Raw genomic sequence first — 57,671 nt, 5'->3', positions numbered from 1 at the left:
ATCCGCCAGGTAGAGCCGGAGCAGCTCTTCGGCGCCGGGCCTGGCAATGGTGGCTGAAGTGGCGACGAAGCGAACCTGTCTAGGATCAACGCGGAAGTCATGCATTACCCGGCGCAGGAGCAGCGCGATCTCTGCGGCACCCGAGCCCAAGTAGGTGTGCGCCTCATCGAGCACGATCCAGCGTAGCTTTCCCCGCGATTTTTCCACGATGGGCTTGTCGTCCTTGCGCACCATCATGAACTCGAGCATGGTCGCGTTCGTGACGAGGATGGGTGGAGGGTTCAACCACAGCTTCTCCCTGCAAATGACCTCCGTGGGCGAGCGCGCTTGCGTATCTCCCCTCTCACGCCTTGGCGTTGCGCCATTGTACAGGCAGAAGCGGATGCGACCTTCAAAGCCGTGGGTCCAAGCCCTCAAGCGCTGGCGCTGGCTATTGATCAGCGCGTTCAGTGGATAGAGAAAAAGCGCGCGCACCCCTTCGAGCGGCTCCCTGCTGTCTGAGGCGGCGACCTCGTGCGCCAAGTCATCCAGGATGGGAACGAGAAAGCACTCCGTCTTACCGCTGGCCGTTCCAGTGCGCACGACGACGGAGCGCCCCTCGGCGCGCCGCAGAAGCTGCCAGGCCCGGTGCTGGTGGACAAATGGCTGCTGGTCGCGTGCGAAGCGGTAACGCGCGAGCTGGGGCGGCGGCTGATCCATGGCGTCGACAAGGCGGCGATCGAGGAACGGTACCTGCTCGAGTGTCATGGGCGACCGCTCCCAATCGAACAGAGCTTCGAATACGGGTGGCGCCAGGAAACTGCTCTTGTTTCCAGGAGCACTCTCGAGCGACGTGTGCAGATAGTCGCGGAGGCCGCGACTGGCCGGGCCGATCTGGCTCGCGGTCGCCCGGGCCGCGCGCTGCGCTAGTTCATGTGTCAGCGCGGAAAAGAACTCGTTAGAGCGCATTGAAGTACCCCGGATCCTCTTTTAGCTTTCGTGCGATCATGCGGGTCAGTGCCGTCGCATGCGCGACATCGAACCATGTCTCGTCGAAGGCGCGAAGTCGTCGCATGTGGAAGCGGAGCGTATCGTCTGTCGTAATGCCATGCATGCTGATTGCAGCGGCAAGCGCCGGGGCGTTGATGATGCCATCGCGACAAGGGAACTCAGGCAAAAGGAGTTCGGGCTCAAGGAGCGAGTTCGGGACACGATAGATCACCGCCGCCTGCCTCACCTCCCATGCTGGCCACGTGTCGTGCGTATGCCGCCGCAAGAGCGCAGGCCTCTCTGAGGATGAGAGGCGTGCGTGCAGCGCATCGGAATGCCCTAGCGTTGACCCGCCAGGCTGGGGCGGCATGCCCAGCAAGGTCAGGTGGATGAGCTCCGTGACGACGGCAAGAAAGCGGGCACGTTGAGGGCCACAGGCGGCAAAATTGGCAAGCAACTCGCTCACCGCACGCGACGTGGACCAATCAAGCGCCTCTCGAAACTGGGGTTTCGACGTCACCCAGCGCAAGAGCTGCCGAGCCGCGCGGAGCCAGGCACAGATGGGTATGAGCGACCATAGAAGCGAAAGCTGCTCAAGTCCGTCCCACAGCCGATCAAAATCGTTGCTGGAGGCTTTCAGCAAAGCCACTGCTGAGGCGCCGGGGTGACTGGCGAGCGCGCGCACGGCATCCAAGGTGCTCGCCGGCCAAACGCCGAGCGTGCGCAAAAAGCTCTGCATGCGAGGCCAGTCCGGGTGCCCGAAGTCACCCGCGAGCGTCTCGACCACCTCGCTGAAAGCGCGTTGCCGCGCCTGCATCTGTTTGATGCGAGCTGCCCGCTCAAGAAGAGACGTAGACTCCGGCGCCTCTTCTCCCTTTACCGTGATTCGCAGTGGCCGGAGCCGCAAGGTATCGCCCTGCAGGCCGAGAAGCAGCCACGGGCCGACTACCTTGCCCTGCGGCACGAAGGACCACCTGCCATTCTCGCTTGGCAACTCGAGGTCGGGCGCCTCAGGCTCGAGGAGCGGTCGCGTGACGAGCCGCAGCCTCTCCACAACATCGTCGCCGAGCACGCGCCGTGCGTCGTCCGCGAGGAACAGGGTCGAGCTGCCGTCGGGCGAATCGCGCTTCTCGAGGCTGGCTTCGTACCAGCCGACCCTCAACATACACGGCGCGGTCGCCTGTGTTCCGACGATACGCAGCGAGACGGTGTGGTCTAGCTCGTCGCACGAGGCAAGGACAGCCCGGAGCGTGTCGCGCACCACGTCGAGCGGTAGCTCGAAGCACCCGTTGCCAACGACATGCAGAGGCTGAATTGGGATCCACGTGCTACCTTCCAGGCGTGCCTCGAGGGCGAAACGCTCCTGGCGAACCGGGGAGACGGCCCGCGCACGGACGAGGCTGAGCCCGTCCAGCGAGACGCGATCTCCGTTGCGCAGAGCCACGCCCCCGCGACCAGAGAAGACGACCACCCGTGCCGGGTAGGGAACGTTGAAGCGAGCCTCCCCGCCCCCGCGAAAGCGGAGCCATACGTCGACGAAGGCCGGCGGTGTCGCAGGTGCCTGGAGAGTGACGTTAACTCCGGCCTCTGCATGCTCCTTGCGCGCCACATCCCCACCAGGGCCGATCACACCCACGTCAGCGAGGGCCCGACTCTCCACGCGGATATGGCCACCACCACCGTCCTTAGGATGGATGCGAAGGTCAAAATCAGGCGGGAGAATCGTACAAGAAGTGCGGAAGACCTGCTCGCCACCACGGATAACGCGTATCTTGCCCGCTCCGAGCGCAGTGGCGTCGAGACGTTGCCATGGAGCACCAGACCTTCGGGGGCGCCACTCGATGGCGTCGGGCGGAACCCATCGCTCGGTACCGTCAGCACCGACTTCTTTGATCTGTGGTGGTCCGAGCCAGGCTTCAGCGCTGGTGGAAGCGCTCCACCAAGGCTTGCCCCTGAGGATGAAGCGGACGGCATAGGCGCTGGGCTGCCGGGTCGCGATGACGAAAGACTCCTCCGCGCCTTTGCATTGGACCGAGCCCTCCACCCGCTTCACGACCCGATCCAACCCTGCGATCTCGCCCCAGTCCTCTACGCGCGCCCCGGGTTCGGGTGCCAGGACCTCGGTGGTCGCGACGACGGCGATGATGCTTTCAGCGCGGGTGCGGTACGCCCCTACGCCGACGAGAACATGGGTGGGATGCTGCTCATGCCCTTCGAAGATCCAGGGAACATTGTCGAGGGCCTCACCGCCGGGAAGCTGGATGCATGCGATGTCCCGCCCTCCCACGGCTGCCACGAGCAGGACCCCACCCTGGACGACGGCGGTGTGGTCGATCGGCCTACTTGCGAGGAGCTGAAGGTCGTAGCGCCCTTCACCAGCAACCGAGGCAGTCGCGATCGCACATAACCGCCGCTCGCCGTCCGCTGTGACGAGATGAAGGTAGAGACGCGCGGGCAAGTCCTCCTCTGAAATCTGGAGCTGCTCCGCGAGCTTAGCGGCCGCGAGATCGGGCGGGCCTCCGAGGCGACGTTCGACGCGGAGCGACCCTTCGGTACGGAGCAGCGTATCGACAAGAAGGCCAGGCTCCTCCGCGGTGGTAGGCTCCCTGGGGGCGCGCAGCAGGCCATCGAGGAACTCTCGCGCAACGTCATCATCAAGGTGGAGCGGCACGGACTTCCGCCATTCAGGTAGGCATGTGTCGAGAGTGTGAATGGGGTCGGCCTGTCCACGCACACACTTGCGGAGCTTGACCACCGCATCGACGAGGTTCGCGCTCAGCTCGAGGACGAGATCGTTGTGGAGGCTGACTGGTAGAACGTCTGCATGGCGCGCCACGATATCCGCAGCCGGACGGTTGTAAGCCTCAGACACGCGCACGAGCTCGCGAAAGTAGCGCTTGATGTGTGACTCTCGCTCGGGCGCCTGCAGGACCTTGAGGGGTAGGCCACCCTCGCAGGCGAGCGTGAGCAAGAAGCCTCGGTGATGGGCAGCAACGAGGAGACTACGACGCCAGTATGCGAGTCCGCGCTCGACGGGTTCGTACAGGACCGTATAGCTGCCTTGATGGTCGAGAGCTGCGAGCACGTCGCGCCAGGACCACGCGCCCCCCTGGTATGTTCGGCAGAAATAGGTGGCGGCGAAGAGGCTGAGCGCGGCAGCGCTCTCGTCATCATCAAGGCGATGCCGAGCACTCAATCGCGACGTGAGCGCCGTTTGTAGTGCGTGTAGCGTCGCCTCATCGACACGGTAGGCGTAGAGAGGCCGCTGATCGGGTGCCACGAGCCCATGGTTGGCCAGGATCTGCCTCACGAGTGTGCGAAGGTCAGACACCAGCGCGTCGCTCTGCTCCTTCTTACCGCCTCCCCCCTCCTTCATAGACCCGTAAGATCCATCTATCCTGGGTCGCTCGTCAACAGTCCCTCACCGTGCCCCAGACGGCCGGGATCACCACACCTCACGCTCCTCACGGACACCCCGCTCTTCACCGTCACCTCCTCCCTCCTCCCTCCTCCCTCCTCCCCCTCCCCTCCCCCATGTAATCCGTCAGCCACATCGCCCCTGGCTTCATCCCTCCGTCCTTTCGGCTCACCTTCTCGAAGTCGGCCATGCACTCGTAGACGGCCTCTCCCTTATCCCTCCGCATGTGGAGCACCTCCTCCGGGTCCATCTCGTCCAGCACCACGGGCGACTGGCTCGTCAGCAGCACCTGCACGCCCTCCTGCGAGGCTTGCCGGAGCGCGGCCAGCACGGCGCGCAACGTCCAGGGGTCCAGACCGTGCTCGACCTCCTCGCTCGCGATCAGGTTGGGGCGCGGCTGCACCGCGAGTAGCGCGAGAATCGTGGTGAGCCGACTCGTGCCCTCCCACGCCTACAACAGCCGCGAGAGCTCCGTGAACGCCTCGGCCTCGGCCGCACCCCCACCTGCACCCCCACCTGCACCCGCACCCTGCGTGCGCACCTCGCGCCAGCCGCCTCCCCGCCGCCCCCCTCCCCTTCTCCCTTTCCCTTCCCCTCTCCCCTCCCCTGCAGCGCCTCCACCCCGCCCACGCCCGGCAGGATCTCCTCACCTGCGCCTACCGAGGCGCGCCCCTCCGGGCCCAAGCGCTGCAGCAGGGCCACCAGCGCCTGCCCCTCCTCATCCACCAGCGCCTGCCCTCCTCCTCGTCCAGCGCTTGCCCCTCCTCACGGCGCCTCCCGGCCGGCGCACACTCCCGCGGGCCCACCATGGCGTCCCCCGCGCGCAGGAACACGGCACTTCGGAGAAAGTCGCGCAGACGCCCGGCGCCGGGGGCCGCGTCCTTCTTCACGTAGTACAGGGCGAGGGTATCCGGGTCACGCAACGGCGCTGCACCCTCATACCGCGCACCACCGGGCTGCCGGCCACCTCCCGCGATTGGATGGTCAGGGGCGCCGTCGTGTCGCTGCCCTCCCGGCAGGGCTCGTGCTTGATGACCGGATTGCCGGAGGCGTCCGCCTTCACCTCCAGCACGTAGCTCACCTCGACGTCGCCCTCCGGCCCGAGCGTCACCACGAGCGTGATGCGGTGGGCGCCGCGGTGGAGGAGGCCCTCGAACATCGCGGCCTGGCGCTGGGTCCCGACGCGCAGCCCGAGGCCGAGGGACACTTGGAGCCACTGCAGCGCCTCGAGGGGCGCGCTCTTGCCCGAGCCGGTGCGGCCGATCAGCAGGGTCAGTAGGCCGAGCCCGAGGAAGCCCGAGTCCCGGATGGCCTTGAAGCCGCGGACTTCGAGGGCGGTGTTCATGGTCCAGGAAGGGGAGGCGTCCCCGCGACCCCGGTCAAGCCTGACCCGGGAGGGCGCGCGGCTTCCTGGCCTCTGACTGCGGGCATCACAGAGCCCACCCCTGCACCTCCCCTACCCCTCCCCTTCAGGTCCGCGACTCCCACCCACGACGTCCGGGACCCAGACCCTGCTCGTGCGGGACCCAGCTTTTGCACATTCCGGGCCGCAGCCTTGGCATGCCGACGCTCATCCCCTCACATCCCCTACCCCGAGACCTGGCATCGCGGACCCCAACCCTTCACGTCCTTCACCCCAACCCTTGGCATCGCCGACCCCAACCCTTGGCATCGCGGACCCCGACCCTTGGCATCGCTGACGCCAACCCTTGGCATCGCGAACTCAAATTCCGTTCAGCAGTCCGCCCCCAAATTGGCATCGCGCACGCCAACCGTTGGCATCGCGCACGCCAACCGTTGGCATCACGGACCCCAACCCTTGGCATCGTGCACGTCAACCATTGGCATCGCGCACGCCAACCATTGGCATCGCGCACGCCAATCATCGGGGTCCGGTACCCCAACCATTGGCATCGCGAACTCAAATTCCGTTCAGTGGCGACGCCTCCGGACCGGGTCGGCCACGCCATCTCCCAGCTCTGGCACGGCCTTCTCCGGCACAAACGCGCTCCCTCGGCGCACGAGGAGCACCCCACACCCTCACCATTCCACCTTCACGATCGCACCTCTTCCCACCAGCCGATCGGCAGTTGCCGTTCCAATGGCGATGGAAGATGGGCAGTGATTGATATTCTCCTTGAATTCGTTTTGTGCCTCTATACATTGGGCGGCCGGCGCGAGTCGCATTCCGCGAGACGCAGCTATGCCCCTGGAGGGCATCACATCATGATCACGAATCGAGTAGGGGATAACTCACCCACGGCGGCCGAGCTGAGCGCGCTCGTCACTCAGCTCACCGATATCGTCACGCAATTGCAGGATTTCGGGCTCATTCTCGCGCCGGAGGAGCGGAAGCGCCTCCTGCACGCGCGCCTGGAAGCCGAGCCGATGGTGCAGCGGGTCCACGATCTGGCCACCAACTACGGCATCACGCTCCAGGACATCCCGCTCGCCGGGATGATGAACGACCTCGATCTGCGCATGCGGCTCCACCCGCTGGCGGACCTGTTCCGGTCCGGGCTGGTGCTCGCCGAGGACACGGCGGCGCAGGCGTCGTCGGAGATGTGGGAGGCGTTCCTCGGTTATTACGGGGTGCTGACCAAGATGGGGGAGCAGAACCCGAAGCTCGCGCTGGAGCTGAAGCCCGTGACCGAGTTCATGGCCAAGCGCCGCCCGCCGCTCAAGGGCGCTCCCTCGAAGACCCCGATCCCCCCGGAGACCACGAAGCCGACGACGCCGAGCGCCTGAGAAAGACGAGCGTGTCATTGAACGGCGCTGTGATTCAGGCGCCGTGATTCGCGTCTCGTGACGCGCGAGAGCCGCCACGCGCACCATTGCTCAGGAAACCACCGCAGTATGCGGAATGGTCCTGGCAGGATGCGCGCTGGCGCCTTTCTTGTTGAACACACCTCGCAATCAGCGATCACGCCTCCCTGCTTCCTCACCGCTCACCGCTCCCTCACCGCTCACCGCTCACCGCTCCCTCACCGCTCTCCCGTTCCCTCACCGCTCCTCCGACCCCGGACGGCTTGGCAGTGCCTCCACCCCTGCGTATGGTCCGCCTCGCGAGGTGGCCGGCGCCTTCTGCACGAAGCGCCGGGCCCTGTGCGCGGCGTCGACGGCAGCGAGGACGGGCGGTGAACACGATGCGACAGGACCGATGGCTTCTTTCCCTGATGCTCACCGGCAGCCTGGTGGCGGTCACGTCGTGCGGGAGCGCTCCCGGCAGGTCGCAGGGGGCGGCCACCACGCCACGCGCCTCGGGGGCGGCGACCGCGCCGCAGACAGCGACGCAGGCGGCCACGAACGCCGGGACGGCGGCGGGCGCTTCAGGCGCGGAGAGGGCGCAGCAGGCGGCGGCGCAGAACCCGCCCGGGAGCGCGCCAGCGCAGGCGCGGAAGGGCCAGGCGCTCGACTGGTCGGACGAGGACGATGCGAAGGCGCAGGCGCGAAAGGGCCAGGCGCCAGCGCAGGCGCGGAAGGGCCAGGCGCTTGACTGGTCGGACGAGGACGAGGCTGCCCCTCTTGTGGGGAGCGGCCTGCAGGGTGGCGTCGTTTCCGGGCGGAGCACGGCGCCCAGGGATGTCGACGCGACGTGCCAGGTGGCGAACCCGACGATGTGCATCGACTACCTCTTCGAGAAGAACGGGGCGCGGGCGGAGGCGCACTGCAGATCGGTGCAAGGGGAGATGGTGTTCGTGCCCGGGGAGAAGCTCGCGGGGAGGCGGGGCTGTTACAACCGGGATCGCGCGGGGAGCTGCGCGTACAACCTGGGGGACAAGGACCAGGTGACGGTGTTCGAGTTCAACTACGACGCGATGACGGTGGTGGATCCGAAGCGCTGCACGATCGAGGAGCTCAAGGGGGTCCCCGCGAAGCCTCCGCCGCCGCGGCCCATCACGGTCTGCGAGAGGCCGGGCAAGAACGACTGCATCGAGAACGACACGGACAACCCGGCGTGGGCGGCGGACTGCGGGCGGCTCGGGGGGACACTGCAGAAGGCGCTCACGTAGTGCAACCGGGAGAAGGTGGTCGGCGTCTGCAGCTTCAAGCAGCGCGGGGAGCACGGGGCGATGGTGTTCTACAAGGGGCACCCGTCGCCGAAGAAGCACCTCGTCGAGCTGTGTGACCTGGTGGAAGGGACCTGGAAGGACGGAGGGGGAGCCGCGCGTTGACGGGGGTGAGGCGCGCTGGGTGCGGAGCATGCGCGGCGTGCGCGACGATGGGCCGGGGCGGCGAGGGCAGGTGCTGAACATGGTGCGACGTTGCAGGTGGGTTCTTTCCCTGATGGTGAACACGGGCCTCGTGGGGGCCACCTCGTGCGGGAGCGCGCCCGGCACGCCGGAGGGGGCGGCGACGGCGTCGCGCGGGTCGGGTGCGGAGGGCGCGCAGGAGGCGGGGCAGGGCTCGTCCGGGGAGGAGCCGAGGACGGTGGAGGAGGCCACGAAGGCCGGGATGTCGCTCACGGGGGACGGGCTTCCTCTCGGAGAGGAGGCCGGAGGGGTGGAGGGCGGCGAGGCCGGTCGCGGGGGTGGGGGGCGCGGATGGAGCACGGCGCCCGGGGATGTCGACGCGACGTGCCGGGTGTTGGCGACGGAGATGTGCATCGACTACGTGTTCGAGGGGGACGGGGCGCTGGAGCTGGCGACGGCGCACTGCGAGAAGAAGAAAGGGAGGATGACGTTCGCGCCCGGCATGCCGGCGGTGATGCGCGGCTGTTACAACCGGGACCGCGCGGGGGGATGCGCCTATCACCTGGGGGGCGAGGATCAGGTGACGGCGCTGGAGCTCGACTACACCTCGATGACGGTGGCGGAGCCGGGGCGCTGCACGATCCCGAAGCGCAGCGCGCCCGGTCAGAAGGCGCCGGCGCCGCGGGCCTTCGCGGCCTGCGAGAGGCCGAACGAGCATTTCTGCACCGAGAGCGACTCGGACGACCCGGCGTTGCTGACGCGGTGCCCGCAGGGCGGCGGGACGCCCAGGCAGGCGCCGTGCAGCCGGGAGAAGGCGCTCGGCGTGTGCAGCGCCAGGCGGGGCGGGGAGCAGGTGGCGATCGTGTACTACGCGGGAAACAGGCTCCTGGCGGCGGACAAGGAGAGGGTCGTGGCGCAGTGCAAGGCGGGGCGCGGGGCCACCTGGACGGAGTGAGCAGGCGCGGCGCGGTGAGGCGCGGGTGAGACGGGGGGGGGCTGCGCGATCGGCGCGGCGCGGAGAGACGCGGGTGAGGCGGGGGGGGCTGCGCGATCGGCGCGGCGCGGTGGCGGGCGGGATACGCGCAACGGGGGCGCTGCGCGCGGCAGGCTTGACGGGGGTCGGGGGGTCTGGTTCACCCGCTGGCACTTCATCGGGCAGCGGAGGAGAGCGCAGATGCTACCGGGGCTTGCAGACAAGGTCGCGATCGTCACTGGTCACCGCAGCGGGATCGGCGCTGCGATCGAGGCGCTGCTGCGGGAGCAGGGGTGCCGGGTGCACGGGTTCGATCTGCCGGAGGTGGACCTCAGGGACCTCGGGGCGATCGAGGGGCACGTGGAGCGGGTGGTGGCCGCGGAGGGGCGGGTCGACATCCTCGTCAACAACGCGGGGGTGACGCACCTCGGGAACCTGGTGGACACGTCGCTGGAGGACCTGGACGCGGTGCTGACGGTGAACCTGAAGGCGCCGTTCCTGCTGATGAAGGCGGTGATCCCGCACATGGTGCGGCAGGGGAAGGGGGCGATCGTCAACAACGCGAGTGATCAGGCGTTCATCGGGAAGAAGGACAGCGCGATCTACGGGGCGTCGAAGGCGGCGATCGCGCAGCTCACCATGAGCGCGGCGCTCGACTGGGGGCCGCGGGGGATCCGGGTGAACTGCGTGGCGCCGGGGAGCACGGACACGCCGATGCTGCGGCGGGTGGTCGCGGAGCTGTCGGCGCGGCGGAAGCTGGTGGAGGGGGACGCGTACAAGGACGCGGGGGATTCGTACAAGGACGCGGTGCCGCTCGGGAGGTTCGCGGATCCGCGGGAGATTGCCTGGGCGGTGGCGTTCCTGGCGTCGGATGCGGCGTCGTTCATGACGGGGGTGGTGATGCCCGTGGACGGCGGGGGGGTGGCACAGTGAGCGAGCAGGCCGGGAGCGCGCGGGTAGCACTGATCACCGGGGGGTCGCGGGGGATCGGGAGCGCGCTGATCGAGCGGTTCCGGGAGGGGGGGTTCGAGGTGGCGGCGTTCGCGCGCAGCCCGGTGGACTCGCCGCACGCGGCGTTCTCGAAGGTGTGCGACGTCAGCGATGCGGCGCAGGTGAAGGCGGGGATCGCGGAGGTCGTCGCGCGGTTCGGGCGGCTCGACGTGGTGGTGAACAATGCGGGGCAGGCGGGGGTGAACTCGCTCGACCCAGAGGACGATGATGCGTTCTGGAACCAGGTGATCGCGGTGAACCTGAACGGGACGTACCTGGTCAGCAAGCACGCGCTGCCGCACCTGCCGGACAGGACGGGGCGGATCATCAACATCGCGTCGGTGCTGGCGCTGAAGGGGGCGCCGGATCAGACGGCGTACACGGCGGCGAAGCACGGCGTCATCGGGTTCACGCGGGCGCTGGCGCTCCACGTGGCGCCGCGGGGGATCACGGTGAACGCCATCTGCCCGGGGTGGACCCGCACGGCGATGGCGGAGGGGCGGATGCGGGACCTCGGGCTCGACGCGGAGGCGCTGGCGCGGAGCGTGCCGCTCGGGCGCATGCTGGAGCCGCGCGAGGTGGCCGAGATGGCGTTCACGCTGGCCGGCGAGGGGATGGCCGGGGTGACGGGGCAGGCGCTGGTGATCGACGGGGGAGCGCTGGCGTGACGGGATGAGCGACGGCGGGGGCGCGACTCCACACGGTCGGGCACTGCGATCGCCTCCCGTGACGACGGGCGCCAGGCCCGAAGCGGCAGCACGCTCTGGTCAGCTCGGGTGGATCGCGGGGGGGGGGGCCCCGACGAGCTTTGCTCGGCGGGGGGCGGGGGCGCGAGCCCCTGACTCGGGACTACAACACGCGGCGGGCGACGGCTTCGAGAGCGTCGATGAAGCGGGGGCGGGTGCTGACGGCGCGGGCGCGCAGGAGGCGCGGGAGGCCTGCCTGGGCGGCGAGCTTGGGGGCTTCGATGTCGAGGTCGTAGAGGGTCTCGACGTGCTCGGCGAGGAAGCCGATGGGGGCGATGAGGGCGGTGTGGGCGCCGGCTCTGGCGAGGGTGGCGAAGGTCTCGGGGAGGTCGGGGCCGATCCAGGGCTCGGCGCTGGCGCCCTGGCTCTGGAAGGCGATGTGGGTCTGGAAGCCGCGGGCCTCCAGGCGCTCGGCGACAGCGCCGGCCATGGCGCGGAACTCGATCTCGTAGCGGTCGCCCATGGCGATGACGCGGCGGGGGAGGCTGTGGGCGGAGAGGATGATGGGGATGGTGTTGCGGTCGGCTTCGGGCTCGGCGGCGAGGGCTTCGTCGATGGTCTCGATGAAGGCGTCGAGGAGGGCGGGCTCAAGGCCCCAGGCGGGGGCGGCGCGCACGGTGAGGTCGGGGTGGGCGGCGGCGGCCTCGCGGATGGCGGCGTGGTAGACGTCGACGGACTGGGGGGCGAGGGGGAGCGAGATCACGGTGCGCACGCCCTGCGCGAGGAGGGCGGGGAGGACCTCGCTCGGGTACGGGTGCCAGAGGCGGGCGCAGACGGCGACGGGGACGCCGAGGCGGGCTTCGAGGGCGCGGGCCTGGGCCTCGGTGATGGTCATCAAGGGGGAGCCGCCGATGGCGTCGAAGCGGTGGGCGATCTCCTGCACCAGCTCGGGCGGGGTGGGGCGGCCGCGGCGGATGTTGTGGAGGAAGGCGGGGATGTCTTCGTGGCGCGAGACGGTCCCGTGGCAGGAGAGGAGGACGGCGGCGGACATGGGGCGGAGACGATAGCACGCGGGGGATCGCGGGCCGGGACGGTCGCCTGGGCGCGGGAGGACAGGAGGTCTAAACGCGCGCAGCAGCTTGCGCAGGCGCGCGAGGTGCTACGGTCTGCCGCCGTTCCATGAGCGCACGACCCTCACCATCTCCTGCGCGCGCCCTCTGCAGGCGCGGCGTCGTGGCCTTCGGGGTCTTCGTCGGCGGGCTGTCCGGCTGCGGGGCTCACCCACGCACGTCCGCGCCCAGCGCCGAGGATGATCGCGGCCGAGGTGCGCAGGTCGTCCTCCGGGGGAAGGAGACCCCGGCGGCCGGGTACGATGTCCTCGACTACGATGCTTCGCTCCGGCTGGTCCCGGAGACGCGCGCGATCTCGGGCCGCGTCCGGATCTCCGTGAAGGTGCGCGCCGCGTCTCCGACCCTCGATCTCGCCGCGGAGGGGATGATCCTCGATGCCGTGCGGGAGGGGGGCGACGCGCGCGCACACGGGATGCAGGACGGTCGCCTGCGGATTCCGCTCGAAGGCGCGGCGCCAGGCACCACCCGCACGATCGAGATCGCCTACCACGCGTGGCCGAGCCGGGGTCTGCGCTTCGGCAAGGACGCCGTGTTCACGGTGTTCCACACGGAGCGCTGGTTGCCGTCCAGCGATCTCCCGGGAGACAAGGCGACGCTCACCTTGCGGCTCACCGCGCCCGCGGGGCTCACGGTGGTCGCGAGCGGCGATCCGGTCGCGCGCGAGCCGCTCCCCGAGGGCCTCGAACGCCACACCTTCCGCCTCGGCATCCCCCACGCCGCGTACCTCTACGGCTTCGCGGCGGGGGAGTTCCACGAGGCATCGCGGGCAGCGGGGAAGGTGGGGTTGCGCTTCCTCTCCACGGAACGGAGCGGCGCCGATCTCGAGCGCGTCTTCACGGGCACCGAGGAGATGCTCCGCTTCTTCGAGGGGCGCGCCGGGGTGCCGTACCCGTTCGCGCACTACACGCAGGTGCTGGTCCAGGGGGGGAGCCCGCAGGAGGTCGCGGGCTTCGCGGTGCTCCCGGCCGACTACGCGGAGAGCGTGCTGAGCGAGCCGCGGGAGGACTGGATGATCGCGCACGAGCTGGCCCACGCCTGGTGGGGGAACCTGGTGACCTGCGCCGGCTGGGCCGATTTCTGGCTGAACGAGGCGTTCGCCACGTTCATGGTCGCCGCCTACAAGGAGCAGCGCTGGGGCGCCGACGAGTACGGGCGCGAGGTGCTCCTGGCGCGGCGAAGCTACGGGCGGATCCGCCAGCGCGGCGAGGACCGCGCGCTCGCCTTCCCGGGGCCGGTCCGGGCGAAGGACGTGTCGGGTCCCATCTCCTACGCGAAGGGCAGCGCGGTGCTCTACCTGCTCCGCCACCAGCTCGGCGAGAGGGCCTTCTGGGCGGGGGTGAAGGCGTTCGTGCAGGACAACGCGGGGGGCGCGGTGACGAGCGACGCGCTGCAGGCCGCGATGGCGGCGGCGAGCGGCGAGCGCCTCGATGGGTTCTTCCAGCAGTGGGTCCACGGCACCGGGGTCCCCGAGGTGGTGGTCCGTCACCGCGAGGAAGGCAGGAGCCTTGTCTTCGAGGTCGAGCAGCGCCAGCAAGGGCCGTGGAGCTTCCCGCTCCAGCTCGCCGTCGAGACGGACGCGGGGCGGGAGAGCCGGACGGTCGCGATCACCGCAGGTCGGCAGGAGGTGCGCTTCCCGCTCGCGGGTGCGCTCCGGTCGGCGCGCGCGGACGACGGGGGCCACCTGCCCTTCGCGATCGAGCACCCGCGCCCGGCGCCGATGCTCCTCCAGCAGCTCCGCCACGAGCCCGACGTGGCCGGCCGCGCCGATGCGCTGGAACGTCTCTCGGGGCTCTGCCGCGACGCGGGCGAGACGCAGGAGTGCGCCGCGGTGCATGAGGCGATGCGCGAGCGCGCCGAGGACGACACCTCCCGCCTCGTGCGCAAGATGGCGGCAGACGCGCTCGCGCCGTGACCTCCTGCCGCGCGCTCACCACGGGCCGCCGCGCGCCGCCACGCGCCGCGACGGCCCCGCGAGCGCCCGTGGCGGCCCCAGCGTGGGTCAGCGCAGCGCGCGGCGTGCGTGGAGGTCCCAGCGGGCGGCGGCGTGCCGGATGGCGGCGGTGGGAGGCGTGACGGGGACGCCGGTCCAGGCTTCGAGGGCGGCGAAGGCGGTCTGCTGATCGGCGCCCGGGAGGCTGGTGACGCGGGCGGCGTGGGTGCCTCCGGGCTCGGTGAAGAGGTACGAGTCCTGGGCCGCGCCAATCTCGTAGGCACCCGCGGTGTAGGGGTCGCCGCCGCCGTAGACGAACATCATCCGCTCGCCCTCGGTGGCGAGCCAGTCGGCGATGTCGGGCATGGCCTCGGGGTCGAAGACCGGGGTCTTGCCGGGGAGGACGTAAGAGGCGGCGACGTCGAGGCCCGGGTACTGGAGCAGGTCGGCGATGTTGGACTCGTCGTAGCCGGGGTAGCCGAGCTGCACGGCGGCCTGCCAGTAGTAGGGCTCGTAGTAGGCGAGGGAGAGGTCGGCCCAGGTGTAGGGGACGCCGGCGAAGGCGAAGGCATCCCAGACGTCCTGGTCCGAGGCCGTGGGGGGCGGGACGGCGGGGCAGTAGGGCTCGCCGTAGTACTGCCAGAAGGTGAAGAGCATCTCGGTGACGGCGGTCTCGAAGGCCTGCTCCATGCCGAGGAGGTCGTAGGTGTCGCCGTAGACCTCGGCATCCTCGGTCATGAGGGCGAGCATGGCGTCGCGGCGGAGGAGCACCTCGCGCTGGAAGGTGAGGAGGGCCTCGCGGCAGTCCGCGTCGCCGCGCTGGGCGACGAAGGTGACGTAGCGGGGGTCGGACGCGCCGTAGCTGTGGGGGGCGACGTAGGCGACGGTGCCCTGCACGTCGTCGGGGTAGAAGCGGCGGTGGTAGGTGACGGTCATGCCGCCCTTGCTCACGCCCGTGGAGATCCAGGGGGCCTGGTAGATGGGGTGGAGGGCCTCGGCGATGCGGTGGAAGTCGGCGGCCGACTGCTCGATGGTGAGGTGCGACCAGTCCGCGGGATCGGGGCGGGAGCTGCCGAAGAAGCGGTGCTCGACGTAGATCTGGTTTCCGCCGAGGAGGAGCGCAGGCTCGGTGAGGGTCTCGCTGCTGGTGCTGATGCCGTAGCCGCTGGTGCCGAGGATGAAGGGCGCGGTGAGGTCGCGGTGGTGGAGGACCAGGGTCTGCTGGAAGTGCTGGCCCGCAGGGTCGGCGTGGTCGGCAGGCTGCTCGTAGCTGAGGATGATCCAGCGGTAACCAGGCTGCTCGGAGGGCTTCTCTTCGACGACCTGCATGCCGGGGATGGCCTCGATGAGCGGGAGGATGTCCGCCGTCTCGCCGCCACCCGCGCCGCCATCACCGCCATCACCGCCATCACCGCCATCACCGCCATCACCGCCCACGCCGCCTGAGCCACCTGCGCCGCCATCACCGCCTGCACCACCCGCGCCGCCTTCGTCCCCGCCTCCGCCGGTTCCACCAGAGCCACCGCTGGAGCAGTCGTTTCCGCAGCCGTCACTCGAGTCGCCATCACCACCGCAGGCGGCGACCGCGGTGAGGGAGAGGAGAAGCACGAAACACGTCGTCAGAGAGTTGCGCATCCGGGGACCTTTCCTGTGTGGGCGGCGGCTCTTTCACGCTCCGTGCCGAAGCCCTGGTCCGGCAGGCGGGGAGGTCAGCGCGCACGGAAGTCGGCGCGCTGGCGGCTTGCGCTGGCGGCTTGCGCTGGTGGTTTGCGCTGGTGGCTTGCGCTGGTGGCTTGCGCTGGTGGCTTGCGCTGGTGGCTTGCGCAGGCGGCTTGCGCAGACGCTTGCGCATGACGGGCATGCGCGGTGTCAGGGTGAGCAGGGAGGCGGTCGGACGCGGGGCGGCAGCGCTGGCGGTCAGTGCCGAACGCGGCGGCCGTGGAGCATGCGCGGGGCGCGCGGGAGGTTCAGGGCCTGCGTGGAAAGGGAGGCGGGGACGCCGGTCCAGGCTTCGAGGGCGGCGAAGGCGGTCTGCTGGTCGGCGGAAGGCAGCGCGCTCAGCTCGGCGCCGTGGGTGCCTCCGGGCTGGGTGAAGAGGTACGAGTCCTGGGCCCCGCCGAGCATGAAGGCGGCAGCGGTGTAGGGGTCGTCCTCGCCGTAGACGAACATCATCCGCTCGCCCTCGGTGGCGAGCCAGTCGGCGACGGCGGGCATGGATCCGGGATCGAAGACCGGGGTCTTGCCGGGGAGGACGTAGGAGACGGCGACGTCGATGCCCGGATACTGGAGCAGGTCGGCGATGTTGGTCTCGTCGTAGCCGGGGTAGCCGAGCTGCACGGCGGCCTGCCAGTAGTAGGGGTCGAAGTAGGTGAGGGAGCCGTCGCCCCACCCGAGGGGCGCGCTGACCGAGGAGAAGAAGCCCCAGATCTCGTCGTCGGTGGCCGTGACGGCAGGGATGGCAGCGCAGTGGTCCTCGCCGAAGTACTGCCAGAAGTAGAAGACGAACTCGATGACGGCCGACTCGAAGGCCTGGTCCATGCCGAGGATGTCGTAGGTCTCGCCGGCCATGTCGGCCTCGTCGGTCACGAACGCGAGCATGGCGGGGCGGCGGAGGAGCACCTCGCGCTGCAAGTCGAGGAGACTCTGGCGGCACGCGGCGTCGCCGCGCTGGTTGATGTAGGGGGTGTAGCGGGGGTCGGCCTCGCCGAGGCTGTGGGGCGCGACGTAGGCGACGGTGCCCTGCACGTCGTCGGGGTAGAAGCGGCGGTGGTAAGCGACGGTCATGCCGCCCTTGCTCCCGCCCGTGGAGATCCAGGGGGCCTGGTAGAGGGGATGGAGCGCCTCGGCGATGCGGTGGAAGTCGGCGGCAGCCTGCTCGATGGTGAGGTGGGACCAGTCCGCGGGGTCGGGGCGGGAGTCACCGAAGAAGCGGTGCTCGACCTCGAGTTCGTTGGCGTCGAGGAGCGAGGTGGGCTCGCTGAGGTACTCGTAGCTGGTGTCGACGCCGTAGCCGTTGGTGAAGAGGACGAGGGGCGCCGAGGCGTCGCGGTGGTGGAGGGTGAGGGTCTGCTGGAAGTGCTGGCCCGCGGGGTCCTGGTGATCGGCAGGCTGCTCGTACCGGAGGACGAACCAGCGGTAGCCAGGCAGCTCGGAGGCGCGCTCCTCGACGACCGTCATGCCCGGGATGGCCTGGAGCTGGGGGAGGATGTCGGCGCTCGCGCCGCCACCCGCACCACCGTCGCCGCCCGCACCACCGTCGCCGCCCGCACCACCGTCGCCGCCCAGGCCGCCAGCGCCACCGGCGCCACCCATGCCGCCCGCGCCGCCCTCATCACCGCCGGCAGCACCCGAGCCGCCAGTGCCGCCACCCCCACCAGGGCCGATGCAGATGGCGTTCTGCTTGCACGCGGGGACGGGGGTGCTGCCGTCGTCCTCGTCACCTCCACAGGCGGCGACGAAGGAAAGGCCAAGAAGAAGCGCGAAACAGGTCGTGAAAGGGGTCCGCATGCGGGCACTCTACAGGCCGCCTCGCGGAGCGTGTACCCCTGCGCACAACGGCCTGGTCCAGGGATCAGCGGGTGTCAGGTGTTGCGCGCGCCGGCTCAGGGCGGGCAGTGCAGCGCTTTCATGCGCGCGGCGGAGGCGCGGGCGGTGATCGATCCGGAGGCGGTCCACCAGCGGGCGATGACGGTGCGGTAAGCGGCGCAGGCGCCGGCGGTGTCGCCCGTGGCTTCGCGGGTGAGGCCGAGGTGGTGATGGGCGACGGTGTGCCGGATGGGGTTGCGCAGCGCGGAGCAGGAGGCGGTGGCGGCGACGAGGTGCGGCAGGGCGTCGGCGGGGCGGTCGGCGAGGAGGTAGACCTTGCCGAGGGCGCTCCGCTCGACGGTCGACATGGCAGGCGGCAAGGGGAGGTAAGACGGGAGCGCGGCGAGGGCCTCGGCAGCCTCCTCGGCCGTGAGGGCCGGGGTGGCGTAGGCGTCGACCCAGAGGAGCGCGCGGTCGTGGGGAGGGACGGTGGCGCCCCGGCCGCGGAGCCAGGCGTCGCGGGCAGCGCGGTACTGGGCGCGGGTGAGGAGGCCGCCGCGGAGCTTGGCCTGCGTGAGGAGCATGGTGGCGTCGTCGGCGAGGGCGAGGGACGCGGCCGGGTACGGGGCGCGGAGGAGGGCGTCGGCGGCGCGGGCGGCGTCGCGGTCACGGCCGAGCTCCTGCTCGATGAGGATGGCAAGGATGGCCGGGGCGAGGCGCACGTTCGCGGGGAGGCTCGCGGGGGCCTGGGCGGCGGCGTCGCTGGCGATGGTGATGGCCTGGCGGAGGTCGCCTTCGAGGACGGCGATCCGGGCGTCGTCGAAGAGGCGCAGGTGGGCGAGGAGCGCGGGCGAGACCTCGTCGAGGCCGTGGTGGAGGGCGCCGCGGACCTCGGGGATGGAGCGGCCCAGGGCGAAGAGGGCGGTGCCGAGGTCGAGGTGCACGTCAGGGTCGGCAGGGCTCTGGGCAGCGCTGCGGCGGGCGTCTTTCTCGAAGAGGTCGCAGTGGCCCTCGCGTTCATGGGCGCGGGCGCGGTCGACGAGGCAGTCGGTGGCGGCGGGCGAGATCTCGATGCAGTGGTCGAGGGCAGCGCGCGAGGCCTCGGCGCGGCCGAGGGTCATGAGGGCGACGGACTGGAAGCGCCAGCAGTCGGCGTAGTCGGGGTCGAGCTGGGTGCAGCGCTGGCTGGCGGCGAGGATGACGCCTGGGTCGGTGGCCCAGAGGGCGCGCAGCCAGTACAGCTCGGCGTCGGCAGGGAAGCGCTGGATGACGGCGTCGAGGCGGCGCGAGGCGTCGACGGGGTCGGGCGGGGTGCGGAGGAGGACGGGTTCGAGGGCGTCGAGGAGGAGGAGGTCGCGGTCGTCGAGGGAGAGGCGCAAGGAGAGGGCGCGCTGGTAGTGGGCGCGGGTCTCGGTGACGGAGGCGAGGCGCTGGCTGGTCTGGGCGAGGCGCAGGTGGCCCGCGGCGAAGAAGGGGTCGTAGGTGACGGCGCGCTCGAAGGCCTCGTGGGCAGCCATCCAGCGGCCGTCGCGGTAGGCCTGGAGGCCCTCGCGGTAGCCGAGGAGGGCCGGCTCGCTGAGGGTGCGCGGGGGCTGGAGGGCCGTGATGGGGGTGGGCGCCGGGGCCGCGTGCGGGTCGGGCGGCGCCGGGAGCGCGGCGGGAGGGGTGGTCGGCGCGGCAGGCGGCTGCGTCCCCAGGGGAGGCATGGCGAGCGTGATGAGGGCGCCGAGGAGGGCCGCAGCGAGGCCGCCCTTGAACCAGGGGATGCGGCCGGTCGTGGCGGCGCGGGGAGGAGCCGCGCGGCTGGAGGACGAGGCGCCACGGGCGGAGGCGGCCCCACGGGTGGAGGCGGTGCCACGGGTGGAGCCAGCACCTTGCGTGGAGCCGGGACCGCGAGAGGAAGGGCTGTGCGTCGAGCTGGGGCTGTGTGTCGAGCTGGGGCTGTGCGTCGAGCTGGGGCTGTGCGTCGAGCTGGGGCTGTGTATCGAGCTGGGGCTGTGCGTCGAGCTGGGGCTGTGCGTCGAGCGAGGGCTGTGTGTCGAGCCGGGGCTGCGCGTGGACGCGGCGTCACGAGGCGCGCGGCCCGCGAGGGTGCTGTCGCCCGTGCGTCCCTGGAGGAGAGGGGCCACGGAAGCGCTGATGAGGGTGTGCTCCGAGGTGTCGCGCACGTCGCCCAGGCCGCGCACGTCGAAGACGCGGCTGGGCGTGGTGCGCTCGGAGGTGGGAGAGTCGGAGAAGTCACGGTCGAGCGGGGGGAGAGCGTCGCTGGTGCTGCAGGAGCCCGCGGTGAGGGGCGTGGTGTCGAGGGGGTCGAGGGGCGCAGGCGGGATCGGGACGACGCGAGGGGTCGCGATGGGATCGGCGAGCGAGATCGGGAGGCGCTCGGCGGAAGGGGCGGAGGTGCGTTCGGGAGGCAGCGCGGAGATCCGCTCGGCGGGCAGTCCGGAGATCCGCTCGGCGGAAGGGGCGGAGAGGCGGTCGCCGGGCAGCCCGGAGATCCGCTCGGAGGGGAGCCCGGAGATCCGCTCGGCGGAAGGGGCGGAGAGGCGGTCGCCGGGCAGCCCGGAGATCCGCTCGCTGGGTACCCCGGAGGCACGCTCGCTCGGGGGGCCGGAGTGGCGCTCGCCCCCAGGCTCGGAGCGGCGATCGCTGGGGGGGCCGGAGCGACGCTCGCCCGTGAGCGCCGAGATCCGGTCGAGGGGGAGCCCAGAGATGCGCTCGCTCGGGGGGCCGGAGCGACGCTCGCCCGTGAGCGCCGAGATCCGGTCGACAGACACCGCGGAGATCCGCTCGCCCGTGAGCGCGGAGATGCGGTCGTAGGCCACCGGGGAGATGCGCTCGCTCTGCGGTACGGGGCTGCGGTCGGTGGGCGGGACCGAGCTGCGGGGGACGACCGCGATGCCCCGGTGGGAGATGGGCGTCGGGGCGTCGGGGTGCCACGAGGGGAGGAACGGGCGACGCTGGGAGGGTTGCGAAGGGGGCGTGGGGGCGAGGGGCTCGAGGAGCGCCACCACCTCGTCCATGGTGTCGAAGCGATCGACGCGGCGCTTGGAGAGGGCGCGCTGGATGGTGGAGGTCACGAGGGGCGGGACGCCTTCGAGGGGCGGGGCCGGGTCGTTGAGGATGGCGGAGATGACGGTGTTGGTGTCGCAGCCGTGGCCGAAAGGGAGACTGTCGGAGAGCAGCTCGTACGCGAGGACGGCCCACGAGAACTGGTCGGCGCGCTCGTCGAGGGCGTCGCCGAGGAGCTGCTCCGGTGACATGTAGGCCGGGGTGCCGATCAGGTCGTCGAGGCCGCGGAGGGCAGGCGCGGCGGCATCGACACCGTCGTGGGGAGGGTTCTCGGGGGTGAGGTGGACGCGGACGGCGATGCCGAAGTCGAGGACCTTGATGATGCCGTCGCTGCGGAGCATGACGTTGGCCGGCTTGACGTCGCGGTGGATGATGCCGGCGCGGTGGGCGGCAGCGAGGGCGCGGGCGACGTCGAGGAGCCAGCGGAGGCGGAGGATCTGGGGCGTGCCCGGCGAGACGGCATCCTGGAGGGTGTCGCCCTCGACCAGCTCCATGGCGAGGTACGGGATGCCCAGGTGCTCGCCGATGTCGTAGAGGGCGACGACGTTGGGGTGGTTGAGGGCAGCCGCAGCGCGGGCCTCGCGGAGCATGCCCTCACAAGCTTCCGTCCAGCTCTCGGGATCCGTTCCAGGCGACGAGAGCAGGACCTTGAGGGCCACGCGCCGGTGCAGGCGGGTGTCGAGGGCGCTGTACACCTCTCCCATGCCCCCGGCGCCGAGGACCTGCTCGATCTGGTAACGGCCGAAGGTGTCCCCCGGCGAGAGCTGCATCGCGCGCATGGTACACGGTCACGTGGTCATGACGCACGCGGCCGCGGCGTTCTCTGCGGCAAATCGTGCGAAAAGCCTGGGGCAGCCGCCGCGTGGGCTACCCCGAGAGAACGGCGATGAGGCGGCGGAGGAAGGCCTCGCCCGCATGGAGCTGATCGAGGGTGATGTACTCGTTGGGCTGGTGAGCCTGGTCGATGGACCCAGGGCCACAGACCACGGCAGGGATGCCGGCTTCCTGGAAGAGGCCGGCCTCGGTGGCGAAGGGGACGCGGCCAGTCTCGCGGGCACCGGTGAGGGCGAGGGCGAGGGCCGTGGCGGCGCTGTCGGGGTCGTGGCGGAGGCCAGGGGCGCCGAGGAGGGCCTCGGTGGTGATGGCGACCTCGGGGGCGACGCGGCGCATGTCGGGCAGGAGGGCCTCGTCGGCGTAGCGGGTGAGGGCCTCGGCGATGGCCGGGGCGCTGTCGCCAGGGAGGGTGCGGACGTCCCACCAGAACTCGCAGTGGCGGGAGATGATGTTGACCGCGGTGCCGCCCTGCACCTTGCCGACGTGGATGCTGGTGCAGGGAGGCTCGAAGCCGCTCTCCGTCTGCGGGTCGGCGAGGCGCTCGCGGGCGCGGTCGTCGAGCCAGGTGATGAGGCGGGCGGCGGTCATGACGGCGCTGACGCCGCGGTGGGTGAGGCTCGAGTGGGCCTCGTGGCCGGTGACGGTGGTGCGGTAGACGGCGATGCCCTTGTGGGCGGTGGCGACGCGGAGGCTCGTGGGCTCGCCGACGATGACCGCGCGGGGCCGGGGGACGCGCGCGCAGATCTCGCGGATGAGGCGGGGGGCGCCGGCGCAGCCGACCTCCTCGTCGTAGGAGAGGGCGAGGTGGATGGGGCGCTTCAAGGCCTTCATCTCGGGGATGAGGGCGAGGGCGGTGGCGATGAAGGCCTTCATGTCGACGGCGCCGCGGGCGTGGAGGCGGCCGTCCTTCTCGACGAGCGTGAAGGGGTCGGTGTCCCAGGGCTGGCCGTCGACGGGAACGACGTCGGTGTGGCCGGAGAGGACGATGCCGTCCGGGACCTCGGGGCCGATGGTGGCGTGGAGGTTGGCCTTGGTGCCGTCGTCGCTGGGGACGCGGGTCGCAGCGATGCCGTGGGCGCGCAGGAGGTCTTCGACGAAGTCGATGAGGGGGAGGTTCGAGTCGCGCGAGACGGTGGGGAACGCGACGAGGCGTTCGAGGAGGGAGCGGGGCGTCATTGGCGGGGGCGTCGGGCAGGGCGGGGGCGGTCGGAGCGGGCGAGATCGTGGATCTCGGGGTCGGCGTCGATGACCTGGAGGTGAAGGTCTGGGGGGGCAACCTTGCGGGCGCGGGCAGCGGCGTCCGAGGCGCGCTTGGCATCCTCGGCAGACTCGACCCAGGGCTGGGTCATGCGCGCAGGGACGATGAGGGGCATGGAGGGGCGCGGGCCCGCGGCGGCGCTGTGGGCTTCGAGGGTGGCGATCTCCTGGAGGCTCTCACGGCTGATGCTGCCCAGCTCGAAGCGGACGGCTTCGGGGGCCGAGCCGGGGCGGGCAGACTCGCGGAGGTCGGCCTCGATGGCGACCAGGGTCTCGCGGCCCACCGGGGCGACGCCGACGCGGACATCCGGGAGGGAGGCGCGGCCGAGGCCAAGCTCGCGCTCGATGGCGGCGAGGCTCTCGCGGCCGAGGGTGGCCTCGCCGACGCGGATGTCGAGGAGCGAGACCTCGGTGGGCAGGAGCGGCGCGGTGCGGCGGGCGCGGGCAGCAGCCGGCTTCGGAGGAGGCCCGGGGATGCGGACGACAGGAACGGGAACGGGCGGAGGCGTGGCGGCGCGGGCGCGGGAACGGCTGGGGCCCGAGGCGAGCGAGGCGAGGCCGGCGACGGCGCTGCGCTTGCGGCCCTCGCTCGGGGCCGGGCGGGACTCGGGGGGGCCTGGCCTGGAGGCGTGCGCCTTGCGGCCCGCGCTGGACTTGCGGCCGGAAGCCGGGCCTTCACGGCGGCTGGGCGGAGGGGCCTCGCGCACGGAGGGAGGGGCAAGGTCGGGCGCGCTTGGGTTCGGGGTGCCCGGTACGGGGCGCGCAGCGGCCGCGGGAAGCGCGTCGGCCGCGGGGAGCGTGCCGGCCAGGGTGTCGGCCGTGTGGATGGCGGCGTCCGCGAGGACCGCGGCGGCGGCGTCGGGCAAGACGTCGAGCCGATCGAGGGCGTCCTGAGGAGCGGCGGGCCTGTCGAGGTCTTCGAGGGCCTGGAGGGCGGTGTCGAGGGCGCCGGCCACGCCGTCGCGGGCGGCCCAGGTGGACATGACCAGGCAGAGGATGCGGTCGGTCGTGGAGATGCCGAAGTAGACCTCGATCGGAGCGGCGCCGCCGTAGGGGACGAGATCCTCGCGGGGAAGCTCCAGGTGGCCGAACCGGGCGCCTGGGGCGAGAGAGAGGGCGGTCTGGGAGATGAGGGTCCTGCCCTCCCGGGGCATGTCCCGGGGCGCATGCCGGGTGAGGAGCCGGCCGCTCAGGGTGAGGACGAAGGCGAAATCAGCGCCCGCGGCCACGTAGGCCGCGTCGGAGATGGCGTCGAGATCGGGCACGGTTGCATCCTACATGGTCGCGGAGAAGGTTGGGGACGGATCCGTTCCGACCACCTCCCCCTGTTCCCACGCGCCTCGCCCTGGGTAGGATGACAGCATCCGGGCATCCCACACTGGGCGCCCTGCGGCGAGGAGAAGTTTTTCATGCGTCGACTGGGTTGGTTCGGCTCCGGAGTGACGGCGTTCGTGATGGTGCCAGGCGTGGCGATGGCCGCGCCCGCCGTGATGGGTGGAGCGCCGGAGCTGGGCAACTGGCAGAACGGCGCCGGGGCGCCGCTGCACGACGACGGGATGGCGGGAGACGCAGTGGCGGGCGACGGGATCTTCTCGGCGGCCGTGACGTTCGCATCGGGCGGGACCGTCGAGTACAAGATCTCGCGCAACGGCAACGACCTGAGCGACGGGGGGCTGGGGACGTCGGGGAACCAGAACCTGCGGATCACGCTGGCAGGCGGGGGTCCGTACGCGGTGACGTTCCACTACGACACCCGGAACCTGACGGCGCAGGAGTTCACGCCGACCCAGGAGTCGTCGTCGAACTCGTGGCTGGCGACGCGGACCGCGAGCGGCGCGCCCCAGGTGTGGGTCGCCGTCGGGGCCTGGCAGGCGATGGTGGGGGACACGGCCTGGAACCCGGCGTCGACGGTGACCGTCGCGCGCGACGACGGGACGCGCGGGGATCGGGTGGCGGGCGACGGGGTGTACACGTACCGGTTCGTGGCGCCGTCGATGCTGGGCGGAGAGCCGTTCAAGTTCGCCGCGCAGGGCCCCTGGGGGACGAAGCTCGGCGCGAACGGGTGGAGCTTCGACCCGGAGGACTCGAGCAACGGGGAGATCACCGCGGCCACGGGCGACATCGTGACGCTGGAGCTCGACGCGCTCCAGGGCCGGATGCGGGTGCGGGTGACGCAGCCGGAGAAGCTGCTGCTGACGGAGGTGGTGACCGCGCCGTCGGCCGGTGAATTCATCGAGATCCACAACGCCGGGAGCACGCCGGTGGCGCTCGGTGATACCTACCTCGCCGATTTCAGTGGCTATTACCGGGTGGTGTCCGCGACCGCGCCCACGGTGGAGAGCACCGATTTCGTGGTGCGCTTCCCGGTCGGGGCCGTGATCCAGCCCGGCGAGGTGCAGACCGTGGCCCTGGGCGGCGCCGAGTGTTTCCGGCTGGGGTGTGGGAACGCGACCTTCCCGGGCTACGGGACCGCGGCGACCTACGAGATTCCCAGCAGCGGGACCTACGGCGCCGGGCTGCCCATTTCGGTGCCGAGCGTGCCCGACATGGTGGCGCCCTTCGCGGGTGCGATCGGCGCCACGCGCGGGCTCGCCGACAGTGGAGAGCCGGTGGTGCTCTTCACCTGGGACGGGGTGAGCGACCTGGTCGACGACGTCGATTACGTGTTCGCCGGGACGGCATCGGCGTCACACCCGGCGGTGAACAAGTCGGGGGTATCGATCGACGGCCCGGACCCCGGGACGACCGGGAGCACCTACCTCAATGACACGGCCGACGACGCGGCATTGCATGCGCCGCTCGGGTCGGCCTTCAACACCTGCCGGACCGACCTCACCGAGGGCATGCAATCAATGCCTGGCAACGGGGTGACGGGCGAGGACGAGACCAGCGAGGAGGGGTCGGCGACCTGGGAGGCGTGCGCGGAGATCACGCCGGGAACGCTGGACTCGGGGGGCTCGGGGGGCTCGGGAGGCGCTGGTGGAGCTGGAGGGGCCGGGGGCGCTGGCGGGGCTGGTGGGGGTATGGGCGGCGCTGGCGGCGGTATGGGCGGCTCCGGCGGCAGCGGTGGGGGAATGGGCGGGGCAGGTGGAGCTGGCGGAGGAATGGGCGGAGCCGGTGGCACGGGTGGGGGAATGACCAGCAGCACCACCGGAGTCGGCGGCATGGGCGGAGCCGGGGGCGCGGGCGGCTCCGGCGGCGGCATGGGCGGCTCCGGTGGCGGCATGGGCGGCTCCGGTGGCGGCATGGGCGGCTCCGGTGGCAGCGGTGGAGGAATGACCAGCACCACTGGAACCGGCGGGATGGGCGGCTCCGGTGGCGGCATGGGTGGCTCGGGCGGGGAAGCGAGTGGCACCGGCGGCGGCATGGGCGGCTCCGGTGGGGAAGCGAGTGGCACCGGCGGCGCTGGCGGTTCCGGCGGCATGGGCGGCTCGGGCGGCAACGGCTCCACGACGTCCACCTCCACCTCGGCGAGCGGCAACTTCGCGGCCGGCGGGGCTGGCGGCGGGTTCCAGGACAACGGCTGCAGTTGCGCCGTCGCTGGCGAGGCCCCTCGCGCGCAGACCCGTGCGCCCTGGTTCGCGCTGCTCGCAGGCCTGGTGACGCTGGGCCGTCGTCGCCGGCGGGATTGAGTCGGAGCGCCTCACGGACGCGGCGCCGATGTCGACGACATCGCGCGCCGCGCACTGCGCGCCGGAGCCCGTCCTTCACGCGGGCACGCGGGCACGCGGGCACGCGGGCACGCGGGCACGCGGGCACGCGGGCACCCGAGCGACGCTGCCGCGGCGTGGGTCAGGGGTTCTCGATCCAGCGACCCAGCTCGGGGACCTCGACCTTGGCCATGAGGTCGAGCAGCTCGTCCGCGTCGGCCGAGGCGACGACGAGGCCGCGGTGCGGCTGGCGGATGAAGCCCTCGTTCACCGCGTGCTCCACGAAATCGAGGAGCTTGTCGTAGTAGCCGCCCACGTTGAGCAGGCCCACGGGCTTGAGGTGGTAATTGAGCTGAGCCCAGGTGGTGACCTCGAAGGTCTCCTCCAGGGTGCCCCAGCCGCCCGGCATGGCGATGAACCCGTCGGAGAGGTTGGCCATCATGGTCTTGCGGGCGTGCATGCTGTCGACGACGTACAGCTCGGTGAGGCCGAGGTGCGCGAGCTCGCGGGCGCGCAGCTTGTCGGGAATGACGCCGAGGACCTCGCCGCCCGCAGCGAGGGCGCCATCGGCGACCGCGCCCATGAGGCCCACGCGGCCACCGCCGTAGACGAGGCCGATGCCACGGCGCGCGAGGAAGGCGCCGAGGGCGCGCGCAGCCTCGGCATACTCGGGGCGAACGCCCGCGCTGGAGCCGCAGTAGACGCAGAGGCGACGGAAGCGGCGGGGCTGAGAGACGGTCTCCTGGGGTGCTGTCACGGGTGAATCCTTCTTTCTTCTGGGCTTCCAGTCCAGTGCGGGGCAGGGGGGCATGTCAACCCGTGCGCGCCCTGGGCCTCTGTTCCGCTCTGCGCGATGCGCGCCCTCGTCGAAGCACTCTGCTCGGATGCCTGCGCCGGACGCAAGCCAGGGACACGCGGAGGCCAGGAGGCCCGCAAGCTCGTGCGAGACGCGCTCCGGCGCGCCGGCCTCGATCCTCAAGAACAGGCGGTGCCCGGCTGCAACCGCGCCAACGTGATCGCGCAGATCGCGGGAGACACCGCTCGCTACGTCCTCATCGGCGCCCATTACGATCACCTGGGCAGCGACAGCGGCCAGATCTACCGCGGGGCCGACGACAACACGGCTGCCGTGGCGATCCTGGTCGAGGTGGCGCAGGCCTCGGAAGAGGGCGTGGTGATCCGGCGCGCCGACGCGGAGATCATCCCGCCGCTCTCGGCTGGCCGGGCGGTGGCCGAGACGCTGCTCGCAGACTGCGATGCGCAAGGGCGCCTGCCCGAGGAGCTGCAGATGCAGGCGACGTTGCTGGTGGGGTTGCTCGAACAGCGCCTCGCCTGAGATCCCGAGCGCCACCAGCGCGCAGGTGCGGTCACAGGTCCTCGCTCACCTCTTCGATGGCAGCCTGGAGGTAGTTGCGGGCGCGGAGGGCGTGGGGGCCGTCGGGGTGGGCGTCGAGGTGCCTGCGGAAGGCGGTGACGGCGGCCTCATACTGACCGAGGCGAAAGAGGACCACCCCGCGGGCGAGGTGGCTGGGATAGGCGGGGTCGAGGGCGGCAATCTCGCCGATCTTCTTGAGGCGGTACTCGTCGACGCGGCGCTCCGCAGCGCGGGCGGCGCGGGTCCGGGCTTCGGCGTTCTGGGCCTCGGGGAGGGCCTCGCGGACCGGGTAGCTGAGGAGGAACTGGTAGAAGGCCCGCTCCTCGTCGAGGGTGGGCTCGAAGGCGGCGCCCTCGACGCCCGCGACCCGGTTCCAGCGCTTCTTGAAGAGGACGGCCAGGGCATGGTCGGTGAGGAGGAGGCGGCGGCCCTCCCCCACGACCCAGCCGCTTCGCCGCACGAGGCCGGGGAAGTCGCCGCCGAGCGCGAGGAGATCCTCGGTCTCCTCGCCAGTCGCTTCCCAGTGGCGCACGGCCCGCACGAAGGCGCGCTGCTGGAAGGCGCGGAGGGCGAGGACTTCCTCGGGGCCGTGGGCAAGGGCCGGAGGGAGGGCTTCGAGGATCTGCCTGCGGGCGGTGGCAATCTCCGGCTCGCGGCGGGCGGGGCGGGCATCTTCGAGGCCGAAGGCGCGGATGGCAGAGCCGAGGGTGCGGACGTCGACGTCGAGGACGCGCGCAGGCTTGCCGGGCGCCGGATCCAGGGCTTCGGCCCGGGCAGCGTCGGCGTCCGTGACGCGGGCGAGCGCGCGCATGTCGGCGAGGGGGACGGGGACGTCGGTGGGGGCGACGGCGCGCGGGAGGGTGAGGAGGGTGGCCGAGCCGGCGAGGAAGACGGCGAGGAGCGCAGGCTGCCACCCGTCGGTATGTCGGCGCCATCCGCGCACCTGCGCAGGGGGGGAGGTGGGTTCAGGGGCGCGCAAGACCTCTGGCTCCTCGGCGCGCGAGGTGCCAGGCTCCTGGGGGCGGGGGACTTCTGGCGCATCGAGGCGCGAGACGTCCGGCTCCTCCGGGTGTGAGACACCCGAACCAGGAGACGAGGACTTGACAGGTATGCTCCCTGGTCGTGACGATTGCGGCAACGCTTCGACCTCAGATGGCCGGACCGCAGTCGCGGCAACCGGCTCAACGCTCGGTGGTACACGGCAACGGCAGGGGAAGGAAAGACCCCCGCGTGGTGGCCAGTCTACCGCAGCGTGGTTGCCAAGGAGATCCGTGCGAGACCATCGCCAGCACCCGCGTAAATCCGTTCAGTCCACGGTGACGTTCCAGTACGAAGATGGCCCGCGCATGGAGGCGAACTGCCGCGACATCAGCCTGGGAGGCATGTTCGTGGAGACCACGACGCAGGTGCCCTTCGGCGCCACCGTCACCCTCTACCTGCCGCTGCCTGGCATGCACAACACCACCATCAAGGCGACGGTGCGGTGGACGAAGCCCGACGGGATGGGGGTTCAGTTCGGGGTGATGGGCGCGCGCGAGACGCACGCACTCATGCTGTTCCTCGGCTCGATCTGAGTCTCCACGAGGGGACGCGCGCCTACAGGTCGATGGCGAGGGGGATCGTCATCGCGCCAGGGCCTCCGGAGAAGCGGCCCGCATAGAGGGACTGCACGCAGACCTGCAGCTCGGGCTTGAGCGGTGGGTCGGTGCGGATGCTGGCCACGGTGCCGTCGGCCCGGAGGGAGAGGTGCAAGGTCGCGCGGATGGCGGTCCGCACCAGGGAAGGGGCAGGGTTGCTCAGCGCGACGAAGCACGGGGTGAGGATGGCCTGCGCGCTCTGGGCGGTGAGCAAGGGCCGCGACGCCAGGGGCGCTTCAGGTGCGGTGGGGCTGGGGAACGCGGTGTCGTGCGCACCGGGCGCGGAGGTGGCTGAAGCGCGCGGCGCGCTGCTGCGCTCGACCTGGAGGGGAACAGGCGCCTCGGGCGAAGGCAGGGGCTCGGACGCGCGGATGACGATGGGCGCGATGATCGGCGCAGGCTCGGGCGCGGGCGGGTGGAGATCGTCATGCGTGGCGCCCTGGGGTGCGTCTGGCAGGGGGAGGCCCTCGAACGAGAACGCACCGCGCGCAGGCGCGATGAGCAGGTGAGGCTCGGTGTTCGGGGGAGCGCTAGGCGGAGCGGCGGGCGAGGCGCTGGGCGGAGCGGCGGGTGAGGCGCTGGGCGGAGCGGCGGGCCCCACGGCGACGACGCCGCGCTCCACCTGGACCTCCATGCGCCCCTCGATGCGGGTCACCGTGAAGACGGTGCCGCGCACGGTGACGCGGGCGCGCTCCACGTCCACCGCGAAGATCTCGGTCGGGGTGGCGGAAGGAGGGCGCGGGGTGACCTCGGCGCGCAGGGTGCCGCGGTCGAGGGCGACCAGGTACCGCGCAGGAGATCCGCTGGCCTCACGGATGCGGGCGCGGCCGCCAGGCGCGAGGGTCCAGCGCACGACGCCGGGGTGGGTGAGCACCCTGGGAGCGTCGCTGGCGTCGATGACGTCACCCGGGTGGAGGGTGGTGAGATCGATCTCGTGAGGCGCGCGAGGATCACCTGCGGCGTGCGCTCCAGGGGCGCGCGCGGTGCCTGCTCCGGGCGCCTCGGTCACGGGCGACGAGGGGCGCAACGCGGGGAGCGCCACACCGAGGACGACGGCCGCAGCGGCGGCAATCAGCGCGACCGTGCGCCAGGAAGCGAGCGCGCGTGTGCCGAGCCGCAGGTGGCCCTGGGGAAGCCTCGGCACGCTGTCGGGCTGCTCTTCCGGGGACGCCTCCTGCGCCACGCGGGCGAGGAGCTTTCGCTCCATCTCGTCCCAGCGCACCTCGTGCGGTTCCTCTGCGCGGAGCTGCTCCTCCATGTGCTGGAGCGCGCGATCGAAGCGTTTCGCTCGGCTCATGTCCTCTCCGGTTCTGCTGGATCCCGCGGCGCGCTGCTGGCCCCGCGCCCTGCATGGGCGTCCTCGGCCAGCTCCTCGGCGAGCTGGGCGAGCGCCGGTTCGTCCTTCATCATCTGTTCGATCTCGCGGCGCGCGTAGAACAGGCGCGTCCGCACCGTGAGCAGTGGGGCGCCCACGATGGTGGCAATCTCCGCAGGAGGTAGCCCCTCCAGCTCGTGAAGCAGGTAGACCACGCGCTTCTTCTCCGGCAGCCGGTCGAGCAGCCGGCGGAAGGCCTCGATGCGCTGCTGGCGGACCGCGTCTTCATCGGGCAGGAGGCGCTCGTCGGGGCGGGCGTCGTCGAGAGGCTCCGGCGTGAGTGCCGGTCTGCTGCGCGCGGCGCGGCGCGCCATCAGCACCACGTTGACGGTGACGCGGTGTAGCCAGGTGGTGAACTTCGACTGGCCACGAAACTCGCCGAGGCTCCGGTGCACCTGGAAGAAGGCCTCCTGGATGAGGTCTTCAGCGTCGATCGCAGGACCCACCATCCTGAACACCAGGCGTGCGACATCCGACCGATGCCGGCGGAAGATCTCGGTGAAGGCTGCCTGGTCACCGTCCTGGAACCGACGGACCAGCGCTCCGATGTCCTCGGGATCCGTCACGAGCTGGAACGTAACGCGCGGCCGGGGTGTCTGGGTCCTGGAGAGCCCTCGGCCGTCATCGAGGCCCAGGCAGGGGAGTGAACTCGCATTCACCGACCCTGTTCGTTGCGGCCCGGAGGCGAGACATTCAGGGCGAGGCCACGTGCTGCATGAAACTTGGCCAGATCACGCAGATCGATCGACCCTCGGGCGCATGGTTTACATCGCCGTCTCGGTCGCCGTGGCCCTGGTGGCCGCGGATTTTCTTGATTTGACATCCCGGCGCCGGCAGCCCCGCAAGGGCTGAGCACTCACGCCACGATACTCGGGGAGGGGGGAAACGCCTCGGGGACGCACTCGGAGAGGGTGCACCCCAAAGGGCGAGCCCCCCTCCCGTCATCCCCTGTCTCTCAGGAAGCTTCCTCGGAGGAAGCCTTCTCCGCGCCACCCTTCTTCGGGAGGTCGAAGAGCGCGTGGAGCGTCACCGGCTCCTGCTTCTTCTGCTCGAGCAGCTTGTTCACCGCCCTGAGCAGGCGGGTCTTCGCCGGCCCGCTGAGCGGCTTGCCACCGATGGCAGCATCCAGCGACCGCTGGGTGACCGGGCGTCCGCTGCGCGGCTTCTTCGCGGCCAGCCCTTCCTTCTTCTTGTCCTCGCTCTTGCGGGCCTTCCGCTGCGCGAGCTTGATCGCGCGATCTTCGGGCCTGGACCGCTCGATCTCGGCCGAGGCGGCCAGGATCCTGCGGGGGTCGAGCTTCTTCTCCTTCAGGAAATCTTCGATCTTCGTCGCCATTCTCTTCACCCAGCCAGCCCCAAACGCGGGGGGGGCGCACCCTAACACGAGCAAGGGCGCTGCGCACTAGTACCTACCGGCAAGGGTGGGCTAGCTTCACGCAATGTCTGGACTTACCGCGCTGGAAGAGGCTGCCCGGGCCGTCCGTGAGAGGCTCTCCACGTCCGCGGGCGCCACGTCGCCCCTGGTGAGCCCCCGGGTGGGGGTGGTCCTGGGCTCGGGGCTCGGGGCCTGGGGAGACACGCTCGATGGGCTGGTGAAGGTTCCCTACGAAGCCATCCCCGGCATGCCCCAACCCGCGGTGCACGGTCACCCGGGGAACCTGTGCGTGGGGCAGGTGGGAGGGGTGTCGGTGGCGTGCCTGCAGGGGCGGGTGCACCTGTACGAGGGGCACGCGGTGGAGAAGGCGGTGTTCGGGGTGCGCCTCCTCGCGCGGCTGGGGTGTCGCGCGGTGCTCCTGACCAACGCGGCAGGCGGGATCAACGCCTCGTTCTCGCCCGGGGATCTGATGCTGATCACGGATCACCTGAACCTGGCGGGCGTGAACCCGCTGGTGGGGCCGAACGATGCGGCCCTCGGGACGCGCTTCCCCGACATGACGTACGCCCACGATCCGCGGCTGCTCGAGCTGGCGCGCGCCGCCGCCGCGGCGGCGGGCGTGAAGCTGCAGCAGGGGGTGTATGCCGCGATGCTGGGGCCGAGCTACGAGACGCCGGCGGAGATCCGGATGCTTCAGGTGCTGGGCGCGGACGCGGTGGGGATGAGCACGGTGCCGGAGATCATCGCGCTGCGGCACATGGGCGTCCCGGCAGCGGCGGTGTCATGCATCACCAACCTGGCGGCCGGGTTGACGGCTGCAGAGCTGAACCACGCGGAGGTCGAGGAGACGGCGCGGCGATCCCGGGCGCAGTTCGTGGAGCTGCTGTCGACGTGGGTGCGCCGGGTGGGCGCCGCCGCAGAGGGATGGAGCGTGGGCTCGTGAGCACCGGGGAGAGACAGAGCCCCGGGTGGGAGGAGCTTGCGGCAGCGGCACTGGAGGTGCGGCGCCGGGCGTACGCGCCGTACTCGGGCTACCAGGTCGGCGCGGCGCTGCGGGTGCGGTCGGGGCGGGTGTTCACCGGGTGCAACGTGGAGAACGCGACCTACGGGCTCACCGTGTGCGCCGAGCGGTCGGCGGTGCTGCAGATGATCGCGGCGGGAGAGAAGGATCCGGTGGCCGTGGTGGTGGCGACGCGCGGACCGGTCGCCGCGGCGCCCTGCGGGATGTGCCGACAGACGCTCGCCGAGTTCGCGGTCGACCTGCACATCCGGCTGATCGCAGCGCCCGTGGAGGGTGAGGAGACGCCGACGCCGCGGGACACGTCGCTCGCGGAGCTGCTCCCGCAGGCGTTCCGCGGCGACGCGCTCGCATAACGGAGACGCGCTCGCGTAACGAGACGGCGCACACGAGTAACGGCGGCGCTGCCTCGCGGCAGCCACCGTCACTCGATGGGACGCGCCTCGGCTTCCTGGATCTGTTCGAGGGCCGCGGCGAGGGCCATCCGCGCGCGCTCCAGTGAGGCGCGGTCGTTCCCCCACTTGGCGTGCGCTCGCTCCAGGCGTGCCCGCTCCGCAGCGAGCGCGCTGACTTGCTGCTCGCTCTGCGCCTGCAGCGCGGTCCGCTCCTCGGTGCGCGCCGCGAGCTGCTGGGTGAGGTCCTGCGCGCGCTCCTCGGCGCGGCCGAGCTGCCCGCGGGTGTGCTCGAGCTGCAAGGTGCGCTCGTCGAGGGCGCCCTGTGCGCGATCGCGCTCCTCGGTGCGCACCCGAAGCTCCTCGCTGCGCGCCGTCAGGGCGTCGTTCGTGGCGCGCAGGGAGCCGTCCAGCTCCGCCGCGTGGCTCTGCTGCGCCGCGATCTGCTCCCGCGCCTGCGACAGCCCGGCCTCGAGATCGCGGACGGAGCTTTCGAGCTGGGTACGCGCCGCAGCCCACGCCGCCTCGCGCTGCCCGACATCCGCCTCGTGCGAGGCGCGCAGGTCCGCGAGTTCCTGGGTGCGCTGGGCCTCTGCCTGGCGCAGCCGCTCCGCAGCCTGGCCCTCCACCTCGGCGAGGCGTGCGGCGTGGGCTTCTTCGAGCGACCGGATCGCGCGCTCGCGCTCCTCGGTGAGTTCTGCCTCGCGCGCGGCCAGGGCGGCTGCGTGCGCGTTGCGCTCGGCCTGGAGGGTGCGGCCGTGCTCCGCTCGGAGCGCGTCGAGCGCCGCCGACTGCTCGGCGCGCAGCTCGTCGAGATCTCCCTCGTGGTCGGAGCGGAGGGTCGACACCGCCTCGGCGTGCTCGCCGCGCAGCCGGGAGAGCGCCGCCTCGTGCTCATCTTGAAGCCGCGCTGTCGCCGCCGCGTGCTCCTGGCGCAGTCCATCGAGCGCGCCGGCGTGCTCGCCGCGCAGCCGCTCGATCTCTCCCGCGTGCTCGCCGCGAAGACCATCCAGCGCCGCCGTGTGCTCGCCGCGCAGGGCCTCCAGCGCTGCCGTGTGCTCGTTCCGGGCGGTCTCCAGCGCCGCCGTGTGCTCGCCGCGCAGGGCCTCCAGCGCTGCCGTGTGCTCCCCGCGGAGCAGCTCGACCTCTCCCACATGATCGCGGCGTACACCTTCGATGAGGGCAACGTGCTCCTTGCGGAGCCGCTCGATCTCTCCCGCGTGCTCGCCGCGAAGACCATCCAGCGCTGCCGCGTGCTCGTCGCGGGTGCGCGTCAGCTCCGCGGCATGGTCGCCTCGGAGCGCCTCGATCGCTGCGGTGTGGGCGGCAGCATCCTGGGCGATGCGGCCCGCGTGCTCCGCGGTGAGGCGCTCGACCTCCGCCTGGTGAGCGCGGGTCGCCTCCCCGAGCGCGCTGGCTGCCACCTGCCGCTCGGTCTGCAGCGCCGCCTCCATCTCGCGGCGCCCGGCCTCCTCGGCGGCGGCGAGGGCTTGCGACTGCTCGTCACGCGCGTCGCGGAGGGCCTGGGTGTGCGCCTGGTCGGCGTCGATCGCGGCCTGCCGCGCCGCAGAGAGCTCGCCATCGCGCGCGGTGAGCTGCGTCTGGATCTTCTCGGCGCGCGCCTTGAAATCATCGGCCCGCTTTGCCGCCAGATCCTTGTCGGCGCGCAGGGCGCCCACCTGTGCGCTCAGCTCTTCGCTGCTGCGCTCCAGCTCCAGGATGCGGTCGACCTGATCGGCCTTCTCCCGCTCCAGCGCGAGCGACTGATCGCGCAGCTCGATCAGCTCCTTGTCCTTGCGCGACATCTGGTCACGCAGGCCGAGGATCTCCTTGTCCTTCTTGTTCAGCGCCTCGCGCAGGTCGAGGAACTCACGGCTCGACGCCGCGCCAGGCTTGGCAGCGCCCGCGGCGAGCCGCGCCTTGAGTTCATCGATCTCGCGCCGGAGCCGGGGGGCTTCCCCGCTCGACTCGTTCACGCGCGACAGCTCGCCCTCCATCCGGAGCGCGCTCGCCTGCGCCGCTGCGACCTCCTTGGTCAGCCGCACGACGTCCGACTTCGAGCGCTCCAGCTCTCCGCGGAGCCGCTCGATCTCCTGGGTGTCGGCGCGCGCGTCAGCGCTCGATCGCGACGAGCCCCCGGGCTCCGAGCCCGGCGCGGAGGGCGCCGCGGCGGGAGCTGCCTGCGCCGCACCGCTGCTCTGGGGAGGCGCCGAGGTGCGCTCGTCGTCGTCCGTCATGATGCGGTTGAAGGCGCCGCCGATGAACTCGTCGAGCTCATCGCCTTGCATCGAGCGGAGGGGCGGCCGCGCCTCGGCGCCCGACTGCGGGGAGGTGATGCTCCGTGGCCCTCCGCCCGACACGGGAGGGGGTGGAGGCGCCGACGGCTGGGTGATCACCGGCGGGGGCGGCGCGGCGGGAGGCGGCACGGCGGGAGCGGGCGCGACGGGAGGCGGCGCGGTAGGAGGCGGCGGGGCAGCGGGGGCACCGTGCCGGATCATCCCCGTGGCGACGCCCTTCTCGTCGAACTGCAACGTGGTGATGACGGTGGGCTCGCCGGTGTCGTCATCGTCGTCGTCGTCGGCCTCCAGGACCTCGGCCTCGTCGATCATGATCGAGTCGGCGTCGTCGGCGGAGGTGCCGAGGGGCACCAGCGCGCGGATGTGCTCCAGCAGCTCGCCGAAGGCGATGGGCTTGCGCACGTAGTCGTCGGCGCGCGTCCTCAGCTTGCGGTGCTGCTCGAAGGTCTCCTCGCTGGACTCGCTCGACATGATGAGGAGCGGGACGTCCTTGAGCTGACCGTCTTTCTTCAGCTTGTTACAGACCGAGAAGCCGTTCATCCGCGGCAGCTCGATCGAGAGGAGGATGAGATCCGGACGCTCCGCGGTTGCGACCTGCAGGCCGACGTTGCCGTCGTCGACGATCTGCACGGTACAGCCGAGGCGTCCGAGCTCCGTACGGAGCTCTCCAGCGAAGGCGGGATCGCTCTCAAAAACGAGGACCTTGGTCATGTTTGGCGGGGCGCGCGGCGTGGGCTCGCGGCGAGGCAGGATCAAGATATCGGCCCGGTTCCGCGAGTGTCAAACGGGACCGCCCGAGATCGCTTCGTGAGCGCAACCGCGGCCCGAGAACCCCGGAAAGAGCGGGTGGATCACCCGGTGCGTCGCGCGCTGCGTCGGCCGCTGGCGGGTGACGCGCCGGGAGCGCACGATGTCACCGCGTCTTCAAGGCGCAAAATGCCCCGGTGGCTCATCCCCGAAGCAGATGCCCATGTCGCGGGCGGTGATCACGGTGTCCGAATCGAGCGGTACCGTCTTGATCCCGGCGGTCACCTCGTCGAGCGGGATCAGCTCGATCCGGCCGTTCCGGAGCGCCACCATCCCGCTGCCCTGCCCCTGTTCGAGGAAGCGCACGGCGGCCGCGCCGAACCTCAGGGCCAGCAGCCGATCGCTCGTGGACGGGCCGCCCCCGCGCTGGAGGTGCCCCAGCACCATCGAGCGCGCCTCCTTGCCGGTGCGCAAGGAAAGCTCCACGGCGACCCGCTCCGCCACGCCGCCGAGCACCGCGACGCCGCGGAAGGCGTCGCCCACCTCCTTGATGGTGACGTCGCCCCCCGCGGGGCACGCGCCCTCGGCCACGACCACGATGGAGAAGCTGCGCCCCTGCGCCTCCCGCTGCAGGATCTTCTCCGCGACGGCCTCGTACCGGTACGGGATCTCCGGGAGCAGGATGGCGTCCGCCGTCGCCGACAGGCCCGCGTGCAGCGCGATCCAGCCGGCGTTTCGACCCATGACCTCGACCACCATCACCCGCTCGTGCGCCTCGGCGGTGGAGTGCAGCCTGTCGATCGACTCCGTGGCGATGCCCACGGCGGTGTCGAAGCCGAAGGTCATGTCGGTGCCCAGCACGTCGTTGTCGATGGTCTTCGGCACCCCGATGACGCGCGGCAGGCCCCGCTTCACCAGCGCGTTCGCGATGCGCATCGACCCGTCTCCACCCGCGGCGATGAGCGCCTCCAGGCCCTCCTCCTGGAAGCGCCGCACGAGATCCTCGGAGCGATCGACGGGCACCGCCACCTGCTCTCCCGGCGCCTTGGTCGGGAACTTGAAGGGATCACCCCGGTTCGCCGTGCCGAGGATGGTCCCGCCGAGGTAGGTGATCCCGCGGACGCGCTCCTGATCGAGCCGGACCAGGCCTCCCTCCGCTGGGTCCAGCAGGCCACGGTAGCCGTGGCGAACGCCCCACATCTCCCAGCCGCGCCCCACGGCCGCCAGGGTGGCGGCGCGGATGACGGCGTTGAGCCCCGGAGCGTCACCGCCTCCCGTGTTGATCGCGATCTTCCTCGGTAGCGCCATGAGGCGCCGAGCATCGCGAGAGGAACGCGCTGGCGCAAGGGTCAAGGCATGCGGACGACTACTTCGCGGGGATGGGCACCGCCGCGAAGCGGCTCAGGGTACCGCGCCGGACCTTGAGCAGCGCGGTCGACCCGGGCTTCACCCTGGTCAGGGCCGCGTTGAGGCTCGCGGCGTCCTTGATGCGCGCACCGTTGATCTCGGTGATCACGTCCCCCGGCGATAGCTCGTCGGCCTGCTCCCCCGTGATCGAGGTGACGCGGGCTCCACCTCCCGGCGCATCGGTGACCGCCACGCCGAGCTGAGACGCGCGCTGCTGGGGCTCGGCCTGGACATCGCGCTTGCGCGGCGCCTCGCTGCCGTCGTCCTCGTCCGCGAGGAGGTCGAGCTTGGCCTTGAGCTGCCGCACGTCCTTGCCCCGCTGCACGCTGACGTTGATCTCGGTGCCGGGCCTGTTGCGGGCCACGTTGCGCGGGACCTCGTCCGAGTGGCCGATGGTCACGCCGTTGACCCCCACGATCACGTCCCCTGCCTTGATCCCCGCCCGGTCCGCGGCTCCGCCCGGCTCTACCTGGGCCACCAGCGCGCCCCGCGGCTGGTCGAGACCCAGCGCCGCGGACAGATCGCCCGTCATCGGCTGGATCACCACGCCGAGCTTGCCGCGCTCCACGTGCCCCTTCTCCCGGAGCTGCGGGAGGATGTCCTTGAGGGCGTCGATGGGCACTGCGAAGCCGATGCTGTTCGCGCCCGCGCGGATGGCGGTGTTGATCCCGATCACCTCCCCGCGCCAGTTGAAGAGCGGACCACCGCTGTTGCCCGGGTTGATGGCGGCGTCCGTCTGGATGAAGTCGTCGTACGGGCCGGCGCCGATGCTGCGCGCCTTGGCGCTCACGATCCCGAGCGTGACGGTGTGCCCGAGCCCGAACGGGTTGCCCACCGCCAGCACGTGCTCACCCACGCGAAGCTGGTCGCTCGAACCGAGCGGCGCCGCCGGCAAGTCGCTCGCGCCCTTGAGCCGCAGGAGCGCGAGATCGAGCTTGGGATCGCGCCCGACCACCTCGGCGATCAGCTCTCGCTCGTCCGCGAGGCGCACCCGCACCTCGTCCGCGTCGTGGACCACGTGCTCGTTGGTGATCACGTAACCGCTCGCGTCGATGATGAACCCCGTCCCGAGCGCGGTCTGCTTCGGCGCCACCCGACCGCGCGGCCCGCCCTGCCCATTCGGACCACTCGGACCGTTCGGCCCGAAGAAGAACTCGAAGGGGTTCGTCGGCGCCTGCACGTCCTTCGCCTGGGTGGTGGTGATGTTCACGACCATCGGCTTGACCCGCTCCGAGAGGGCAGCGACGTCGAAGGTCGCGGGCACGGGTGCGGGCGGCAGGGTGGTGGTCACCACCGGAGGCGGCGCCTGCTCCGCCCCGGAGGCAGCGGCCACCTGCACCTCGGGGGTGGCAGACTGCTGGACGACGCGGTTGGCGTGAGCCTGCCGGCCACATCCGGCAGCGCCCAGAGACGCCACAGACAGCAGCGCGAGCGCTGCGAACCGGGTACGCGCGGAAACCAGACCGTTCATGGACTCTCCTGCTTCGGGTCCTGTGTCCTCGAACCTGCAGGCCCTGGGGTCCATTCCCACCCCGCGCGCGGAACACTCCCCACCCCGAAGCCCCCTGATCTAGGGTGCTCCGCATGACGGAACGTGAAGAGGCCCGGCTGCAGGGCCGCAAGATCGGCTTTCTCGGCGGCGGGAACATGGCAGAGGCCCTCATCCGCGGGCTGCTCCACTCGGACTCGGTGAAGCCCGAGCAGATCGAGGTGAGCGACCTCAAGGCCGAGCGCCTCGCCGAGCTGCATACCCGCTACGGGATCGCCACCACCACCGACAACGAGGCGCTGAGCCGCTGGGCCGACGTGCTGGTCATCGCGGTGAAGCCGCAGATCGTCGACCGGATCCTCGCCCCCCTCGCCGCCGGGCTCGCGCCGTCGGACGTGGTCATCTCCGTCGCCGCAGGCGTCCCCATCGAGGCACTGGAGGCCCGCCTGCCCGCCGGGACGAGGCTGATCCGATCGATGCCCAACACTGCCGCGATCGTGCTGGCCGGCGCGACGGCCATCTCCGCAGGCACCCACGCGACCACCGAGGACGTCGAGGTCGCCCGGGCCATGTTCCAGGCCGTGGGCCGGGTGGTCGTGCTCGACGAGTCGCTGCTCGACGCGGTGACCGGCCTGTCCGGCAGCGGCCCCGCCTACATCATGCTGATGATCGAGGCGCTCGCCGATGGTGGCGTGAAGGTGGGCCTCGGCCGCGACGCGGCGCTGCTCCTCGCCGCGCAGACCGTCTACGGCGCCGCCAAGCTGCAGCTCGAGACCGGCGAGCATCCCGGCCGCTTGAAAGACCAGGTGACGAGCCCGGGCGGCACGGCCATCGCGGGCCTCCACACCCTGGAATCCGGCGGCCTACGGCGCACCCTCATCGACGCTGTGGAGGCCGCCGCCAACCGCTCTGCAGAGCTCGGGCTCCAGATGTCCGCCAAGCTCCGCCGATGACACGCTCGGGCCGATCGACGCGGTGACAAAAGCACAGAGCCCCGCAAGCGGGGCTCCATGGTCGCAGGGTACGTAAGCCGAGTTCTGTTGCCTGGAGGAGTCTCCCCCGCCAGGCCGGCGATCATTCCTCTAGGACGCGCGTCACCACGCGCCTCCAGCAGCCAACCCGGAAGCATCGGGGCGGGCCACCCCTGCTCCTCGGCCGAAACCGGGAGCACTTCCCTACACGGCCTTGCTCCAGGTGGGGTTTACCGTGCCATCCCTGTTACCAGGGACGCGGTGGGCTCTTACCCCACCGTTTCACCCTTACCTCGTGGCGGGTTTCCCCGCGGCGCGGCGGTCTCTTCTCTGTGGCACTCTCCTCGAGATCACTCCCACCGGGCGTTACCCGGCACCCTGCCCTGCGGAGCTCGGACTTTCCTCCCGCGTCCGGGTTTCCCCGTCCGCCGGCGACCACCTGTCCCGCTGCGACGGGGCGACTATAGACGAAGCCTTTCGGCTCACGCCAGCGCGCCGAACTGCACCGCGACTTCGCCGCGACGGCACCACGACTGCACCGCTCACGCGGCGAGCGGCTGGAGCCGATCGCGCAGCTTCTTCTTGGCCCGCGCTTCGAGCTGCCTCGCGCGCTCGCGGGACACGCCCAGCCTGCGCCCGATCTCTGCGAGGCTCAGCTCCTCCTCGGGATCCGCCATCATCCGCGTCTCCACGATGTAGCGCTCGCGCGGGTCGAGGTTCTCCACCGCCTGGGTGAGCTTCTCCCGCATCAGCGCGTCTTCCTCGGCGCGCGAGAAGCGCTCTTCCTGGTCCTGCTCGTCGGCGGGCAGCGTGTCCACCAGGGATCGCGCCCCGTCCTCGAAGACCTTGGTGTCGAGCGAAACGTCGCGCGACTCCAGCCGACGGGCCATCTCCAGGACCTTCTCGGCGGGCGCCCCGAAGCGCTCCGCGAGCATCTTGTCGCCCTCCTCGCCCTCGCCGACGAGCCCCGCGATCCGCGCGCGCTCACGCCGCAAGCGGAAGAACATCTTCGAGCGCAGCGGCCCCGATCCGACCCCCACCAGGCTCCACGAGTGGATGACGTGGTTGAGGATATAGGCCCGGATCCAGTACGCCGCGTAGGTCACGAAGCGGTTCCCGCGCTCCGGATCGTACTTGCGGATCGCGTGGACGATACCGAAGTTCCCCTCGGCGATGAGGTCCGAGATGGGAATCCCGTAGCGACGGTAACTGATCGCTATCGAAACGACGTGTCTCAGGTTGGCGAGTGCCAGCCGCGCAGCAGACTCCTTGTCGCCATGCTCGCGCCAGCGCCGGGCCAGATCGCCCTCCTCTTCCCGCGACAGCTCCGGGATGTGCCGGACCTGAGCGATGTACTTCGAAACGGCGTTGTGTTCTCGATCTCGCGAGGTCTGCACGGGGTCGTCCCTTCGGGGCCCAAGGCCCCTGTCCGCTCTCCCCTCGCGACGAACACGTCCGTCACTGACGAGAGAGCCAGCCATCGCTCGGGGGGTCGCTCCCCGAACGGAGCCAGGCCAGAAGGCTCGGCTCCTTCACCAGAGATTCCGGGTGGATACGCGACCTGTTCGGACGTCAATGCACCCAGCATGCCGCCCCGGGCGGGCAGCTTGTGCACCACGATCGCTGCGGGTTATGCATGCCATGCGAACCACTCGCGCACGCGCCGAATTCCGTTCTCCGCGTGATCCATCCCCCGTCCAGAGCTGCCGAAGAACCGGGTGCTTCCCTGGGGATATGGCCCTGGCCCCGTGAATGGGCGAAGGCCGTCGACCTGCGTCGGAGGCGCTCTGGTGAGCCGCCCCCTGAACCGTCCGCACCTTGACAGGCCGGGGCTCGACCACGACGTAGTCAGGAGAGGTTTCCGGAGCCCCCTGAGGGGGAGGGGTGTGCAGTGAAGGAGCGGGGCGCACGGACTGACTGAGGCCTTGTGGTCTCATGTCTGTGCACATCACCCCGATGTGGGTGGACGTCGGATCCAGGCCCGAGGTGCCCGGTCCGGTTCGGGGCGATCTCAGAAAAAACTGGAGGGGAGACCCTCAGGATGCCCGGAGCGAGGCGCCCTGCCCAGGGGACACGGCGTCGCCAGTCGGCGCGGGCGGTTCGCGGGGAGTGGGGCCCCGACGGGATTTACTCCCGGCGGGGCGAGGAGACGCGAGTCCCCTCGTGGAGACTTCACACGGAGAAGGAGGACCCGCAGCCGCAGGTGCTCTTCACGCCCGGGTTGTTGAACTTGAACCCGGAGCCATGGAGGCCCTCGACGTAGTCGATCTCGGTGTTCTCCAGGTACTGGTAGCTCAGCGGATCGACGTAGAGCTTGATGCCCCGATCTTCGAACTGCTCATCGAGATCGGTCGGTTTGTCCTCGAAGTAGAGGTCGTAGGAGAAACCGGCGCAGCCGCCGCCCACCACCCGGAGGCGCAGGCCCTGCCCGAGCAGTTCCTCCGCCACAGCGATCTCCTTCACCTTCTCCGCCGCTTTGTCCGTGATCGTTACCATCGTCTGTCTCTCCGTCCTCGGCGCGTCGGGCCGGCCAGGGGATGTCCCCAGGATACGCATCCCCAACGTTCTTCGCCAGCCCTGGCCCGTCGTGGGGTAGAACCTGAGGTTCTCCGCGCCTGGGTCAAGCGGCCGGCGCGGCGCTGCCGGAGGAACCGCCATGAATAATACAGGGCGCACTGCGATCCTGAACCAGCTCCTCGCCGACCGTGTCCTCATCCTGGACGGGGCGATGGGCACCATGCTCCAGCGCTACAAGCTCGACGAGGCGGACTACCGGGGAGAGCGCTTCCGCAGCCATGCCCACGACCTCCGCGGGAACAGCGACCTCCTCTCGCTCACCCGCCCCGAGGTGGTGCGCGCCATCCACGACGAGTACCTCGGCGCCGGCGCCGACATCATCGAGACCAACACCTTCACCGCCACCGCCGTCGCCCAGGCCGACTACCGCCTGGAGAGCCTCGCGCGCGAGCTGAACGTCCGCTCCGCGGAGATCGCCCGCGCTGCCGCCGAGGCGTGGTCGTCGCGCACCCCCGACAAGCCCCGCTTCGTGGCCGGCTCCATCGGGCCCATGAACCGCAGCCTCTCCATCTCGCCCGACGTGAACAACCCGGCGCTGCGCTCGGTCACCTTCGACGAGGTGCGCGAGGCCTACGCGGACCAGGTGCGGGGGCTCATGGAAGGGGGCGTCGACATCGTCCTCGTCGAGACCATCTTCGACACCCTGAACTCCAAGGCGGCCCTCGTGGCGGTCGAGGAGGTGTTCGCCGAGCAGGGCCGCCGCTTGCCGGTGATCATCAGCGTCACCATCACCGACCAGAGTGGCCGCACCCTCTCCGGCCAGACCATCGAGGCCTTCTGGGCGAGCGTCGAGCACGCGCGCCCCTTCGCGGTGGGCCTCAACTGCGCCCTCGGCGCCGCCCAGATCCGCCCCTACCTCGTCGATCTCGCCAAGGCCGCCCCCGTCCCCCTGAGCTGCTACCCGAACGCCGGCCTCCCCAACGCCTTCGGCGAGTACGACGAGGAGCCCTCCACCACCGCCGCGCTGCTCCGGGAGTTCGGCGAGGCGGGCTTGCTCAACGTCGTCGGCGGCTGCTGCGGCACCACCCCCGATCACATCCGCGCCATCGTGAACGCCGTGGCCGACGTCGCCCCGCGCCCCGTGCCGAAGCCCACCGGCCAGATCCGCGACACCCGCTACAGCGGCCTGGAGCTGCTCACGCTCACGCCCGAGAGCAACTTCAGCATGATCGGCGAGCGCACCAACGTCACCGGCTCTGCCAGGTTCATGGAGCTCATCAAGAAGGAGGACTACACCGCGGCGCTCGCGGTCGCCCTCGATCAGGTCCGCGGCGGCGCCAACATCCTCGACGTCAACATGGACGAGGGGATGCTCGACTCCGAGAAGGCGATGACCACCTTCCTGAACCTCATCGCCACCGAGCCGGAGATCGCGCGCATCCCGGTGATGATCGACAGTTCCAAGTGGACGGTCCTCGAAGCGGGCCTGAAGTGCGTGCAGGGCAAGGGCATCGTCAACTCCATCAGCCTCAAGGAGGGCCCCGAGGACTTCCTCCGCAAGGCCCGGGTGGTCCGCCGCTACGGCGCCGGCGTGGTGGTGATGGCCTTCGACGAGACGGGCCAGGCCGAGACCGTGGAGCGCAAGGTCTCCATCTGCCAGCGCGCCTACAAGCTCCTCACCGAGGAGGCCGACTTCCCCCCCGAGGACATCATCTTCGATCCCAACGTGCTCGCGATCGCCACCGGCATCGAGGAGCACAACGAGTTCGCCAAGAACTTCATCGAGGCGACGCGGCTCATCAAGCAGACCTGCCCGGGCGTGCGCATCTCCGGCGGCATCTCCAACCTCTCGTTCTCGTTCCGCGGCAACAACGTGGTCCGCGAGGCGATGCACTCCGCCTTCCTCTTCCACGCCATCCGCGCCGGCCTCGACATGGGCATCGTCAACGCCGGCCAGCTCGCCGTCTACGAGGACGTCCCCAAGGACCTCCTCGAGCGCGTCGAGGACGTGATCTTCAACCGCCGCCCCGACGCCACCGAGCGGCTCGTGGAGTTCGCCGAGCAGGTCAAGGGCAAGGGCAAGAAGAGGGAGATCGACCTCACCTGGCGCGAGGGCACCGTCGAGGAGCGGCTCAGCCACGCCCTCGTCCAGGGCATGGTCGACTTCATCGAGATCGACACCGAGGAGGCGCGCCTCAAGTACGGCCGCCCCATCCTGGTCATCGAGGGCCCCCTCATGGACGGGATGAAGGTCGTCGGCGAGCTGTTCGGCGCCGGCAAGATGTTCCTCCCCCAGGTCGTGAAGAGCGCCCGCGCCATGAAGCGCGCCGTCGCCCACCTCATGCCCTTCATGGAAGCCGAGAAGCAGGCCGGCGCCGCCTCCACCCAGGGCAAGGTGCTCCTCGCCACGGTGAAGGGCGACGTGCACGACATCGGCAAGAACATCGTGGGCGTGGTCCTCGGCTGCAACAACTACGAGGTCCTCGACCTCGGCGTCATGGTCCCCGGCGACAAGATCCTGCAGACCGCCCTCGATCAGAAGGTCGACATCATCGGCCTCTCCGGACTGATCACCCCCTCGCTCGACGAGATGGTCAGCGTCGCGCAGGAGATGACCCGCCGCGGCATCACCCTGCCCCTCCTCATCGGCGGCGCCACCACCAGCCGCCAGCACACCGCCGTGAAGATCGCCCCCGCGTACAACGGGATCACCGTGCACGTGCTCGACGCCTCCCGCGCCGTCGGCGTGGTCTCCGCCCTGCGCGACCCCGACAAGCGCGTGACCTACGACGCCTCGAACCGCGAGGAGCAGGGCCGCCTGCGCGACCTGTTCGCCCAGAAGCGGGTGCGCCCGGTCATCTCCCTCGCCCAGGCCGAGGCCAGCAAGACCAGCATCACCTGGCGCGCCGAGGACGTCCCCACGCCCTCCTTCACCGGCCGCCGGGAGATCGAGGTCCCCATCGCGGAGCTCGTCCCCTACATCGACTGGACCTTCTTCTTCACCGCCTGGGAGCTGCGCGGCGTCTTCCCCGCCATCCTCCAGCACCCCGAGTACGGCCCGCCGGCCCGCGACCTCTACACCAACGCCCAGGCCATGCTCCGGCAGATCATCGACGGCAAGCAGCTCACCGCCCGCGGCGTGTACGGCTTCTGGCCCGCGAGCGGCGACGGCCGCGACATCGTCCTCTACGAGGACGAAGCGCGCACCCGCGAGCTCTTCCGCTTCAACATGCTCCGCCAGCAGCAGCAGAAGGTGGGCGCCGAGACCGGCAAGCCCTTCGCGTGCCTGAGCGACTTCGTCGCCCCCCGCGAGACCGGCCTGCGCGACCACGTCGGCGCCTTCGCCGTCACCGCCGGCCTCGGCCTCGACGCCCTGGTGAAGCGCTACGAGGCCGAGCACGACGACTTCCAGGCCATCATCGCCAAGGCCCTCGCCGACCGCCTCGCCGAGGCCTTCGCCGAGATGCTCCACCAGCGCGCCCGCAACGAGTGGGGCTACGGCGCCGACGAGCGCCTCACGAACGACGAGCTGATCGAGGAGAAGTACCGCGGCATCCGCCCGGCCTTCGGCTACCCGGCGTGCCCCGACCACACCGAGAAGCGCAAGCTCTTCGGCCTGCTCGACGCGAACGCCGTGGGCATCACCCTGACCGAGAACTACGCCATGCTCCCGGCCGCCAGCGTCAGCGGCATCTACCTCGCGCACCCCCAGGCCCGCTACTTCAACGTGGGCCGCCTCGCCGAGGACCAGATCACCGAGTACGCCGCCCGCAAGGGCATGAGCGTGGCCGAGGTGGAGCGCTGGCTGAACCCGAACCTCGGCTACGAGCCCAAAGCAACCCCGGCCACACCACCGGCAGTCGCCCCTGCGCAGCTCGTCTCCGACGTGGCCTGATCCGCTGCACGGGCCGTATCACCACCCCCCCGACGTCCCGTAAGCTGCCTCTGTGCAGCCCAAGCTGAACCTCGCCTTCGCCCTCTCCCTCGCCCTCCCTGCCGCCCTCCTCGCCACCTCGGCGGTCTCCTGCTCGGTGTACGACGACGGCCTCGTCGGCCCCGGCGGCGGCACCTCGCAGGGAGGAGCCCCCGGAAACACCGGCGGCGCGGGTGGCACAGGCGGCTCCGGAGGCTCGGGCGGCGAAGGCGCGACCAGCGGCACGGGCGGCTCCGGCGGCGCGGGCGGTGTCGGTGCTGCGGGTGGCGCAGGTGGCGCGGGCGGCTCGGGTGGAGCCCCGCAGTGCACCGTTCCGACCGAGTGTCCCGGCGCCGACACCGAGTGCGCCACGCGGACCTGCGTCGGCGGCACCTGCGGCGTCGATGCCACGCCCCAGGGCACCGCCCTCCAGCAGCAGACCGCGGGCGACTGCCTCACCGCGCAGTGTGATGGCCAGGGCAGCGTCATGCAGGTCCCGAGCGACGCCGACCTGCCCGACGACACCAACGAGTGCACCGCCGACGCCTGCGCTCAGGGCGCGCCCACCCACACCCCGCTCACCGACGCCCCCTGCACCCAGGGCGGCAGCTACTGCAACGCCCTCGGCGCCTGCGTCGCCTGCACCCTGGGCAGCCATTGCCCGAGCGGCGTGTGCAGCGCCCAGTTCACCTGCTCTGCCCCCGCCTGCAACGACACCGTGCTCAACGGCATGGAGACCGACGTCGACTGCGGCGGCCCCACCTGCGACGACTGCGCCACCGGCCAGCTCTGCACGGACAACGGCGACTGCATCGGCGGCCTCTGCGCGACCACCTGTCAGCCGACCTGCAGCGACACCCTGAAGAACAACGCCGAGACCGACGTCGACTGCGGCGGCCCCACCTGCGCCCCCTGCGCCATCGGTCAGCTCTGCACCGCGGCCACGGACTGCGCTTCCAGTGCCTGCGGCGCCGACGGCCTCTGCCAGCCCCGCGTCCTGATCAGCGAGGCCCGGGCCCGTGGCCTCGGCGGCGCCAACGACGACTTCGTCGAGCTCTACAACCCCATGAGCGTCCCCGTGGTGCTCGACAACACCTGGAAGCTCGAAGCCCGCGGCTCCACCGCCGGCAGCTACACCACCCGCTGGACCGGCAGCGGCGTCACGCTCCCGCCGCACGGCCACTACCTCATCGGCGGCTCGACCTACACCCAGATGCCCACCCGGGACGCCCCCCTGAGCAGCGGCCTCGCCGACGCGAGCAGCGTCCGCGTCCTGCACGCGACCCAGGTGCTCGACGCCCTCTGCTTCTACACCACCCCGAGCACCCTCACCGACTTCCAGACCGGCGCGAACTTCTCCTGTGAGGGCACCCCGTTCCACAACACCGCCGGCACCAACAACCTCGACCGCAGCATGGAACGCCTGCCCGGCGGCGCGGCCGGCAACAGCACCGACACCGGCAACAACGCCACCGATTTCGTGCAGAGCGAACCTTCCAACCCCCAGAACCTCGCCAGCCCGCCGACGCCGTGAGCCCCCCGCTCCCGGCCATGGTACTTTCCGACCGAACACTCGGCGGGGAGATCACCATGAAAGGAACGCTCACGCACACGACGGCCCGGCACCTGGCAGCCCTGCTCGTGGCCTGCACGGCCGGCTGCACCTACGAGGTCGCGGATTACCCCTCACAGGCCATCCTCTACGACCAGCCCGAGCCCGAGATCAGCGCCAACCACCGGAACTACGACGGCTTCGTGCTCGCCATCCCCGGTGGCGGCGCCTTCACCGCCCAGGTGAACGACGGCGGCATCCTGGGCCGCGACCAGGTGCTCGGCAACCAGGTCAACGTCGGCCGCTACACGGACGGCGACGACCGCGCCCTCCGCGGCGAGGCCTTCGGCCAGTGGCTCGACCTCAAGGTGGAGAAGGGCCGCGTCCACGGCATCCTCGACGGCATGATCCCGCTCGACGTCAGGGCCACCCGCGAGGACGGCGCCCTGCGCATCCGGGGCGTGGTCCGCGGCTACCAGGCCGACTTCCGCGTCGCCGACGATCGCCTCGTGGGCACCCTGGGCCGCTGCAGCTACGACCTGACCAGCCACGGCAGCCCCAGCTACGAAGGCCTCGCCTCGTGCCCCGGCGGGCGCCAGAAGGTCATGGTCAAGATCCCGGGAGAGCTGTCCCGCTGGAGCGACGCCGAGCAGGGCGCCGCTCTCGGTCTCCTGCTCGGCGGTAGCTGACGCAGCCTCCGAGCGCGGCAGCCGACCACGCCTTCAGCGCCCCGGCGCCGCACCCCTCAGCGCCCTGGCGCCGCACCCCTCAGCGCCCTGGCGCCGCACCCCTCAGCGCGAACTCCACCTGCACCTCGGGCACCGGCGCCCCGCCCTCGGGCTGGAACGGTGGCGCCCCGCGCCCGTAGGCCGTCACCGTCTCGCCGCGCTGCGCCTTCAGGTCCACCCCGAGCAGCAGGCGCGCCGAGCACCCGCTCGCCACCTGGCACGCCGCGCTCGTCGGCGCCGTCATCAGCAGGACCACCGCCTGCCCCTTCCGGTGCGTCTCCTGCACCTCTCCCGTGAGCACCACGGGCTTCCCCACCTGGGCCGACGCGTCTCCCAGCAGCTCCGCCCAGCCGACCGGCTGCTGCGCCAGGAACTCCTTCGCTGCCGTCTCCAGCCGCTCCACGCGGCGGACCGCGATCGGCACGATCCGCGGCGCCATCCCTTCGAGCTTCGCCCGCACCTGGAACTGGGTCGCTCCGATCGACGACACGTTCATCTCGCGGCTGAAGGTGCCGTCGTCGTTCACCGGGATGGCGTGGTTCCCCACCCGGAGCTGCGCCCCTTTCGCGGTGCGCCCCTGGAGCACGAAGCTCTCCTTGTCGATGACCACACTGGGACCAGGCGCGTCGATCCGGAGCTGCACGATCCCCACCGACACGCTCACCACCCCCTGCTCGCGCGGCCCATCGGGCGGCTTCACCGTGTAGGCGATCTGCCTGGCGAGGGTGCGCGGCTCGTCCGCGGCGCCCACGATCGACTTGTCGACGTCGATCGCCGCCACCGCGCGGCCGTTGCTCAGCGCGAGCGGCTTGCCATCGAGCGTCACCTCCGTGCCGGCGAGCGCCTCCACCGACACCTGCAGCACCGGCTTCTCTCCTTGCAGCGTCGCCAGATCCGGCGAGATGCGGTATGCGACGTCCACCGAGATCGCGATCGTCTCGTCCTGCCCTCCCTCGGGCCGATCGATGGCGATCTTCATGCGGTTCTTGCCGATGGGGATCGGCGCCCCCAGCGCGACCTGCGCGACACCGTTCATCACCTTGGCCTGCCCCCCGTTCACGGCGACGCTCGTCCCATCCGGGCAGCTCGGGCAGCGCACCTCCAGCACGTCCCGCCCGCTCTCGTCCACCCGCGGCTGCGCCGTGACCGGCGGCGGGTCGGGCCAGAAGACCACGAAGAGCACGGAGCCCAGCGCGATGACGCCTCCCGCGACCATCAACCACAGCGCCTGCCGCGAGGCCTTGGTCCGGGGCGGCTTCGGGAGCCCAGCGCGCCGCTTTCCCTCGAAGAAGCCCGGCGGGAGCCGCTTCATGGCGTCGCGCTTCGGCATCCTGAAGGCCTGCATGCGGCGCGGCAGGAGGGTCGCGCCCAGCTCGTGCCCCCCGTCGTCGACCGTCTCGTCGACCGTCTCGTCGACCGCGTCCCCCGTGGAGCCGAGCAGGGCATGGCTCTCGTCAGCGCGCGCCCCCCCTGGCGCCGTGGGCGCGATGCCCGGCCGCGCCACGCCCAGCAACGTGCCCGACGACGCATCCGGCGCCACGGCCACGGCCCCCGGGTGGGTCCACCCCGGAACTCCCTGCATCCCCGCTGGCGATGGCGCCCCCGCCACGGGTGCCGGGCGTGCACCCAGCTCTCCGGCCACCGGCACCGGACGCGCCGCCGCTTCCCCACCCGCAGGCACCGGACGCGCCGCCGCTTCCCCACCCACAGGCACCGGACGCACTACCGCTTCTCCACCCGCAGGCACCGGACGCGCTACCGCTTCTCCCACCGGCACCGGACGCGCCGGAGACTCCCCCACTACCGGCACCGGACGCGCTGCCGCCGTTCCGGTCACGGGCACGGGGCGCACTGCAGGTATCCCCCCGGACGGGGACGTCGCTGGCTTGGGAGCCGGCGACGCCGCCCCGGACCTGGGGAGAGGCGGAGGCGTGCCGGGCCTGGCAGGAGGCGAGGGTACCGGCGGAGCGGCTGGCTGACCCACCAGGGTCCCATCGACGGTCCTGGGAGGCTTGGGGGGTCGCGCCACCGCCGCGGGCGTACCAGCGACCATGGTCTCCACCATGGCGCGTTCCGCAGCAGGAGCGCGCGCTGGAGGGGCTTCCCGGGGGGCCTCACCCGCGACGGGCACGGGGGGCATCCCCATCATCGTCCGGTTCGCCGCACCCGCTCGCAGGGGCTTCGCGCCCCTCTCCGGGAGCCCTGGGGGGAGCATGTCCGATGCCGCGATCCCCATCATCGTGCGGGCCCTCGGTGTCGCCCCCGAGGGCTGACGCCGCGCCGGCGTGGTGGTGGTGGTGGTCAGAGCCGCACCGCACAGAGGACAAGCTGCGGCGCCCTCCGGGATCGGCTTGCCGCACTGCGGACAGTACATGGCGATGCATGCTAGCGAGGAACCGCCGCAAGGTCAGTGCCCGAGGCGTGTTCCCCGCTGGACGCGAGGAACCGCCGCGAACTCGGTGCCGGAGAGAGATCCCCTGCTGGACGCAAGGAACCGCCGCAAGGTCAGTGCCGGAGAGAGATCCCCCGCTGAATGCGAGGAACCGCCGCGAGGGCGACCCCCGAGGCACGTCCCTCGCGGGAGGGGCGGCGCTCAGTGGATCGCGTAGACCACGGTGCCGCTGCAGCTATTGCTGGAGTAGCAACCCGCCCGGATGGTGTAGCCGCTGACCGCGCCCGGAGGCACCGCGTAGGACAGGTACGTGGCGACGCCGCAGGCATCGTCATTGGAGGCCACCTGGTTGCCGTTCGAATCGTAGAGGCGAATGTACGTGTCCCCGCTCGCAGTTGCCCCGGGCAGGCTGCACGTCCCGATCTCGATCCACTGACCAGGAGCCACCGTCACCGGGTGATCGACGGTGTTGTAGGATGCGGAGCCGGTGTTGGACGCGGAGTAGGAGAACGAGCCTCCTCCGCTCGAGCCGCAGGCGCCGCAATGCGAGCCACCGCAATCGACGCCGGTCTCCTCGCCATTCTGGATCCCGTCGCTGCAGGTCGTGTAGCAGAGCGAGAGCGAGGGACGCTCCGCGGTCACCGGGTTCTCGCTGCTGCGGAACTCCGAGCGGGAGAGGTCGGTGGGCGCGTCGATCGCGACGCCATGGTTCGCGACCGCGCCGCTCACCCAGTCCTGCACGAGATCGCTCAGATCCACCGTGCGGTTGCCGCTCCCGCCGCTGCCCACGGCCACGAAGCTGGCCTCGGGCGTGGGGTCGACCGCGCCGCCGAAATTGCCCCAGTTCACCGTGGTCTCGCTCCAGGGAGCGGTCACGCGCAGCACGTCGACGGTCGCGCTCGACCCGTTCTTGAAGAGCTGGTGGACGGTGAAGTCCGCCGAGAGCACCGTGGCCCCCGAGGGAACCGCGCCGAGATCGAAATGAACGAGCGAGCGGCTGTACCCGCCCGTCACCGAGGTGCCGCTGCTGATGCGCTGATTGCTGTGGTCGCTCCAGGTCGGCGCCGATTGCCACAGCGTGGAGTCCGCCACCGTCCCCGAGGTCCCCCGCTGGATCGTGAGACACACCTGTCCATCCGTGGGGAGCGCCTGTTCGTCGCTGCCCACGGCCTCGATCTCGTCCTCCGACCACGCCTCGTCCGTGGGCGCGGTACACGCCACGGCCCCCATCACGATCATCGACGTCCACGCACAGGTCGCAACTCGGAGCATTCGGATCGACATGGTGCTGTCTCCTTCAAAGCAATAAACTTGGTGAGGCGCTCGTCCCCAGAAACGCCTCGATGAACGAAGGCGAATTCATAACCCACCGGAGGCCACGAAGTACAGCTCAATGGTGCGCCCTCCATTCTGGATCCACGTCGTCACCCGGAATCATGCAATGGCAAAACCCTCCACGATACCTCGCCGCGCCCCCTCCCGTCCAGCGCTGCCGGGCCGCAGAACGAGGCCCGAAGCCCGGAAGAGGACGCTGTCTGACACACCCCTCCGCGCTCCTGCTGTGCTGGCCCACCCGGACCACCCCGGACCCTTTTGCGCCAGGCAGTTGCCATTGCGTCGAGCCACTCTTGCGCAACCTGAGCAGCCACGGCGTCGTCCTCGGGCTCCTGCCTCACCGCCACCTTCGACTACGCGCTGTGCCATCGCCCGATGCAGCCTGGCGTGTAGACTCCCGAGCCAGAGGAGATTCCGGAGAAACATGCCCGAGGTTCGGCTGGAGCGAGACGGCGGCGTCACCACCCTGGTGCTCGATGACGCGCGGCGCAAGAACACGATGACCCCCGAGCTCGGCGACGCCCTCGCCGCGCGCGTGCTGGAGCTGAAGAAAGACCCCGACCTGCGCGCCGTGGTGCTCACGGGCGCCGGCGACGCCTTCTCGGCAGGAGGCGATCTCTCCATGCTGGAGCGGCTGCGCCAGGCGAGCTTCGCCGAAGCCCGCGCCTTCATGATGGGCTTCTACCAGCGCTACCTCTCCCTCACCGAGCTGCCCGTCCCGGTGATCGCCGCCGTCCGCGGCCCGGCCATCGGCGCCGGCCTCTGCGTCGCTCTCGCCGCCGACCTGCTCATCGTCGACGAGGACGCCAGGCTCGCGCTCAACTTCGTGCAGCTCGGCCTGCACCCCGGCATGGGCGCCACCTACCTCGCCTCCCGCAAGGTCGGCGCCCAGCGCGCCGCCGATCTCCTGCTCACCGGCCGCCGCTTCACCGGCCGCGACGCCGTGGCCTGGGGCATGGCCCTGGAGGCCACCCCCGCCGAGGCCGTCCTCCCCCGCGCCCAGGCCCTCGCTGCCCAGATCGCCGAGAACGCCCCCCTCGCCATCCGCGCCCTCAAGTCCGAGCTGGGCCTCGACCGCGCCGCCCTCCTCACCGCCCTCGACCGCGAAGCCTACGAGCAAGCCGTGAGCTACGGCAGCGCCGACCTCGGCGAGGGCCTCCGAGCCCTCACCGAGAAGCGGAAGCCAGTGTTTTCAGGTACCTGATACATACGGCCGGGGACATTGTCCGCTTCCCGAGGCGACGGGCGTCAGGCCCGAAGCGGCAAAGCGCTCTGGAAACTGCGGGTGGATCGCGGAGTGGGGTCCCGACGAGCTTTGCTCGGCGGGGGGCGGGGGCGCGAGCCCCTGCCGTGTGAATGAGGGCACGCTGGCCCGGAGAGCCCCCTGTCTCCGGAGCGCAGGCAGCAGCCCTCATCGTGAGCTGGACCGCTCCGCGGAACACCTCGGAGGTGTTCGCGGAACACCTCGGAGGTGTTCGCGGAACACCTCGGAGGTGTTCCCGGAACACCTCAGACCTGTTCCCGTGACAACTCACATGGTGTCACGCGAACACCTCGGACCTGTTCCCGGAACACCTCGGACCTGTTCCGCGAACACCTCGGACCTGTTCCCGGAACACCTCGGACCTGTTCCCGTGACAACTCATATGGTGTCACGCGAACACCTCGGACCTGTTCCCGGAACACCTCGGACCTGTCGCTCGCGCTCCCGAGCCCATGGCGGCCCTGCCTTCCCGGAGGCGCCTCGCCTTGGACGCGCACGTTCCTCGCTTGCGCGATGCAGCGTGCCAGACATGTAGACGAGCGGCGGAATCTGCGCGTCGTGGAGGTACGGTTGCACCAGGGGAACTCGGACGCGCTCATGACCATGAGCGCAGGCCCGACGAGGCCTCCGATTTTCAGAGAAGCGTCTTGGCTCATCGTCGCACTCCCGGCTCGTTCGCCTCGCGGGCTCGCGGTCGCATGCTCCGCCGCGCAGTGGCGCCAACGAACAACGGTTCACGCCGCCATTCGCGAACCACCGTGAGGGCGCGTCGTGTGGAAGCGACCCTCGGATCCATCGGGATCGATCGTTTGATCGATTCCGAGCCAGGAGTGCGCTCGGCGGAGTCGGACGACAGCGTGCGTGAGGGTGGGCGCATGCAGGACGACGTCAGCCCCGATGACGCCACACCGTGGTGGATCCAGCGTCGATTCACGATCGTGGCGATGCGGTCCACGTCGTCGCGAGCGCCTCCCGTTCCGCCCGCCGTCCCACTTGCACCAGTGCACCTCGCCTGAGAACATCGCGGCAGGGGTGGGAAATGCAGGTCGCAGAGTTCACGCTCATGGAGGAGATCCATGAGACCGCAGGGGCATTGCTTTGTCGTGGCTATCGCAATGAGGACCGCGCGCCGGTCACGGTCAAGCTTCTCAAAGAAGAGGCCCTGACCCCGCGCACGGTCGCCAAGCTGCGCCACGAATACGCCATCCTGCGCGACCTCGACGTCGCCGGGGTCGTCAAGAGCTACGGCCTCGTCGAGCAGGGTCGGAGCTGCGCCCTCGTCCTCGAAGATCTCGGCGGCGAGCCCCTCCACCTCGCGATGAGGCGCCAGCGCTTCGGGCTTTCGGCGGTGCTCCAGATCGCCGCCTCCCTGGCCGACACCCTGACCTCCCTCCACGCCCGCAAGATCATCCACAAGGACATCAAGCCGCACAACGTCCTGCTCCACCCGGACACGCTGGCCACGAAGCTCATCGACTTCGGCATCTCCACCCGCCTCTCCCGCGAGGCCCAGAGCGTCCGCAGCCCCGAGGCCCTGGAGGGGACCCTCGCGTACATGTCTCCCGAGCAGACCGGCCGCATGAACCGCCTGCTCGACCACCGCACCGACCTCTACTCGTTCGGCGTGCTGCTCTACGAGATGCTCACCGGCAGCCTGCCCTTTCCCACCACCGACCCGACGGAGCTGGTGCACAGCCACCTCGCCAGGCGCCCGCCGGCCCCGCACGAGATCGTCCCCGCCCTGCCGCGGGTCGTCTCCGACATCACCCTGCGGCTCCTCGCCAAGGCCGCCGAGGACCGCTACCAGAGCGCGCGCGGCCTCCAGGCCGACCTCACCGAGTGCCTCACCCGCCTCGCCGCCACCGGCAGGATCGACCCCTTCCCCCTCGCCCAGCACGACCGCACCGGCGAGCTTCACCTCCCCCAGAAGCTCTACGGGCGCGAGGACGCGCTCCGGACCCTGGAGGCCGCCTGGGAGCGCGCCGCCCGGGGCACCGCGGCCCTCGCGCTCGTCGAGGGCCCCTCCGGGGTGGGCAAGTCTGCGCTGGTCGCGGAGCTGAGCCAGGTGGTGCTCCGCGCCGGTGGCGCCTTCGTCACGGGCAAGTTCGATCAGCTCAGCGCGAGCACGCCCTACGCTCCCCTCGCGGCTGCGTTCCGTGAGCTTATCCGCCGCGTGCTCACCGAGCCTCCGGCGGCGCTCGCGCACTGGAGAGAGGCGCTGCGCGAAGCCCTCGGGGACGACGCCCAGATCCTCGTCGACCTCGTCCCCGAACTCGCCCTGGTGATCGGCCCCCAGAAGCCCCCGCAGGCCCTCGGACCGGCCGAGGCCCAGGTCCGCTTCCACCTGCTCTTCCAGGCCTTCCTGTGCCTCTTCACCACCCGCGGCTGCCCCCTGGCCCTCTTCCTCGACGACCTCCAGTGGGCCGATCCAGCCTCCCTCAAGCTCCTGGCGCTGCTCCTCGCGCAGCACGAGGGTCGCCACCTGCTCGTGCTCGGCGCCTACCGGAGCAACGAGGTCGACGCCTCCCACCCGCTGTGCGCGAGCCTCGACGAGCTGCGCAAGGCAGGGACGACCGTCACCGAGGTCGCCCTGGAGCCGCTTGGCCTGTCCCATGTCGGTCAGCTCGTCGGCGAGGCGCTGGGCTGCGACCCCGCGCGCGTGACCTCCCTCGTGGAGATCATCCGCGACAGGACGGACGGGAACCCCTTCTTCGTCCACCAGCTCCTCGAAGCCCTGCACGAGCAGGATCTCCTGACCTTCGATCCCCGCAGCAACGCCTGGACCTGGGACGCGAAGCGCCTCCACGAGGCGGTCGTCACCGAGAACGTCGTCGCGCTGATGACCCACAAGATCCAGCGCCTGCCGCTCGCGGCCCAGTGCGTCTTGAAGCTCGCGGCCTGCGTGGGCCACGAGTTCGACCTGAAGACGCTCTCCGTCGTCCACCAGCGCTCTCCGGCCGAGACCGCCGCAGACCTGTGGGAGGCGCTCCGCGAGGGGCTCATCTTGCCCGTGGACGGCGACTACCACCTCCTCGACGTGCCGCGGGACGAGCGGCGGGACGAGCGGCGGGACGAGCGGCGGGACGAGCGGCGGGACGACAGCGCGCCGGCCCTCGAGGCCTCGTACCGCTTCCTGCACGATCGCGTCCAGCAGGCCGCCTACCGGATGGTCGAGGACGGTCACAAGCAGGAGGTCCACCTCACCATCGGCCGCCTCTTGCGCGGCGAGAGCGGCGGCTCCTCGCGCGACGAGGCGCTGT

40 protein-coding genes, 1 other RNA gene and 2 pseudogenes (1 of these 43 running past the window's edge) are annotated in these 57,671 nt (G+C 71.0%); 19 read left to right on the top strand and 24 right to left on the bottom strand.

Annotated elements, in window-relative coordinates; translation table 11 throughout:
- The 4 genes and pseudogenes from CAP_RS00595 to CAP_RS00575 all read right to left on the bottom strand — a co-directional run.
- Positions 1–948, bottom strand: partial view of a DEAD/DEAH box helicase gene (locus CAP_RS00595; protein WP_044234837.1) — the 5' portion only. 4,515 nt of this gene lie to the left of the window's left edge; only the first 948 of its 5,463 coding nucleotides appear in the window; it begins with the start codon at positions 946–948; the stop codon falls past the left edge of the window.
- A complete protein-coding gene (locus CAP_RS00590; RefSeq protein ID WP_044234835.1) occupies positions 938–4,345 on the bottom strand; it encodes an STY4851/ECs_5259 family protein in 3,408 nt (1,135 codons plus the stop codon). Before CAP_RS00590 ends, CAP_RS00595 begins: the two co-directional genes overlap by 11 nt.
- A 112-nt stretch (positions 4,346–4,457) precedes the next feature.
- Positions 4,458–4,820: pseudogene (locus tag CAP_RS00585) on the bottom strand (AAA family ATPase); the annotation flags it as partial.
- Between the two features lie 453 nt (positions 4,821–5,273).
- Positions 5,274–5,732: an AAA family ATPase gene (locus CAP_RS00575; RefSeq protein ID WP_044234827.1), complete on the bottom strand. Its 459-nt coding sequence runs from the start codon at positions 5,730–5,732 to the stop codon at positions 5,274–5,276.
- Positions 5,733–6,613: 881 nt separating this feature from the next.
- On the opposite strand from CAP_RS00575, the gene CAP_RS00570 reads away from it, so the two are divergent.
- The 6 genes from CAP_RS00570 to CAP_RS00550 all read left to right on the top strand — a co-directional run bounded on the left by CAP_RS00570 (position 6,614) and on the right by CAP_RS00550 (position 11,211).
- Positions 6,614–7,135, top strand: coding sequence for a hypothetical protein (locus CAP_RS00570; protein ID WP_044234825.1), 522 nt, complete (start codon positions 6,614–6,616; stop codon positions 7,133–7,135).
- 398 nt (positions 7,136–7,533) lie between these two features.
- Positions 7,534–8,400: a hypothetical protein gene (locus tag CAP_RS49635; RefSeq protein WP_197040927.1), complete on the top strand. Its 867-nt coding sequence runs from the start codon at positions 7,534–7,536 to the stop codon at positions 8,398–8,400.
- Between the two features lie 15 nt (positions 8,401–8,415).
- Entirely contained in the window at positions 8,416–8,562 is a 147-nt protein-coding gene (locus tag CAP_RS49630) for a hypothetical protein (protein WP_156040362.1), read from the top strand.
- Positions 8,563–8,599: 37 nt separating this feature from the next.
- Positions 8,600–9,535, top strand: coding sequence for a hypothetical protein (locus CAP_RS00560; protein ID WP_156040361.1), 936 nt, complete (start codon positions 8,600–8,602; stop codon positions 9,533–9,535).
- 219 nt (positions 9,536–9,754) lie between these two features.
- On the top strand, positions 9,755–10,486 hold the full coding sequence (locus CAP_RS00555; protein ID WP_044234817.1) for an SDR family NAD(P)-dependent oxidoreductase: 732 nt from the start codon (positions 9,755–9,757) through the stop codon (positions 10,484–10,486).
- Complete coding sequence (locus tag CAP_RS00550) at positions 10,483–11,211, top strand: SDR family NAD(P)-dependent oxidoreductase (protein ID WP_044234815.1); 729 nt, start codon at positions 10,483–10,485, stop codon at positions 11,209–11,211. The genes CAP_RS00555 and CAP_RS00550 overlap by 4 nt, the downstream gene beginning before the upstream one ends.
- A 181-nt stretch (positions 11,212–11,392) precedes the next feature.
- On the opposite strand, the gene hemH is transcribed toward CAP_RS00550, so the two are convergent.
- On the bottom strand, positions 11,393–12,280 hold the full coding sequence (gene hemH / locus CAP_RS00545) for a ferrochelatase (protein ID WP_044234811.1): 888 nt from the start codon (positions 12,278–12,280) through the stop codon (positions 11,393–11,395).
- Positions 12,281–12,462: 182 nt separating this feature from the next.
- Between hemH and CAP_RS43380 the strand changes: the two genes are divergently transcribed.
- Positions 12,463–14,271 carry a M1 family metallopeptidase gene (locus CAP_RS43380; RefSeq protein ID WP_052373887.1) on the top strand — a complete coding sequence of 603 codons (1,809 nt, stop codon included), beginning with the start codon at positions 12,463–12,465 and terminating at the stop codon, positions 14,269–14,271.
- A gap of 87 nt (positions 14,272–14,358) precedes the next feature.
- On the opposite strand, the gene CAP_RS00535 is transcribed toward CAP_RS43380, so the two are convergent.
- From CAP_RS00535 to CAP_RS00515, 5 genes are all read right to left on the bottom strand, one after another.
- A complete protein-coding gene (locus CAP_RS00535; RefSeq protein ID WP_052373886.1) occupies positions 14,359–15,924 on the bottom strand; it encodes a S28 family serine protease in 1,566 nt (521 codons plus the stop codon).
- Between the two features lie 282 nt (positions 15,925–16,206).
- Entirely contained in the window at positions 16,207–17,796 is a 1,590-nt protein-coding gene (locus CAP_RS00530; RefSeq protein ID WP_052373885.1) for a S28 family serine protease, read from the bottom strand.
- A gap of 95 nt (positions 17,797–17,891) precedes the next feature.
- Positions 17,892–21,656, bottom strand: coding sequence for a protein kinase domain-containing protein (locus CAP_RS43375; RefSeq protein ID WP_197040926.1), 3,765 nt, complete (start codon positions 21,654–21,656; stop codon positions 17,892–17,894).
- A gap of 97 nt (positions 21,657–21,753) precedes the next feature.
- Entirely contained in the window at positions 21,754–22,896 is a 1,143-nt protein-coding gene (gene argE, locus CAP_RS00520; RefSeq protein WP_044234809.1) for an acetylornithine deacetylase, read from the bottom strand.
- Positions 22,893–24,242: a hypothetical protein gene (locus CAP_RS00515; RefSeq protein WP_044234807.1), complete on the bottom strand. Its 1,350-nt coding sequence runs from the start codon at positions 24,240–24,242 to the stop codon at positions 22,893–22,895. The genes argE and CAP_RS00515 overlap by 4 nt, the downstream gene beginning before the upstream one ends.
- 144 nt (positions 24,243–24,386) lie before the next feature.
- Here CAP_RS00515 and CAP_RS49625 point away from each other — a divergent pair, with 144 nt between their 5' ends.
- The gene (locus tag CAP_RS49625; protein WP_156040360.1) at positions 24,387–26,609 is read left to right on the top strand and encodes a choice-of-anchor X domain-containing protein; all 2,223 of its coding nucleotides are present in this window, start codon (positions 24,387–24,389) and stop codon (positions 26,607–26,609) included.
- A gap of 160 nt (positions 26,610–26,769) precedes the next feature.
- Here the strand turns inward: CAP_RS49625 and CAP_RS00505 are convergent, their stop codons facing one another.
- Positions 26,770–27,384 (bottom strand): LOG family protein, encoded by a 615-nt coding sequence (locus CAP_RS00505; RefSeq protein ID WP_044234803.1) that lies wholly within the window; start codon positions 27,382–27,384, stop codon positions 26,770–26,772.
- Positions 27,385–27,480: 96 nt separating this feature from the next.
- Here CAP_RS00505 and CAP_RS00500 point away from each other — a divergent pair, with 96 nt between their 5' ends.
- Complete coding sequence (locus CAP_RS00500) at positions 27,481–27,963, top strand: M28 family peptidase (RefSeq protein ID WP_044234801.1); 483 nt, start codon at positions 27,481–27,483, stop codon at positions 27,961–27,963.
- A gap of 31 nt (positions 27,964–27,994) precedes the next feature.
- On the opposite strand, the gene CAP_RS00495 is transcribed toward CAP_RS00500, so the two are convergent.
- On the bottom strand, positions 27,995–28,981 hold the full coding sequence (locus CAP_RS00495; RefSeq protein WP_156040359.1) for a hypothetical protein: 987 nt from the start codon (positions 28,979–28,981) through the stop codon (positions 27,995–27,997).
- Between the two features lie 292 nt (positions 28,982–29,273).
- On the opposite strand from CAP_RS00495, the gene CAP_RS00490 reads away from it, so the two are divergent.
- Positions 29,274–29,576, top strand: a complete 303-nt coding sequence (locus CAP_RS00490) for a PilZ domain-containing protein (protein WP_044234799.1) — start codon at positions 29,274–29,276, stop codon at positions 29,574–29,576.
- Between the two features lie 22 nt (positions 29,577–29,598).
- On the opposite strand, the gene CAP_RS00485 is transcribed toward CAP_RS00490, so the two are convergent.
- From CAP_RS00485 to CAP_RS00475, 3 genes are all read right to left on the bottom strand, one after another.
- A complete protein-coding gene (locus CAP_RS00485; RefSeq protein ID WP_044234797.1) occupies positions 29,599–30,936 on the bottom strand; it encodes a FecR family protein in 1,338 nt (445 codons plus the stop codon).
- A complete protein-coding gene (locus CAP_RS00480; RefSeq protein WP_231511011.1) occupies positions 30,933–31,580 on the bottom strand; it encodes an RNA polymerase sigma factor in 648 nt (215 codons plus the stop codon). Before CAP_RS00480 ends, CAP_RS00485 begins: the two co-directional genes overlap by 4 nt.
- 389 nt (positions 31,581–31,969) lie before the next feature.
- Positions 31,970–32,350 carry a hypothetical protein gene (locus tag CAP_RS00475; protein ID WP_044234795.1) on the bottom strand — a complete coding sequence of 127 codons (381 nt, stop codon included), beginning with the start codon at positions 32,348–32,350 and terminating at the stop codon, positions 31,970–31,972.
- Between the two features lie 103 nt (positions 32,351–32,453).
- Here CAP_RS00475 and CAP_RS00470 point away from each other — a divergent pair, with 103 nt between their 5' ends.
- Both CAP_RS00470 and CAP_RS00465 read left to right on the top strand, forming a co-directional pair.
- Positions 32,454–33,332 (top strand): purine-nucleoside phosphorylase, encoded by an 879-nt coding sequence (locus tag CAP_RS00470; RefSeq protein WP_044234792.1) that lies wholly within the window; start codon positions 32,454–32,456, stop codon positions 33,330–33,332.
- A complete protein-coding gene (locus tag CAP_RS00465) occupies positions 33,329–33,763 on the top strand; it encodes a cytidine deaminase (protein ID WP_231511010.1) in 435 nt (144 codons plus the stop codon). The genes CAP_RS00470 and CAP_RS00465 overlap by 4 nt, the downstream gene beginning before the upstream one ends.
- Before the next feature lie 68 nt (positions 33,764–33,831).
- Here the strand turns inward: CAP_RS00465 and CAP_RS00460 are convergent, their stop codons facing one another.
- From CAP_RS00460 to CAP_RS00450, 3 genes are all read right to left on the bottom strand, one after another.
- Positions 33,832–36,807 (bottom strand): response regulator, encoded by a 2,976-nt coding sequence (locus CAP_RS00460; protein WP_156040358.1) that lies wholly within the window; start codon positions 36,805–36,807, stop codon positions 33,832–33,834.
- 213 nt (positions 36,808–37,020) lie between these two features.
- Positions 37,021–38,151 carry a 6-phosphofructokinase gene (locus tag CAP_RS00455; protein ID WP_044234785.1) on the bottom strand — a complete coding sequence of 377 codons (1,131 nt, stop codon included), beginning with the start codon at positions 38,149–38,151 and terminating at the stop codon, positions 37,021–37,023.
- 58 nt (positions 38,152–38,209) lie between these two features.
- Positions 38,210–39,721, bottom strand: coding sequence for a Do family serine endopeptidase (locus tag CAP_RS00450; RefSeq protein WP_063748616.1), 1,512 nt, complete (start codon positions 39,719–39,721; stop codon positions 38,210–38,212).
- 113 nt (positions 39,722–39,834) lie between these two features.
- Between CAP_RS00450 and proC the strand changes: the two genes are divergently transcribed.
- Positions 39,835–40,692: a pyrroline-5-carboxylate reductase gene (gene proC / locus CAP_RS00445; protein WP_044235176.1), complete on the top strand. Its 858-nt coding sequence runs from the start codon at positions 39,835–39,837 to the stop codon at positions 40,690–40,692.
- 59 nt (positions 40,693–40,751) lie between these two features.
- Here the strand turns inward: proC and rnpB are convergent.
- The 3 genes from rnpB to erpA all read right to left on the bottom strand — a co-directional run bounded on the left by rnpB (position 40,752) and on the right by erpA (position 43,206).
- Positions 40,752–41,161, bottom strand: an RNA gene (rnpB, locus tag CAP_RS43505) — RNase P RNA component class A.
- A gap of 91 nt (positions 41,162–41,252) precedes the next feature.
- Positions 41,253–42,107 carry a sigma-70 family RNA polymerase sigma factor gene (locus CAP_RS00440; RefSeq protein ID WP_044234782.1) on the bottom strand — a complete coding sequence of 285 codons (855 nt, stop codon included), beginning with the start codon at positions 42,105–42,107 and terminating at the stop codon, positions 41,253–41,255.
- A 775-nt stretch (positions 42,108–42,882) separates the two neighbouring features.
- Positions 42,883–43,206: an iron-sulfur cluster insertion protein ErpA gene (gene erpA / locus CAP_RS00435; RefSeq protein ID WP_044234779.1), complete on the bottom strand. Its 324-nt coding sequence runs from the start codon at positions 43,204–43,206 to the stop codon at positions 42,883–42,885.
- A gap of 160 nt (positions 43,207–43,366) precedes the next feature.
- Between erpA and metH the strand changes: the two genes are divergently transcribed.
- Genes metH through CAP_RS43365 form a run of 3 tightly spaced genes read left to right on the top strand, consistent with a single transcriptional unit; the run spans position 43,367 to position 49,381 of the window.
- The gene (gene metH, locus CAP_RS00430) at positions 43,367–47,122 is read left to right on the top strand and encodes a methionine synthase (RefSeq protein WP_044234774.1); all 3,756 of its coding nucleotides are present in this window, start codon (positions 43,367–43,369) and stop codon (positions 47,120–47,122) included.
- Positions 47,123–47,174: 52 nt separating this feature from the next.
- On the top strand, positions 47,175–48,674 hold the full coding sequence (locus CAP_RS51795) for a lamin tail domain-containing protein (protein WP_052373882.1): 1,500 nt from the start codon (positions 47,175–47,177) through the stop codon (positions 48,672–48,674).
- A 56-nt stretch (positions 48,675–48,730) separates the two neighbouring features.
- Entirely contained in the window at positions 48,731–49,381 is a 651-nt protein-coding gene (locus tag CAP_RS43365; protein ID WP_052373881.1) for a hypothetical protein, read from the top strand.
- Positions 49,382–49,460: 79 nt separating this feature from the next.
- Here the strand turns inward: CAP_RS43365 and CAP_RS49620 are convergent, their stop codons facing one another.
- Positions 49,461–51,143 carry a hypothetical protein gene (locus tag CAP_RS49620; RefSeq protein WP_231511008.1) on the bottom strand — a complete coding sequence of 561 codons (1,683 nt, stop codon included), beginning with the start codon at positions 51,141–51,143 and terminating at the stop codon, positions 49,461–49,463.
- Between the two features lie 340 nt (positions 51,144–51,483).
- On the opposite strand from CAP_RS49620, the gene CAP_RS53210 reads away from it, so the two are divergent.
- Entirely contained in the window at positions 51,484–51,693 is a 210-nt protein-coding gene (locus tag CAP_RS53210) for a hypothetical protein (RefSeq protein ID WP_044234770.1), read from the top strand.
- 35 nt (positions 51,694–51,728) lie between these two features.
- On the opposite strand, the pseudogene CAP_RS55605 reads toward CAP_RS53210, so the two are convergent.
- Positions 51,729–51,794 (bottom strand): annotated as a pseudogene (locus CAP_RS55605) (zinc-ribbon domain-containing protein); the annotation flags it as partial.
- Between the two features lie 219 nt (positions 51,795–52,013).
- On the bottom strand, positions 52,014–53,096 hold the full coding sequence (locus CAP_RS00405) for a DNRLRE domain-containing protein (RefSeq protein ID WP_156040356.1): 1,083 nt from the start codon (positions 53,094–53,096) through the stop codon (positions 52,014–52,016).
- Between the two features lie 475 nt (positions 53,097–53,571).
- On the opposite strand from CAP_RS00405, the gene CAP_RS00400 reads away from it, so the two are divergent.
- Together CAP_RS00400 and CAP_RS00395 are read left to right on the top strand one after the other, a co-directional pair.
- Positions 53,572–54,351, top strand: coding sequence for an enoyl-CoA hydratase/isomerase family protein (locus CAP_RS00400; protein ID WP_044234766.1), 780 nt, complete (start codon positions 53,572–53,574; stop codon positions 54,349–54,351).
- Positions 54,352–55,450: 1,099 nt separating this feature from the next.
- Positions 55,451–57,671, top strand: a 2,221-nt coding sequence (locus CAP_RS00395) for an ATP-binding protein (protein ID WP_044234762.1), incomplete at its 3' end; no start/stop codon positions are given.

It is taken from the genome of Chondromyces apiculatus DSM 436 (genome assembly GCF_000601485.1).
Lineage (GTDB): Bacteria > Myxococcota_A > Polyangia > Polyangiales > Polyangiaceae > Chondromyces > Chondromyces apiculatus.
This window is presented reverse-complemented; position numbering and strand designations above follow the sequence as displayed.

Bases quoted from the DNA above. Each gene is read 5' to 3' on its own strand.
- CAP_RS00590 (WP_044234835.1), bottom strand. From the start codon at position 4,345: ATGAAGGAGGGGGGAGGCGGTAAGAAGGAGCAGAGCGACGCGCTGGTG.
- CAP_RS00575 (WP_044234827.1), bottom strand. From the start codon at position 5,732: ATGAACACCGCCCTCGAAGTCCGCGGCTTCAAGGCCATCCGGGACTCG.
- CAP_RS00570 (WP_044234825.1), top strand. From the start codon at position 6,614: ATGATCACGAATCGAGTAGGGGATAACTCACCCACGGCGGCCGAGCTG.
- CAP_RS49635 (WP_197040927.1), top strand. From the start codon at position 7,534: ATGCGACAGGACCGATGGCTTCTTTCCCTGATGCTCACCGGCAGCCTG.
- CAP_RS00555 (WP_044234817.1), top strand. From the start codon at position 9,755: ATGCTACCGGGGCTTGCAGACAAGGTCGCGATCGTCACTGGTCACCGC.
- hemH (WP_044234811.1), bottom strand. From the start codon at position 12,280: ATGTCCGCCGCCGTCCTCCTCTCCTGCCACGGGACCGTCTCGCGCCAC.
- CAP_RS00535 (WP_052373886.1), bottom strand. From the start codon at position 15,924: ATGCGCAACTCTCTGACGACGTGTTTCGTGCTTCTCCTCTCCCTCACC.
- CAP_RS00530 (WP_052373885.1), bottom strand. From the start codon at position 17,796: ATGCGGACCCCTTTCACGACCTGTTTCGCGCTTCTTCTTGGCCTTTCC.
- CAP_RS43375 (WP_197040926.1), bottom strand. From the start codon at position 21,656: ATGCAGCTCTCGCCGGGGGACACCTTCGGCCGTTACCAGATCGAGCAG.
- argE (WP_044234809.1), bottom strand. From the start codon at position 22,896: ATGACGCCCCGCTCCCTCCTCGAACGCCTCGTCGCGTTCCCCACCGTC.
- CAP_RS49625 (WP_156040360.1), top strand. From the start codon at position 24,387: ATGCGTCGACTGGGTTGGTTCGGCTCCGGAGTGACGGCGTTCGTGATG.
- CAP_RS00500 (WP_044234801.1), top strand. From the start codon at position 27,481: ATGCGCGCCCTCGTCGAAGCACTCTGCTCGGATGCCTGCGCCGGACGC.
- CAP_RS00485 (WP_044234797.1), bottom strand. From the start codon at position 30,936: ATGAGCCGAGCGAAACGCTTCGATCGCGCGCTCCAGCACATGGAGGAG.
- CAP_RS00475 (WP_044234795.1), bottom strand. From the start codon at position 32,350: ATGGCGACGAAGATCGAAGATTTCCTGAAGGAGAAGAAGCTCGACCCC.
- CAP_RS00470 (WP_044234792.1), top strand. From the start codon at position 32,454: ATGTCTGGACTTACCGCGCTGGAAGAGGCTGCCCGGGCCGTCCGTGAG.
- CAP_RS00460 (WP_156040358.1), bottom strand. From the start codon at position 36,807: ATGACCAAGGTCCTCGTTTTTGAGAGCGATCCCGCCTTCGCTGGAGAG.
- CAP_RS00455 (WP_044234785.1), bottom strand. From the start codon at position 38,151: ATGGCGCTACCGAGGAAGATCGCGATCAACACGGGAGGCGGTGACGCT.
- CAP_RS00450 (WP_063748616.1), bottom strand. From the start codon at position 39,721: ATGAACGGTCTGGTTTCCGCGCGTACCCGGTTCGCAGCGCTCGCGCTG.
- proC (WP_044235176.1), top strand. From the start codon at position 39,835: ATGACGGAACGTGAAGAGGCCCGGCTGCAGGGCCGCAAGATCGGCTTT.
- erpA (WP_044234779.1), bottom strand. From the start codon at position 43,206: ATGGTAACGATCACGGACAAAGCGGCGGAGAAGGTGAAGGAGATCGCT.
- metH (WP_044234774.1), top strand. From the start codon at position 43,367: ATGAATAATACAGGGCGCACTGCGATCCTGAACCAGCTCCTCGCCGAC.
- CAP_RS43365 (WP_052373881.1), top strand. From the start codon at position 48,731: ATGAAAGGAACGCTCACGCACACGACGGCCCGGCACCTGGCAGCCCTG.
- CAP_RS53210 (WP_044234770.1), top strand. From the start codon at position 51,484: ATGGCGCGTTCCGCAGCAGGAGCGCGCGCTGGAGGGGCTTCCCGGGGG.
- CAP_RS00405 (WP_156040356.1), bottom strand. From the start codon at position 53,096: ATGTCGATCCGAATGCTCCGAGTTGCGACCTGTGCGTGGACGTCGATG.
- CAP_RS00400 (WP_044234766.1), top strand. From the start codon at position 53,572: ATGCCCGAGGTTCGGCTGGAGCGAGACGGCGGCGTCACCACCCTGGTG.